The 48,277-nt window shown below is 37.7% G+C and carries 52 protein-coding genes, 6 tRNA genes, 1 rRNA gene, 2 other RNA genes and 2 pseudogenes; 47 read left to right on the top strand and 16 right to left on the bottom strand.

The window, feature by feature from the left end:
- A pseudogene (locus ACFX40_RS26685) lies at nt 1-212 on the top strand (glutamine amidotransferase); the annotation flags it as partial.
- A gap of 213 nt (nt 213-425) precedes the next feature.
- Here ACFX40_RS26685 and ACFX40_RS26690 read toward each other — a convergent pair.
- Complete coding sequence (locus ACFX40_RS26690; RefSeq protein ID WP_377257210.1) at nt 426-1,304, bottom strand: LysR family transcriptional regulator; 879 nt, start codon at nt 1,302-1,304, stop codon at nt 426-428.
- Nucleotides 1,305-1,412: 108 nt separating this feature from the next.
- On the opposite strand from ACFX40_RS26690, the gene ACFX40_RS26695 reads away from it, so the two are divergent.
- The 3 genes from ACFX40_RS26695 to ACFX40_RS26705 all read left to right on the top strand — a co-directional run bounded on the left by ACFX40_RS26695 (nt 1,413) and on the right by ACFX40_RS26705 (nt 3,786).
- Nucleotides 1,413-2,348, top strand: a complete 936-nt coding sequence (locus ACFX40_RS26695) for an MFS transporter (protein WP_377257213.1) — start codon at nt 1,413-1,415, stop codon at nt 2,346-2,348.
- A gap of 359 nt (nt 2,349-2,707) precedes the next feature.
- Nucleotides 2,708-3,328 (top strand): NAD(P)-dependent oxidoreductase, encoded by a 621-nt coding sequence (locus ACFX40_RS26700; RefSeq protein ID WP_377257216.1) that lies wholly within the window; start codon nt 2,708-2,710, stop codon nt 3,326-3,328.
- 38 nt (nt 3,329-3,366) lie between these two features.
- Entirely contained in the window at nt 3,367-3,786 is a 420-nt protein-coding gene (locus ACFX40_RS26705; RefSeq protein ID WP_377257219.1) for a MarR family winged helix-turn-helix transcriptional regulator, read from the top strand.
- Between the two features lie 123 nt (nt 3,787-3,909).
- On the opposite strand, the gene ACFX40_RS26710 is transcribed toward ACFX40_RS26705, so the two are convergent.
- On the bottom strand, nt 3,910-4,563 hold the full coding sequence (locus ACFX40_RS26710) for a class D sortase (RefSeq protein WP_279620304.1): 654 nt from the start codon (nt 4,561-4,563) through the stop codon (nt 3,910-3,912).
- 66 nt (nt 4,564-4,629) lie between these two features.
- Nucleotides 4,630-5,196, bottom strand: a complete 567-nt coding sequence (locus ACFX40_RS26715) for an LPXTG cell wall anchor domain-containing protein (protein ID WP_377257222.1) — start codon at nt 5,194-5,196, stop codon at nt 4,630-4,632.
- 391 nt (nt 5,197-5,587) lie between these two features.
- Here ACFX40_RS26715 and ACFX40_RS26720 point away from each other — a divergent pair, with 391 nt between their 5' ends.
- From ACFX40_RS26720 to ACFX40_RS26730, 3 genes are all read left to right on the top strand, one after another.
- The gene (locus ACFX40_RS26720) at nt 5,588-5,989 is read left to right on the top strand and encodes a (deoxy)nucleoside triphosphate pyrophosphohydrolase (RefSeq protein WP_043980987.1); all 402 of its coding nucleotides are present in this window, start codon (nt 5,588-5,590) and stop codon (nt 5,987-5,989) included.
- Between the two features lie 127 nt (nt 5,990-6,116).
- Complete coding sequence (locus ACFX40_RS26725; protein WP_377257225.1) at nt 6,117-9,017, top strand: DEAD/DEAH box helicase; 2,901 nt, start codon at nt 6,117-6,119, stop codon at nt 9,015-9,017.
- An 815-nt stretch (nt 9,018-9,832) separates the two neighbouring features.
- Nucleotides 9,833-10,195 carry an amidohydrolase family protein gene (locus ACFX40_RS26730; protein ID WP_377257228.1) on the top strand — a complete coding sequence of 121 codons (363 nt, stop codon included), beginning with the start codon at nt 9,833-9,835 and terminating at the stop codon, nt 10,193-10,195.
- Between the two features lie 255 nt (nt 10,196-10,450).
- Here the strand turns inward: ACFX40_RS26730 and ACFX40_RS26735 are convergent, their stop codons facing one another.
- Nucleotides 10,451-11,359, bottom strand: coding sequence for a DMT family transporter (locus tag ACFX40_RS26735; protein WP_377257231.1), 909 nt, complete (start codon nt 11,357-11,359; stop codon nt 10,451-10,453).
- A 299-nt stretch (nt 11,360-11,658) separates the two neighbouring features.
- On the opposite strand from ACFX40_RS26735, the gene ACFX40_RS26740 reads away from it, so the two are divergent.
- From ACFX40_RS26740 to ACFX40_RS26780, 9 genes and pseudogenes are all read left to right on the top strand, one after another.
- Nucleotides 11,659-11,799 carry a hypothetical protein gene (locus ACFX40_RS26740; RefSeq protein ID WP_377257234.1) on the top strand — a complete coding sequence of 47 codons (141 nt, stop codon included), beginning with the start codon at nt 11,659-11,661 and terminating at the stop codon, nt 11,797-11,799.
- Between the two features lie 104 nt (nt 11,800-11,903).
- Nucleotides 11,904-12,209 (top strand): hypothetical protein, encoded by a 306-nt coding sequence (locus tag ACFX40_RS26745; RefSeq protein ID WP_098334209.1) that lies wholly within the window; start codon nt 11,904-11,906, stop codon nt 12,207-12,209.
- A 183-nt stretch (nt 12,210-12,392) separates the two neighbouring features.
- Entirely contained in the window at nt 12,393-12,854 is a 462-nt protein-coding gene (locus tag ACFX40_RS26750; RefSeq protein WP_098334210.1) for a hypothetical protein, read from the top strand.
- Nucleotides 12,855-13,052: 198 nt separating this feature from the next.
- Entirely contained in the window at nt 13,053-13,562 is a 510-nt protein-coding gene (locus ACFX40_RS26755; protein ID WP_377257238.1) for a MepB family protein, read from the top strand.
- Between the two features lie 315 nt (nt 13,563-13,877).
- On the top strand, nt 13,878-14,471 hold the full coding sequence (locus ACFX40_RS26760; protein ID WP_377257241.1) for a YdeI/OmpD-associated family protein: 594 nt from the start codon (nt 13,878-13,880) through the stop codon (nt 14,469-14,471).
- A 142-nt stretch (nt 14,472-14,613) separates the two neighbouring features.
- Entirely contained in the window at nt 14,614-14,985 is a 372-nt protein-coding gene (locus tag ACFX40_RS26765) for an iron chaperone (RefSeq protein ID WP_377257244.1), read from the top strand.
- Between the two features lie 40 nt (nt 14,986-15,025).
- Nucleotides 15,026-15,732 (top strand): annotated as a pseudogene (locus tag ACFX40_RS26770) (DNA alkylation repair protein).
- Nucleotides 15,733-15,894: 162 nt separating this feature from the next.
- Nucleotides 15,895-16,188, top strand: a complete 294-nt coding sequence (locus tag ACFX40_RS26775; RefSeq protein WP_377257247.1) for an RNA polymerase alpha subunit C-terminal domain-containing protein — start codon at nt 15,895-15,897, stop codon at nt 16,186-16,188.
- A gap of 125 nt (nt 16,189-16,313) precedes the next feature.
- The gene (locus tag ACFX40_RS26780; protein WP_279620316.1) at nt 16,314-16,799 is read left to right on the top strand and encodes a tetratricopeptide repeat protein; all 486 of its coding nucleotides are present in this window, start codon (nt 16,314-16,316) and stop codon (nt 16,797-16,799) included.
- A 198-nt stretch (nt 16,800-16,997) separates the two neighbouring features.
- On the opposite strand, the gene ACFX40_RS26785 is transcribed toward ACFX40_RS26780, so the two are convergent.
- Entirely contained in the window at nt 16,998-17,186 is a 189-nt protein-coding gene (locus tag ACFX40_RS26785) for a hypothetical protein (RefSeq protein ID WP_028414776.1), read from the bottom strand.
- 378 nt (nt 17,187-17,564) lie between these two features.
- Between ACFX40_RS26785 and ACFX40_RS26790 the strand changes: the two genes are divergently transcribed.
- Together ACFX40_RS26790 and ACFX40_RS26795 are read left to right on the top strand one after the other, a co-directional pair.
- The gene (locus ACFX40_RS26790) at nt 17,565-17,792 is read left to right on the top strand and encodes a hypothetical protein (RefSeq protein ID WP_377257250.1); all 228 of its coding nucleotides are present in this window, start codon (nt 17,565-17,567) and stop codon (nt 17,790-17,792) included.
- Nucleotides 17,793-17,883: 91 nt separating this feature from the next.
- Nucleotides 17,884-18,732 (top strand): sialate O-acetylesterase, encoded by an 849-nt coding sequence (locus ACFX40_RS26795; protein WP_264388310.1) that lies wholly within the window; start codon nt 17,884-17,886, stop codon nt 18,730-18,732.
- A 131-nt stretch (nt 18,733-18,863) separates the two neighbouring features.
- Here ACFX40_RS26795 and ACFX40_RS26800 read toward each other — a convergent pair whose 3' ends face one another.
- Nucleotides 18,864-19,031, bottom strand: a complete 168-nt coding sequence (locus ACFX40_RS26800; protein WP_377257253.1) for a hypothetical protein — start codon at nt 19,029-19,031, stop codon at nt 18,864-18,866.
- A gap of 356 nt (nt 19,032-19,387) precedes the next feature.
- Here ACFX40_RS26800 and ACFX40_RS26805 point away from each other — a divergent pair, with 356 nt between their 5' ends.
- The 12 genes from ACFX40_RS26805 (at nt 19,388) to ACFX40_RS26860 (ending at nt 23,300) form a co-directional block, all read left to right on the top strand.
- The gene (locus ACFX40_RS26805) at nt 19,388-19,648 is read left to right on the top strand and encodes a hypothetical protein (RefSeq protein WP_252123625.1); all 261 of its coding nucleotides are present in this window, start codon (nt 19,388-19,390) and stop codon (nt 19,646-19,648) included.
- Nucleotides 19,649-20,174: 526 nt separating this feature from the next.
- Nucleotides 20,175-20,354 carry a small acid-soluble spore protein H gene (locus ACFX40_RS26810; RefSeq protein ID WP_230933247.1) on the top strand — a complete coding sequence of 60 codons (180 nt, stop codon included), beginning with the start codon at nt 20,175-20,177 and terminating at the stop codon, nt 20,352-20,354.
- A 329-nt stretch (nt 20,355-20,683) separates the two neighbouring features.
- Nucleotides 20,684-20,872, top strand: a non-coding RNA gene (gene ssrS, locus ACFX40_RS26815) — 6S RNA.
- Between the two features lie 13 nt (nt 20,873-20,885).
- An RNA gene (gene ffs / locus ACFX40_RS26820) (signal recognition particle sRNA large type) lies at nt 20,886-21,150 on the top strand.
- A 53-nt stretch (nt 21,151-21,203) separates the two neighbouring features.
- A 5S ribosomal RNA gene (rrf, locus tag ACFX40_RS26825) occupies nt 21,204-21,319 on the top strand.
- Between the two features lie 125 nt (nt 21,320-21,444).
- Complete coding sequence (locus ACFX40_RS26830; RefSeq protein WP_377257256.1) at nt 21,445-22,296, top strand: tyrosine-type recombinase/integrase; 852 nt, start codon at nt 21,445-21,447, stop codon at nt 22,294-22,296.
- A 340-nt stretch (nt 22,297-22,636) separates the two neighbouring features.
- Nucleotides 22,637-22,713, top strand: a tRNA-Ile gene (locus ACFX40_RS26835).
- Nucleotides 22,714-22,728: 15 nt separating this feature from the next.
- Nucleotides 22,729-22,821 (top strand) — tRNA-Ser (locus ACFX40_RS26840).
- A gap of 18 nt (nt 22,822-22,839) precedes the next feature.
- Nucleotides 22,840-22,916 (top strand) — tRNA-Met (locus ACFX40_RS26845).
- A gap of 10 nt (nt 22,917-22,926) precedes the next feature.
- Nucleotides 22,927-23,011, top strand: a tRNA-Leu gene (locus tag ACFX40_RS26850).
- A 9-nt stretch (nt 23,012-23,020) separates the two neighbouring features.
- Nucleotides 23,021-23,097, top strand: a tRNA-Arg gene (locus tag ACFX40_RS26855).
- A 112-nt stretch (nt 23,098-23,209) separates the two neighbouring features.
- Nucleotides 23,210-23,300: transfer RNA gene (locus ACFX40_RS26860), tRNA-Ser, on the top strand.
- A 342-nt stretch (nt 23,301-23,642) separates the two neighbouring features.
- On the opposite strand, the gene ACFX40_RS26865 is transcribed toward ACFX40_RS26860, so the two are convergent.
- Nucleotides 23,643-24,818, bottom strand: coding sequence for a NupC/NupG family nucleoside CNT transporter (locus ACFX40_RS26865; RefSeq protein WP_025750788.1), 1,176 nt, complete (start codon nt 24,816-24,818; stop codon nt 23,643-23,645).
- A 433-nt stretch (nt 24,819-25,251) separates the two neighbouring features.
- On the opposite strand from ACFX40_RS26865, the gene ACFX40_RS26870 reads away from it, so the two are divergent.
- Nucleotides 25,252-25,917 carry an MOSC domain-containing protein gene (locus ACFX40_RS26870; protein WP_377257259.1) on the top strand — a complete coding sequence of 222 codons (666 nt, stop codon included), beginning with the start codon at nt 25,252-25,254 and terminating at the stop codon, nt 25,915-25,917.
- 57 nt (nt 25,918-25,974) lie between these two features.
- Here the strand turns inward: ACFX40_RS26870 and ACFX40_RS26875 are convergent, their stop codons facing one another.
- Nucleotides 25,975-26,820 (bottom strand): C40 family peptidase, encoded by an 846-nt coding sequence (locus tag ACFX40_RS26875; RefSeq protein WP_014458946.1) that lies wholly within the window; start codon nt 26,818-26,820, stop codon nt 25,975-25,977.
- Nucleotides 26,821-27,333: 513 nt separating this feature from the next.
- On the opposite strand from ACFX40_RS26875, the gene ACFX40_RS26880 reads away from it, so the two are divergent.
- A complete protein-coding gene (locus tag ACFX40_RS26880) occupies nt 27,334-28,248 on the top strand; it encodes a DMT family transporter (protein ID WP_377257262.1) in 915 nt (304 codons plus the stop codon).
- Between the two features lie 48 nt (nt 28,249-28,296).
- Here ACFX40_RS26880 and ACFX40_RS26885 read toward each other — a convergent pair whose 3' ends face one another.
- Nucleotides 28,297-28,947 (bottom strand): DUF975 family protein, encoded by a 651-nt coding sequence (locus ACFX40_RS26885; protein WP_377257265.1) that lies wholly within the window; start codon nt 28,945-28,947, stop codon nt 28,297-28,299.
- A 193-nt stretch (nt 28,948-29,140) separates the two neighbouring features.
- Between ACFX40_RS26885 and ACFX40_RS26890 the strand changes: the two genes are divergently transcribed.
- The gene (locus ACFX40_RS26890; protein ID WP_025750793.1) at nt 29,141-29,494 is read left to right on the top strand and encodes a DUF4181 domain-containing protein; all 354 of its coding nucleotides are present in this window, start codon (nt 29,141-29,143) and stop codon (nt 29,492-29,494) included.
- Here the strand turns inward: ACFX40_RS26890 and ACFX40_RS26895 are convergent.
- Nucleotides 29,469-29,651 carry a hypothetical protein gene (locus ACFX40_RS26895; RefSeq protein WP_098432479.1) on the bottom strand — a complete coding sequence of 61 codons (183 nt, stop codon included), beginning with the start codon at nt 29,649-29,651 and terminating at the stop codon, nt 29,469-29,471. The genes ACFX40_RS26890 and ACFX40_RS26895 overlap by 26 nt on opposite strands.
- A gap of 142 nt (nt 29,652-29,793) precedes the next feature.
- Entirely contained in the window at nt 29,794-30,807 is a 1,014-nt protein-coding gene (locus ACFX40_RS26900; RefSeq protein ID WP_377257269.1) for a S66 family peptidase, read from the bottom strand.
- A 148-nt stretch (nt 30,808-30,955) separates the two neighbouring features.
- Between ACFX40_RS26900 and ACFX40_RS26905 the strand changes: the two genes are divergently transcribed.
- Both ACFX40_RS26905 and ACFX40_RS26910 read left to right on the top strand, forming a co-directional pair.
- A complete protein-coding gene (locus ACFX40_RS26905) occupies nt 30,956-31,468 on the top strand; it encodes a sigma-70 family RNA polymerase sigma factor (RefSeq protein WP_377257272.1) in 513 nt (170 codons plus the stop codon).
- A gap of 19 nt (nt 31,469-31,487) precedes the next feature.
- Nucleotides 31,488-32,651, top strand: coding sequence for a DUF4179 domain-containing protein (locus ACFX40_RS26910; RefSeq protein WP_377257275.1), 1,164 nt, complete (start codon nt 31,488-31,490; stop codon nt 32,649-32,651).
- A 45-nt stretch (nt 32,652-32,696) separates the two neighbouring features.
- Here the strand turns inward: ACFX40_RS26910 and ACFX40_RS26915 are convergent, their stop codons facing one another.
- A complete protein-coding gene (locus ACFX40_RS26915; protein WP_377257278.1) occupies nt 32,697-33,116 on the bottom strand; it encodes a MarR family winged helix-turn-helix transcriptional regulator in 420 nt (139 codons plus the stop codon).
- A 145-nt stretch (nt 33,117-33,261) separates the two neighbouring features.
- Between ACFX40_RS26915 and ACFX40_RS26920 the strand changes: the two genes are divergently transcribed.
- The gene (locus ACFX40_RS26920; RefSeq protein ID WP_028409537.1) at nt 33,262-33,609 is read left to right on the top strand and encodes a DUF6054 family protein; all 348 of its coding nucleotides are present in this window, start codon (nt 33,262-33,264) and stop codon (nt 33,607-33,609) included.
- A 205-nt stretch (nt 33,610-33,814) separates the two neighbouring features.
- Nucleotides 33,815-34,198 carry a FixH family protein gene (locus ACFX40_RS26925; protein WP_013058250.1) on the top strand — a complete coding sequence of 128 codons (384 nt, stop codon included), beginning with the start codon at nt 33,815-33,817 and terminating at the stop codon, nt 34,196-34,198.
- Nucleotides 34,199-34,277: 79 nt separating this feature from the next.
- Here ACFX40_RS26925 and ACFX40_RS26930 read toward each other — a convergent pair whose 3' ends face one another.
- Nucleotides 34,278-34,658, bottom strand: a complete 381-nt coding sequence (locus tag ACFX40_RS26930; RefSeq protein WP_377257281.1) for a VOC family protein — start codon at nt 34,656-34,658, stop codon at nt 34,278-34,280.
- Between the two features lie 325 nt (nt 34,659-34,983).
- On the opposite strand from ACFX40_RS26930, the gene ACFX40_RS26935 reads away from it, so the two are divergent.
- The gene (locus ACFX40_RS26935) at nt 34,984-35,151 is read left to right on the top strand and encodes a hypothetical protein (protein WP_098247867.1); all 168 of its coding nucleotides are present in this window, start codon (nt 34,984-34,986) and stop codon (nt 35,149-35,151) included.
- Between the two features lie 232 nt (nt 35,152-35,383).
- On the opposite strand, the gene ACFX40_RS26940 is transcribed toward ACFX40_RS26935, so the two are convergent.
- Nucleotides 35,384-36,313 carry a DUF3298 and DUF4163 domain-containing protein gene (locus tag ACFX40_RS26940; protein WP_013084242.1) on the bottom strand — a complete coding sequence of 310 codons (930 nt, stop codon included), beginning with the start codon at nt 36,311-36,313 and terminating at the stop codon, nt 35,384-35,386.
- Between the two features lie 431 nt (nt 36,314-36,744).
- On the opposite strand from ACFX40_RS26940, the gene ACFX40_RS26945 reads away from it, so the two are divergent.
- The 4 genes from ACFX40_RS26945 (at nt 36,745) to ACFX40_RS26960 (ending at nt 39,685) form a co-directional block, all read left to right on the top strand.
- A complete protein-coding gene (locus tag ACFX40_RS26945; RefSeq protein WP_013058246.1) occupies nt 36,745-37,002 on the top strand; it encodes a FeoA family protein in 258 nt (85 codons plus the stop codon).
- Nucleotides 36,995-37,726 carry a FeoB small GTPase domain-containing protein gene (locus ACFX40_RS26950; RefSeq protein WP_377257284.1) on the top strand — a complete coding sequence of 244 codons (732 nt, stop codon included), beginning with the start codon at nt 36,995-36,997 and terminating at the stop codon, nt 37,724-37,726. The genes ACFX40_RS26945 and ACFX40_RS26950 overlap by 8 nt, the downstream gene beginning before the upstream one ends.
- A 13-nt stretch (nt 37,727-37,739) precedes the next feature.
- On the top strand, nt 37,740-39,107 hold the full coding sequence (locus ACFX40_RS26955; protein ID WP_028409533.1) for a nucleoside recognition domain-containing protein: 1,368 nt from the start codon (nt 37,740-37,742) through the stop codon (nt 39,105-39,107).
- A gap of 200 nt (nt 39,108-39,307) precedes the next feature.
- On the top strand, nt 39,308-39,685 hold the full coding sequence (locus ACFX40_RS26960; protein ID WP_377257287.1) for a hypothetical protein: 378 nt from the start codon (nt 39,308-39,310) through the stop codon (nt 39,683-39,685).
- A 45-nt stretch (nt 39,686-39,730) separates the two neighbouring features.
- Here ACFX40_RS26960 and ACFX40_RS26965 read toward each other — a convergent pair whose 3' ends face one another.
- The gene (locus ACFX40_RS26965) at nt 39,731-40,111 is read right to left on the bottom strand and encodes a FixH family protein (protein WP_060745132.1); all 381 of its coding nucleotides are present in this window, start codon (nt 40,109-40,111) and stop codon (nt 39,731-39,733) included.
- Nucleotides 40,112-40,340: 229 nt separating this feature from the next.
- On the opposite strand from ACFX40_RS26965, the gene ACFX40_RS26970 reads away from it, so the two are divergent.
- Nucleotides 40,341-41,324: an HD domain-containing protein gene (locus tag ACFX40_RS26970; protein WP_377257290.1), complete on the top strand. Its 984-nt coding sequence runs from the start codon at nt 40,341-40,343 to the stop codon at nt 41,322-41,324.
- Between the two features lie 90 nt (nt 41,325-41,414).
- On the opposite strand, the gene ACFX40_RS26975 is transcribed toward ACFX40_RS26970, so the two are convergent.
- Entirely contained in the window at nt 41,415-42,521 is a 1,107-nt protein-coding gene (locus tag ACFX40_RS26975; RefSeq protein ID WP_377257293.1) for a GntR family transcriptional regulator, read from the bottom strand.
- Between the two features lie 338 nt (nt 42,522-42,859).
- On the opposite strand from ACFX40_RS26975, the gene ACFX40_RS26980 reads away from it, so the two are divergent.
- From ACFX40_RS26980 to ACFX40_RS26995, 4 genes are all read left to right on the top strand, one after another.
- The gene (locus ACFX40_RS26980) at nt 42,860-44,491 is read left to right on the top strand and encodes a xylulokinase (RefSeq protein WP_336116698.1); all 1,632 of its coding nucleotides are present in this window, start codon (nt 42,860-42,862) and stop codon (nt 44,489-44,491) included.
- Nucleotides 44,485-45,183: an L-ribulose-5-phosphate 4-epimerase gene (locus ACFX40_RS26985; RefSeq protein ID WP_028409527.1), complete on the top strand. Its 699-nt coding sequence runs from the start codon at nt 44,485-44,487 to the stop codon at nt 45,181-45,183. The genes ACFX40_RS26980 and ACFX40_RS26985 overlap by 7 nt, the downstream gene beginning before the upstream one ends.
- 29 nt (nt 45,184-45,212) lie before the next feature.
- Nucleotides 45,213-46,637 carry an L-arabinose isomerase gene (araA, locus tag ACFX40_RS26990; protein ID WP_028409526.1) on the top strand — a complete coding sequence of 475 codons (1,425 nt, stop codon included), beginning with the start codon at nt 45,213-45,215 and terminating at the stop codon, nt 46,635-46,637.
- A 147-nt stretch (nt 46,638-46,784) separates the two neighbouring features.
- Nucleotides 46,785-48,164, top strand: a complete 1,380-nt coding sequence (locus ACFX40_RS26995) for a sugar porter family MFS transporter (RefSeq protein ID WP_098332661.1) — start codon at nt 46,785-46,787, stop codon at nt 48,162-48,164.
- The last annotated feature ends 113 nt before the right edge of the window (nt 48,165-48,277 follow it).

Consider the following 48,277-nt stretch of genomic DNA (forward strand, 5'->3'; position numbering starts at 1 on the left):
GTCCTAATTATAAAGGAGAGAAGTTGTATGAGATTGGACCTGTAGTATCCGATAATAACATGATTACTGCTTCAGGAGTAGCACCTCTAGAATTCGCGAGGGACGTATTAAAAAAATTAGATGTATTTGCATCAAATACATTAGATTCATGGTATAGCTTAAATAAAACTCAGAAGTCCGAATACTTTTTTCAGTTAATGAGCTCGTTATAGATTCCTAATTATATACAAGGTCGATTACAATAATTTTCTTTTTTATTTTTGTAGATACCTATAGTCTGTTTTATGTTAATAAGAAATGAATATCATATACAGCCTAAAATAGAAAAAACTACCGTTCCTCGCCAACGGTAGTTTTTTCTCATAAAGGTCATTTATTTAAGTACTAATGTATAACTTTCCCTCTCAAAAGATATAAAGCAATACCTAAGCATCTTCGTTAGTAAAAAGAGTACGAGCCGTTTGGTTAAAGGCATCTGTTGCTTTTGATGTATCTTTCCTATCTAGCACTGCTATATTAATGTCTCTGAACGTGTTCGGCTCTAATTCTCGAAAAACTACTTGTTCTGGCAGCGACAAGATATTTTTTTTGGTTGTAATGGTAATGCCTAATCCTTCTTGTACCATACTTAGCGCTGTGTCGATGTAATCAACTTCAAATCGTACTTGAGGCTTTAAGTTAAAATCTTTAAATAAGTCATGGACTTGTACTTCATAACCGCCTCTTCCAAGTATGATATCTTCATCTTGTAAGTCAGGAATACCTATTGTGTCTTTCTCGTATAAAGGGTGACTTGAGTGCATAATGACAATCAATTGATCTTTCATTAAGGGTACGATATCAAAATCTTTATAAGGAGGAATAATAATTCCTACATCAATAGATTTAGAACGCAGCCACTCTTTCACTTGATCGACACTTCCTTCTGAAAGCTTGATTTCTAGACCAGGGTACTTATCTTCCATTGTACGTATAATTTTCGGGATAAATCTTGTACAAGCAGTTGGGTAGGTGCCAATATGAACCTTACCAATTTCTAATCCTTGTTCAGCCGCAATTAATTCATCTACTTTTTGAAATTCACACAGGATATTTCTAAAAATAACTAATACACGCTCGCCTACGTCCGTAAAAAATAATCCATTCTTTTTATTTCTCTTAATTAACGTCGTTCCTAATTCTGATTCAATAGCTGCTACGGCACGACTTACCGCAGGCTGTGTCATATGCAGTTCTTCACCAGCTTTTGTAAAACTTCCGGTTTCCGATATCTGAACAATAAGTTCAATTTGTGATTTATTCATACCAATTTTGTTATCTCCTATATAATTAATGTGCATTTTATTTATGTTAGAACCTAATGTACCCTAAAAGAGAATTAAACTTCAAGAAATCAACCGGAGGTAATTAGTATGGTCAATCGCAATATATTATTTCTATTTGCACTTATACTAGCTGCATTTAATCTTAGACCGGGTATAACGTCAGTCAGCCCAGTTTTACATGGAATAACGAAGGAACTAGGCATGAGTTCTACTTCAGCAAGTTTACTCACTTCTATTCCTTTATTATGTTTTGGTTTTTGTTCGTTATTTGCTGGCCGTTTAGCAAATCGCTATCAATCAGAGAAAGTGATCACTTTCTTTATATCGTGTATAGGTATTGCAACGTTTCTACGTGTTTTTACAAATTCATCACTATACCTATTAATAACGGCTTTATTAATTGGGGCAGGAATTGGTGTTGTAAGTCCTTTACTTTCTGGTTTTATCAAAAGCTACTTTCCAGAGAAGGCGGCATCGATGATAGGCATATATTCTACTTCAATGGTAGTGGGTGCATCCATTTCCATCGGGCTAACGACACCGCTTCAACACTGGCTCAATAACTCATGGAAAAATGGATTAGCATTTTGGAGTATTTTTGCTTTATTCGCCATTCCACTTTGGTTGATGGTAACAAAACAATCTCATACTCCTAAAAGCAAATTTTCACAAAAGAGGAAGGCTTCCTTGCCATTAAAAAATAAAGAGGCCTGGTTATTAACTTCGTTTGTAGGACTTGTAACTCTGTTATTTTATTGTTTTGCGGCATGGCTGCCAGCCATTGTAGAGGAAAAAGGGTGGACGCCAGCATTTGGTGGTCTTGCAGGTACAATAGCTATGATTGCACAGTTGCCAGCTACTTTGTTATTGCCTAGTCTCCTGAGAGTACTGCCAAATAAAAGATTTTGGATTACATTCTTTACCCTCAGTGTGATTGTTGGTTTATCTCTTTTATGTTTTACAAACGTAACGCCGATTATTTCAAGTATATGTTTAGGAATTGGTGGCGGTGGTCTTGTCTAGCTAACTTTATTGTTACCAATAGATAAGACAGCTTCACCTATAGAAGCAAGTAACTGGTCAGCAATGACTCAAGCAATTGGATATATGATTGGTGCAGTGGGCCCATTTATAATTGGATTTCTTCATGATTATTTAGGAAGTTTTGTTCCTACATTATATCTTCTTATAATTATGGGTTTCATTGTGATCCTGCTAGGTTGGAAAATCACGAAGCCAGCTAAAGTTAAAGTAGAGGGGATACCTGCGAAATAAAAACCACGATCTACTTCGTGGTTTTTATTTTAGCTGTTGAAAAAGAGTATCTAACAATTTTTAACGTATAGAGGACTATTTGTAGTCGCAAGGGGAGGTTTGTTCTCATGAATATTTTAATCTTAGGTGCCACTGGACGAGTTGGAAGTCAAATAGTGAAGAATGCTCTTCATGACGGACATCACGTTACGGCATTAGTTCGCACTCCAGAGAAGATCCAAATAACTAATGAAAAGTTAACGATTATTCAAGGGAATGTTTTAAATCAAAATGATATTGTCCGTTCAGTAGGTGGGATTGACGTAGTTATTAGTGCACTAAATACCGATGGGACTACTACTTTATCAGAAAGTATGCCACTGATTATCGAAGCAATGAAAAGGGAAGGCATACAACGGATTATCACTATAGGAACTGCTGGTATTTTACAAAGCAGAAGCATTCCACAATCAATGCGCTATGAGCTAAGGAAATCAAAGGGTAGGTCAGTACGTGCAGCAAAAGAACATCATAAAGTTTACACTATGCTAAAACAATCCAGCCTCGACTGGACGATTGTCTGTCCTACGTATTTGCCGGATGGAGAAAGCATAGGTGAATATCGAGTGGACGATGATTTTTTGCCAGAGGACGGAACTGAAATATCCGTGTCAGACACAGCAGAATTTACATTTAGCCAAATAAAAAGCAGCGATTACATAAAATCACGTGTAGGTATCGCCTACTAATAAAGCCTTATATTTTTCTATCTTTCAGAGGTGACGTTATGGACTTACATGATTTAACAAGCCATCTTATTCATCGTACAGATGTAAAACTAATGAATTATTTTAAGAAAAAGCTAAAACCTTATGGCATGACTCCAGTGCGATGGAGCATTATTAGTGTTCTAGACACTCAAACAGGGATAACTCAAAAAGAACTAGCAGAAGCCATTGATAAGAAACAAACAACTATCGTAGAAATGATTTATGCGATGGAGGAAAAAGGACTCTTAAAAAGAACGTTCAGTGAACGAGATCGTCGCTTACATTATCTGTTTCTTACAGAAAAAGGGGAAGAGATAAAGAAGACCCTTTCGCCTTTAGTTAAAGACGCCCATCTCTTTGTTACTCGTCAATTAAGTGATGAAGAAATTGATCAACTTAAAACATTGTTAAATAAGGTATATAATACGCCTTGTTAATTGATATTCTTATAAAGGATGTTATAGATGGCAAGTTAATTACTGTTTGGACTCAACTTCAACAAATTTAATAACTAGATGAATAAAATAAAAAGCGACATACCTATTAATGGTAAGTCGCTTTTAGTTATTTATCATTTTAGCTTGAATAATGTAGCGATCAGGTGCTTTTCCAATCATATGAAATGGATAGCAAGTTGTTAGTGTAAGCGTAGACTTATCTTTAGGAACAATTACTGTCCGATCTTCTTTATGTGTAATCCATATCTTTTTAATTTGGTATTCATAAAGTTTATTATCAAATTCTACAATTAGACTGTCACCCGTTTTAAGTTCACCTAGCCTTGTAAATACGGTGTCGCGGTGCCCACTTAATACTGTGTGTCCCATTCCCTTTGGAGTAGTAGTTAAATCACTAACAAACATCCCTACGCCTCTTTTCAAGGTATCAGCATCTGTTCCCCAATACACTGAATATTTCAATTCGAGTTTAGGAATAACAAGATTCGCTACTTTTTGACCTTTGTTGTAATTATAATCTTCCATTTTCTCTGGAGACATCGTATCGACTTCTTCTAGATTCACATTTTTAGTTGATTCTTCTTGTTTTACTTCAGTACTTTGTTGGCCTACATCTTCTTTTTCTTTTACTTCATAATGGTTTATTTCCTTCTGAGATAAAGTCTCTGAAGATGATCTTCCTAAGTTCCACTCAAAGAATGAATAGCCAGCTAGGGAAATGCCTATCACAAATAGACAAATGCCTAATATTCTCATATAGCTGCACCTCTATAAAAAAGAGACAGGAATAATCCCGTCCCTTTTATTTTATATATCCTTATATTATGCTTTTGAATTTTTGCGACGAGTAAATACTACCACACCAGCAGCCGCAACAGCTAAACCAGCTGCTACACCAAGTGGATTATTACTTGCTGTTTCAGGAAGCTCTTCGCCTTCTTTTTTGTCTGAAGTAGCTTTTTGCTCTGAAGAAGAATTGTCTTCTTTAGTAGCAGTGTCTTCTTTTGCAGGTTGTTCTTCAGTGGATTGTTCTGTAGTAGTCTCTTCTTTAGTCGTTTCCTCTGAAGTAGCCTCTTCTTTAGTCGTTTCCTCTGAAGTAGCTTCTTCTTTCTTACCAATGCCGTTGATCTTAGAAGTATCATAGTCAGATGGAGCTTCACAAGGAATACCATCGTCTACTTTGTTACCCCAGCCATCTAATCTCTCCGGATCATTTGTTGCTGTGTAACCTTTTGAATTCCAGTAGTCTACTACTTCTTGGTATGGCTTACCTTTAAAATCAGAACAGTCTTTATCTAAACCGTTTGATTCTGCTGATGCTGTAGTTGCTACGGTACCAATTCCCCCAAATGTTAACGCTGCCGCCAAAGCAAATGTTACTTTTTTCATTTCTCCTACCCCCAATATTTGTGTGTCAGATTTGCTAACAATTTCATATTAAACTCTTTTTCTTGCAACTTCAACAATAATCTGGGTCGTTATCTACATTTTCCCTTTATTCGTCAATTTCTTCTATTTTATATGACAATATTATTACTTTTATCCGTTTTATTGAATTAAATTAGTTTTAAATGGACAATGTTTTCCTGTTTTTTCTTTAAATTAAACCTCTTGTTTTTTCATTTTATCGTAGATTCAATTCTTCACTATGCTTGAAATTTCTTGGGGATTTGAGGATTAATGATAGGTTTTTTTCTTTAAGTTATAATAGAGAAAGATATCCAAATTTTATTTAAGGTGACAATTGGGTATCATATATTTTCTATATAAGGAGCATGTAATGAAGAAGGATATTTATGTTGTTGGGGCAGTAATTGTTGAAGATGAAAAGATCCTATGTGCGCAAAGAGGTCCAACTAAAGCATTGGCTTACAAATGGGAATTTCCTGGTGGGAAAATAGAAGAAGGTGAATCTCCTCAAGACGCGTTAAGACGTGAAATAAATGAGGAAATGCATTGTAAAGTTCATATTGGTGAACAAGTTGAACATACTGTTTATGAATATGATTTTGGAATCGTTCATTTAACTACTTTCTATTGCAAACTTGTCGAAGGAACTCCAGTTTTGACGGAGCATGTATCAATTAAATGGTTACCTCCAAGTGAGTTGAAAACTTTAGACTGGGCACCTGCAGATATTCCTGCTATTGAAAAATTAGCAAAGGCGTCTCTGATGAATTAAAATGGTTAAAATCTAAAAGAGCTATTTACTTTGGTGAATAGCTCTTTTATTTTTATATAAATTTGCCCTCGAAAATAATGAATATTACAATTAACTTAAATATTTAATATTGAATGGAGAATACGGAGTGAATTTTATTCAAAGCTTAGAAGCATCTTTACATAAGGGATTCATTAATGAAAAACACACTAAATCCGGGAGCTATACACCTAAACTATTAATTAATGATGTGAAAAATAATGAATATGTTTTAACTTCATTGTTAGAAGAACTTGATAAATGTCAGTCTTTTATTTTTTCAGTTGCTTTTATTACAGAAAGTGGTTTAGCTACGCTTAAATCTCATTTGCTGGATCTTAAACAAAAAGGAATTAAAGGTCGAATATTAACATCGACATTTTTAAAATTCAATCAACCCAAGGTATTTAGAGAATTACTTAAGATTAAAAATGTAGAAGTGAAATTGACCAACTTACATGGTTTTCATTCAAAAGGATATGTGTTTAAACATAATACCTATTATTCATTAATTGTAGGAAGCTCTAATCTAACTGCCCATGCACTAAAACTGAATTATGAATGGAATATAAAGCTAACTTCACATGAAAACGGTGAAATTGTTCAAAACTTTCAACATCAATTTGAAGAAGTTTGGAAAAGCTCGCAACCTTTAAGTGAAGAATGGATTGCTGATTATGAAAAGGTATACCTTCAAGCTGCCTATAGTAAGGTAGTACCTCAGGTGACAGGTGTCTCTATCCTATATGAAAACAATCTTATTGAAGAAAATCAAAAGATTGTGCCAAATAAAATGCAACAAGTAGCTTTGCAAGAGATTGAGGCCGTTCGAAAAGCTAGTAAAAAGAAAGGATTAATTATTTCAGCAACTGGAACAGGGAAAACATACCTTTCAGCATTTGATGTAAAAAGCTTTAATCCTAAACGTATGTTATTTATTGTTCACCGAGAGCAAATATTAAATAAAGCAAAATCAGACTTTAAAAAGGTACTTGGTGGCCAGGATGAAGACTTTGGTACTTTATCCGGCACTAATAGGCAAATATATGCTAAATATTTATTTGCTACAATTCAAAGTATTTCAAAAGATGATACCCTGCACCAATTTGATCCTGAAGCATTTGATTATATTTTAATAGATGAAGTTCATAAAGCAGGTGCTAAATCTTATCATAAAGTAATTGATTATTTTAAACCTATGTTCTTTATGGGGATGACTGCTACTCCTGAACGTACAGATGATTTTAATATTTATGAGCTATTTGATTACAATATTGCTTATGAAATTCGTCTACAAGAAGCGCTTGAAGAAGACATGCTTTGTCCCTTCCATTATTTTGGAGTGACAGATCTTGAATATAATGGACAGTTGATTGATGATACTACACTTTTGTCTAAGCTGGTGACTGAAGAACGTGTGAATCATATGATTGAAAAAATTCAATATTATGGTTTTTCTGGTGATAAAGTTAGGGGATTAATATTCTGTAGTCGAAAAGACGAAGCAGAAGAATTGTCTTGTACATTAAACAAGATGGGTTTTCGTACAGCTGCATTAACTGGTGACGATTCTCAGAAAGATAGAGAAGAACGAGTAAAACAGTTAGAAAACGGTATGCTCGATTATATTTTAACTGTGGACATTTTTAATGAAGGAATTGATATCCCAAGCGTCAACCAAGTTGTTATGTTAAGGCAAACGCAGTCAAGTATAGTTTTCATTCAACAATTAGGAAGAGGGCTTCGCAAACATATTTCAAAAGAATTCGTTACAATTATAGATTTTATCGGGAATTACAGAAACAATTATTTAATTCCTATCGCTTTTTCGGGAGATAAATCGCAGAACAAAGATAATATACGTAGACATATGCAAGATACAAGTTATATTAAAGGAGTTTCTACAGTTAACTTTGAAGAAATAGCTAAAAAACATATTTTTAAAGCTATTAATAATACTAATTTAACTGAGATGAAACAATTAAAAGAGGCTTTCAACGAGTTGAAAAATAGGATTGGTAGAATACCCTATTTATATGATTTTGTAGCAAACCGTTCAATCGATCCTATGGTTATTATAAATAAATACTCAAACTATCACCAATTTTTGGTGAAAATTAAAGAAAATGTTCCTCAGTTAACGGAGTACGAAAACAAAGTTCTAACAATGTGTTCATTAGAAGTATTAAATGGAAAACGTAAGCATGAGATTTTATTATTAGATACATTATTACATCAAGGGAAAATCAGTTTTGATAAGTATCTCTATCTCTTGGAGGAATCTAATTGTCAGGTAGATGAAAATACACTAACTTCAGTGCAAAATATTTTCAACTTATCATTCTTTACACAAGTGTACAAGGTTAAATATGGAGAACAGCCTATTATTGTTTTAAATGAAAACAAGGACTTTGTGTTTAATAAGGACATTGCTAAAAGCTTAAATTCAAATAACTACTTCAAGAATATGATTACAGATATTGTCCGAAGTGCAGCAGAAAAAAATAAGTCTTACCAATGTAATGAACCTCTAACATTGTATAAGAAATATACAAGAAGAGATGCATGTAAGCTTTTGAATTGGACTAGTGATGAAAGTTCAACTATGTATGGTTATAAAACTAAATACAATACGTGTCCAATCTTCATTACATATCATAAGAATGAAGAAGTAGAAGCTAGTGTAGCGTATGGCGATGAGTTTTTGGATCAAGAAGTATTAAAATGGTATACAAGAAGCAACCGATCATTAAAGTCAGAGGAAGTAAAAAAGATTATTGAGGCAAAAGCAAATAATATTGATATTCATATTTTTGTAAAAAAAGATGATGATGAAGGAAGCGGTTTTTATTATTTAGGTAAGGCTATTCCAGATAAAAATACTGTTCAACAAGCTGTAATGAAGGATAAAAATAACAAAGAACTTCCAGTTGTTCATATGAATATGATTATGGAGAAAAGCATAGATAGTAGGCTCTATCATTATATTAAAGGTATAAAAAACGTTTAAATTGATCTAGATATATTTTGTTTATATGTAATTTTTTAGGTATAGGAGTTAGCTGAGAATTTTCTTGAATTATTGACTTGTTAATTGGTTGAAAAAGAGTATATTAATTTTCCTCTTTTCCAAACGATTATATAGATGGAACTCATATGCCTTATGTAGTGTAAATATAAAATGATTTTTGATTGTCTATGTGACCCTATTTTATTTAAAGAAAAAGAATTACAACTGATATTTGCATTAAATCTTAGAACCTAAGCAAGGTTAGGATATATCTCTTAATGGAGGAGAACAATGAAGCATTTACAAGACAAAGCTATAAAATTCAGAGATGATCGTGGATGAGGAAAGTTTCACAATCCTATTCTTTGTCATTAGAAGCAAGCGAACTTCTTGAGAATTTTAATAAAAGCTTTCTTAAGGATCAGTAAGAAATATCCATCGGCATAGTTAGAGTTTCATAAATAAACAAAAATTAATTATTTATCCATACGAAATTTATAACAGTGAGGTGAAAGTATGAAAGAAAACAATATAAAGAATTTAAAATATGAAATTGTAAAAAGTATGAGAAATTATTTGTGAAAAAATTAGACCTTGAGAGTGAAGTAAATCGCTTGATGTCAGAAATTAATTTATTGGATGCACAGCATACTCTTGATAAAGGAAACCAGCTAAACCGACAGATAGACGATATAATCTCTGAAATTGATTATCTGAAATAGGCGCTTGAAGCGATTAAGTAAGCTAGATCAAAATATGCCAAATTCTACAATCGTAATCGATTTTAAACAGAATTCAACTGGTTTTTCCTGTCTTTGCTTATCTGGGTAAATACTTTTCACCCTTTGAACTTAAAGGATATTCAGGAGTTATTTCTTCTCACTCAAAAATATGAAAATGTGCCGGTTATATACGGGCATATGGGCGGAATTCATTGGCTACAAACGATAGAAATGATAAAAGATACTAAAAATGCTTACTTAGATATATCTGCATTTTATACAACATATGCCTTGTCTTTAGCTATAAAAGAAATACCTGAAAGAACGTTATTTAGTTCAGATTTTCCATATGGAGATCCATACTTAAATCTACAGGCGGTTAAGCGGCATACATCTAGCGGAGAAGTTGCAGACAGAGTGTTAGGTGGGAATATCTCGAATCTGCTACATCTATAAATTCAGCGTTTTTTGTTTGATGTTGTGTTGTATGGGATAACTAGCAGTGAATTTTAAAATTATTTTCTGCCTTGAAATAAAAAAAGGCAGCCAAATAGAGGGCTGCCTTTTAAACAAAATTGAACAACTAGAATTACGTTTTCTCATCACATATGATGAATTTCATTTGAGATATATCATATTCTGTAGTCCTTCAGTTCCTTAATTTCCCTCTCGGAGATAACTTTAAAGACTCACATTATAAAATCTACTTACTCAATTTTGTTTATTGCTAACAAGAGTGACATGCGGAGTTTTACCTTTTGATTTCCTAGATGAAAGATAAACGCCCACAAAGATAATAAGTAGTCCAACGATTACGTTTGGAGTAATTGTCTCTCCCAGTAGTACATAACCCCATACCATGGCCGAGGCAGGGATTAGGTAAGTAACCGTCGCTGCTAATTCAGGGCCACCATTTTTATTGATATAAAAATAGATTAACTGACCCAATCCTGAGCCAAAACAGCCGAGACCCACAATTGCCAGAATCGGAAGTGGATGAATTAACAAATCTAATTTAAATGGTTCGGTAATCAACATCCCAACTAAACCGATGATAGCACCTGTTAGTAGGGTGAAGGTTGTTATAGTTAGTACGCTCACCTCAGACAAAAACCGTTTTGTTAACTGCCCAGCAAGCCCATAGCAGATACAAGCAACAAGCATTGTTCCAATCCCAACAAACCCTTTCCCGAAAATCTGACCAAATTGAAAATTCATGAGGACGAGTATCCCGAAAAAACCGATAAGAATACCGATCCATTGACGTCCGGTAAGTCGATAAGAAAAAAGAATAAATCCGATAAGACCTGTCCAGATTGGAGTGGTCGCATTCAGAATGGAGGCAGTCGTACTGTTTATCTCAGTTTCGCTTAAGGAAATTAATCCCCAGGCTAAACCACAGTTAAATATACCAACAACAATCAACGCCTTCCAGGGGAGTTTCTCTTTAACTTTTCTACGCTTCCACCATAAAAACGGGAGCAAGATGATTGCACCTGCTAAACAACGAAAAAATACAATTCCCCATATGCCAGCTGAGGGAAGCAGCCACTTCATAAATACAAAAGATAAACCCCAAATTAAACTAAGCCCAATTAAGGCTCCATACAATCGAAACATAATACACCTCCTTACTTCACTTATTATGGCAAATTTTGTTGATTATTTCATTCCGAAATTTTGCTTTGTAGAACATTTTCTCATGTTTTTTTGTTTTCGTTATCTCGATATCTTTCTCTAGGTACATAAGGTATTTTTTTATAAAATAATAGATTCGACGTTATTCATAGGAATAATTCGGAAAGCTTTAGAGTTTTCATTGAAAGGGAACGTTTGTTCTTGTATAATATAGAGAACGAATGTTCTTTTTGATAGGTTCTTTGGATCGATTATGAGCAGCTACCAAACAGAGTCATTATATGTATCGACATGAAGGCATTCTTTGCTTTGTTTTTTCTATATTAAATGCAAACGTTGAAGAAGAGGAGAAAATGAGCTTGTTGGAGGATGTTGTAATCAGCGTGAAAGAAGCCTATGCCCTTGCCAAAACGATTGATTAAATTGGGCTTTCTCTTTAAGAGCACCCAACTATACCATCACCTTAAAGAGAAAAGATAACCAATATATAAATTATATAAAATTAGTTTTCTAAGGAGAAATAACATTGAACTCTACACTCAATAATTCAGAAGATATAAAAAGGGAAGAAGGACAAAAGCAGCTGCTTGAAAAAAGTCTTCAAGCTCATAGAAATAAAAAATGGATAATCAACTTTACTTGTACTATATCTTTTCTTTTAGCAATATTATGTTTTTGCTTTCAAGTGCCAGACGCTATAATTATTACTGTTATCTTACTGTTCATATGTGTAACTTTCCAAATCGCACATAAAATGTTAGATAGAAAAATAGAGCTGCGCTTGAAACGTATAAAGCAGGATCATAGAAAGATCATATTCAAGATAAAATAAATCCTAACTTCCTGCCTATACTTTTCTAAAGTTTAGACAATCTTGCTACGAATCAATAACGTGTCATCTTTTTGCTTGTTAGTTTAAAGTTAAGGGTTTTTGAATAGACGTAATCCAAGAATGAACGCTTTTTTACTTGTTATTGGACTCACTCGATGCTTTAGTTTAAAAAAGGAGGGCTTTATGAATTACTCTAAACTGCTTCAATATCAAGGCTGTATTTATTTAAACTCTATATTTGAACCTGAGGATAACGCGTTAATAGTGGATATTGAACGTTGCAAAATTAGTGGAAATGTAACTGAAGAGATAACAGGAGAAAGCACTTCTTCTTCGTATGCCTCTATTGATGTGGATTACGCACTTCCTATAATTCGACTTACATTCGATTGGTACATTGCATACTCTGTTAGAAACGAAAGTTTTACTGTAATAGATGAATATGAAATGTATAGAGGAGGCGCTTTTGCAGTTTATTCAAAGTCCAGATATCTAGATTTTATCGAAGTTGGTACCATAGCTGACGATATACACCCTGGCCCGTTTAAACACTATGGAATACATGCTTTGAATCATATAATTGATGTGGTTTCAACTGAACCTCCAAGTATTTCAGTAATACAAAGAGATCGAGAACAAGAGTAAAAAATGAGGTTAATATGTAGCACATTAACTATATTAAGAGGATAGCAACGCTTAATGGATCAAGAGGTGTTATAAGGCAAGGATAGCTTTGCTATAACATTTTGAAATATTTAAGATATTAAAACGCAATTTCGAGGAAAGAAATACAAACCACTTATTATTAATTGAAGAAGGCTATAAACATAAGGGGTAAAAACAATGAAATTTTATGAGGCGTTAACCTATGTAAAAAAGAACTTTTATGAACCCCATCACTTCGTTATAAAAACTATTCGAGAAGAAGCTCAGAATTCAGCTTATGGCGCTGGTACCTTTCAGTTAAATTCAAAATCTGTACGATTTAGGGTGGGGAGAACTACCCCTAACAAGGTAGGGCAGTTTGTATCCTTTTGGGAAAAAGATGCGACTCATAAAAACCAGGCCTTTTCGTATGTAAAAGCTACCGATCTATTAGTTATTAATACCTTCACTAGTACAAATAGATTTGGACAATTCATTTTTCCAAAAGAAGTTCTTTTAAAACAAAAAATCCTTAAAACGGAGACCACAAAAGGTAAAATGGCTATTAGAGTGTATCCGATATGGGATAAACCAACTAGCAAACAAGCTATGGAAACACAAAAATGGCAATTAGAATATTTTGTTGAACCGAATAATTTGTCCCACCAAAAGTTCTTAAAACTGTACTCCGAGAGTGATATCGATTAAAGCCTTACATATAAGTATACCTTACCTATGATAAGAGAGGCCCACGCATAACAGAGGCAGGATTCATTCAGTTTGTTGATTCTCTTGATAATTTATTTACCTTCATGGATCACATGCAGTTAAGTGAACTAATCGATGTTCGCATTGTATAATGAGCGAACCTACTTGAAATGTTTATAATTTTAACAACTATCAAGTCAATTGAAGGAGGGCATTTCCTACATTTGAAGAATAGTAACACCATTAAATGAATTGAAGGTTGACTATATCATTGCGAGAGCGACAGGTTAAAAAATTGAATAGGAGTGTTCCTTGATGACAAATAGCAAAATGAATCCTAAGGTTGATGAATTTTTAACTAAAGCTAAAAAGTGGAAAGAAGAATATGAGACGTTGAGAAAGATTGTTCTTGACTGTGAGTTGACCGAAGATTTTAAGTGGATGAATCCTTGTTATACGTTCGAGAAAAAAAACATTGTTTTAATGCATGGATTTAAAGAATACTGTGCGCTGCTGTTTCCTAAAGGTTCTCTGTTACAAGATTCTCATGGTATTCTAATTCAACAAACGGAGAATGTGCAAGGGGCACGACAAATTCGGTTTACCAATGTGCAAGAAATAGTTGAAAAGGAAGCCGTCTTAAAAGCTTATATTTATGAGGCTATCGAGGTGGGAAAAGCTGGATTAAAAGTCAAAGCTAAAAAGCCTGAAGAACTCATTATTCCTGATGAGCTACAGCATAAATTTGATGAAATACCTGCTCTAAAAGATGCTTTTACTACATTGACTCCAGGACGACAAAGAGCATATATTCTTCATTTTTCTGCGGCCAAACAATCTAAGACTCGAGAATCAAGGGTTGAAAAATGCATTCCAAACATCCTTAATGGAAAAGGATTAAATGATTAGTACATTTTATTTAAAACGTGGCCAATTTTGAATTGAAAATTAAATAAATTTAAGTGAACTGATTGATGTCCCATTTGTATAAAAGTAGAGTAGATTAAAAAATGACAGCGTTCAAAAATTTTTTACTTTAGGAGAAAATGCTATGGAAGTTTTCGCAGAATATTTAGCGCGTATAGATAGCCCTGACCACCGTAATCGAATAGAGGAGGTTTTGGCGTGGATTGCTAATACTTTCCCGAATTTGGAACCACAAATCAAATGGAATACGCCAATGTTTACTGATCATGGCACATTCATCATCGGCTTTGCCTCAGCGAAACATCATTTGAGCGTTTCACCTGAAGAAACAGGGATTGCGCACTTTAATCATGACATCGCCCAAGCTGGATACAGCGCTACCAAAGGCCTGTTTCGAATTCTATGGACTGAGCCAGTAAACTATGAATTACTTAAAAAAATAATTGAGTTTAATATGTTAGATAAGAAAGACTGTTCAACTTTTTGGCGGAAATAAAAAGCAGGTTATGAACGGAGAAGAAGGAGGGTACAGAACGGTGAATTTTGAAATGGTTATGAAAGACCTTGAAGCGCTTGGTACGGAACGAATTAAAAAGACTTACATAAACAATGGTGCACGCGATCCACTTTTTGGAGTGGCAACAGGAAAAATGAAGCCGATTGCAAAGAAAATCAAGAAAAATCAGGCTTTAGCCGAGCAGCTTTATGCGTCTGGTAATTATGACGCTATGTATTTTGCTGGTATCATTGCAGACCCAACAGAGATGACTGCGGAGGATTTTGAGCGTTGGATCGATAAAGCGTATTTTTACATGCTATCCGATTATGTAGTTGCAGTAACTTTGTCAGAAACCGATTTTGCGCAAGTTGTTGCTGATAGATGGGTGGCAAGCGATGAAGAACTTAAAATGTCGGCAGGTTGGAGTTGTTACTGCTGGCTTTTGGGTAATCGTCCTGACGATGAATTTAGCACAAGCAAGATTGCCGATATGCTTAATCAAGTGGAAAATACGATTCACGATTCTCCAGATCGAACGAAATCGGCTATGAATAATTTTATCTATACAGTGGGTATTTCATATTTGCCACTTCATGAGAAGGCGCTTGAAACTGCAAAGGCAGTAGGGCCGGTCGAAGTTAAGAAGGATAAGAAAAAAGTAGTATTCTTCTTGCTTCCGAAAACATTCAAAAGGATATAGATAGAGGACGGCTTGGGTTCAAACGCAAACATGTAAGGTGTTAGCATGATTTGTAATGGAGCTGCGCTACCTGAAACCAGACTCATAAGTATTTAATGGTAATTAGCTTACTATACGTAGGAGGTTTTGTTCCTTCATAAACCATCCGTTGAAGAAGTGGCAGAGGATGAAAGCAAAAAAATTCTTGGGAAAAGGGGAGATTAAAGATGAACATCCGAAAGGAAAATCTAAGGATCTGTCATAAAGGACACAAATATTATAAAAGCAGTAGCTGTCCGACCTGCCCAACCTGTGAGCAAGAACGCAAACCTGAAGAGGGATTTATTTCCATGCTATCAGCACCAGCAAGACGAGCATTGGAAAGCAACGGGATAACTTCTTTGCAGCAGCTATCAACATTTAGTGAAAAAGAGATATTACAATTTCATGGCATGGGGCCGGCTTCTTTACCTAAACTTAGAACAGCTTTGCAGGCCAATGGGTTAGCCTTTAAAAATTAAACATTAAGAACAGTTAAAACAAGAAATAGATCTGGATAAAGTGTACGAATACGCTGAATTTCTGGATATGGAAGGAGGTTAAGAAATAAAAAAGTAGTGGGAAAAAGAAGGGTTGGAGATTTAAGTTGAATAACAAATTAGATAAAGCATTAGCGTTACGAAAGAATGGAAATCACAAAGAATCTAACGAGTTGCTAAGTGAATTAGTTAAGGAATTCCCAGACAATGCTTTATATAACTATCAATGTGCGTGGAGCTTTGACATATTAGGAGAAGAAGAAAAGGCAGTGCCCTTTTACAAAAATGCCATAAAGATAGGGTTACCTTCTAAGGATATGGAAGGTGCAGTATTGGGGTTGGGCAGCACATATAGAGCCTTGGGGGAATATGAAAAGTCAAAAGATATATTTTTAAAAGGGATGGAATTATTCCCAGATAATCATGTAATTAAAGTGTTTTATTCTATGACCTTGTACAATTTAAAAGAACATAATCAAGCGATGGAACTGTTACTGAAATGCTTACTAAATACGACAAATGACAATGAAATACTAAGTTATAAAAAAGCCTTACATTTCTATTCAGATAAACTGGATCAAACCTGGAAGTAGCTTATAAAATTCACTGAATATACGTTCTTTTCCTGAAACGAGGAGAGGACTTTTTTTGTAACAATATTGGCAGGCTTTGCTAAATGAGAAAGCCCTTACATATTATATATATCTAATATGTAAGGGGCTCTATAAGAATTAAATTCGAAATAGGAGATCTTTGCTTTAGATCTTGCGCTTCTTTCTTTGTTGAAGCATTTATGTTTGTACCACTCTATCCTTACTAAACTCTTGTTCAATTAGCTTATCCATGAGAAAATCGTAAAAAACTTGGTAATTTGTTTTAGTTAGTTTGTCCAGTTCCTGGTGAGTGATAATGTTATGTTGGATGAGTAAACCTATAGCAGCTGATATACAATTTACTTTTAAATCTTCTTCCCCAAACATATAAATCACCTTCCCTTATTTACTAAGTAACCCATTCTGTATAATAGGCATACTTAAGACACGGACTTATATAAGCTCTTTTCTCAATATTGCTCTCGTGCTGATATAAAATGATAATAAAATGTTCTTAACACTTTTTAATGCATACTGTTATTTTTATATACTTCGCTTTCTTTTCCTGCAAAAAAAACTAAATGATTTAAAATTTCCCTTATTATGGAATTTTACATTTATTTTTAACAGTTAGGGAAGCTTTTGAACACTCAGTATGTATCTGAATGTCAACACCAAGAACTTATGAACGCCATCCAAAGAAAGTGAATAATGGAATTTACATCTCAATAAAATACTGTTATTACAAGTTAGTGAGGTAGAAGTATGAAAGAAACCAATAGTAAGAATTTAAAATCTGAAATTATAAAAAAGCACGAGGTATTATTTGCAAAGAGATTAGAACTTGAGAGTGAAGCAAGCCGTTTGATGTTAGAAATTAATTTATTGGATGCACAGAATACTCTTGATAAAGTAAATCAATTAAATCAAAAGATAGATGATATAACCTCTGAAATGGATTATTTGAAACAAGCTCTTGAATCCATTAATTAAGCTATATATCAAAGTGTAACTAATTCTATAAGTATAACCACGAGTAATTTAGAAAAAAGTAATCAACATGGAAGAGAAAGAAGGTATTTCTATGAAATCTGTATTGTTAATTGGACAATCAAATATGGCAGGCAGAGGATTTATTGAGGATGTACCGCCGATTTACAATGAGCATATACATATGTTGAGAAACGGTAGATGGCAAACGATGGCAGAACCACTTAATTTTGATCGTCACATATCTGGTGTTGGGCCGGCAGCCTCTTTTGCTCAAGCTTGGACAGAGGATCATCCTGGCGAGTCCATTGGGTTAATACCATGTGCCGAGGGAGGAAGCTCAATTGATGAGTGGACAATTGACGGACTATTAACAAGACACGCGATTTCTGAAGCGAAATTCGCAATGGAAACAAGTGAGTTAGTGGGAATTCTGTGGCATCAAGGAGAAAGCGACAGTTACGGAGAACGTTATAAGATGTATGAAGATAAATTGCTTTCGTTATTTAAACATTTGAGAGAAGAATTGAATGTACCAGATATCCCGATTGTTATCGGTGAGTTGGGACATTACCTTGGAGATGTGGGATTTGGAAAAAGCGCTGTAGAATATAAACAAATCAACGAGATATTATCTAAAGTCGCCCACACAGAAAAAAGTTGTTATTTTGTAACATCAACAGGCTTAACAGCAAATCCAGATGGCATTCATATTGATGCCGTCTCTCAAAGAAAATTTGGATTAAGATATTATGAGGCTTTTTCAAAACAAAAGCATGTGTTAGATGTTTTAGACGTTGAGCATGAATGGATTGAAAAGGAAGCAAAGCGTGAACTAACTAAAAATGAACGTATATTTGTTGAAAGTATGAAGTTTGCCTTGGGACAAGTAAGTTTTGAGGAGTTTTCTATTAATATCTCTACTATTAATGAAAGTAAGTAAAGCAAAATTAATCCCATTCTCTTTAGCTTGGTGCCTATTTTCCATATAAGTCTTCTTCATTCCATAAAAGAAACCTCCGTTCAAGTCATAAATTTGAACGGAGGTTTTTTATTATCCTCGAAAGGTTAATTTTATTTTTTATTCACTTGGCGTCCACTTTTTTTCTGGCTCTGGGAAGTTGTGTTGCCAGTTTGAAATTCATTGCCTAATTCAACATCATTTCTTTTATCTTGCTTCTCTACTTGCTTCTCTACTTGCTCTCTTGTTTGATTCTTTTTCTGTGTCCCTTGTTTTGACATTACTTATCTCATCTCGCTTTCATTCAGTATTGTTTTTAATATGTGCAACTATAAGAAAAAACATATAAATTAAATAAATAATTTGTTAGTTGCTTCTGAATCAAAACCCTATTGATCACCAAGCTAACCCCGGCATATAAACAACCGAGCACATCTTACATTACTACTTACACCTCACCTAATGCAGTAATTACTCTTTTTTAGTTTTAGGGTGGACGGACAAGCTTTATGGGATTAATTTGATTTTGGAATAGGTGAGAATAGTATCGTAAAAAGGACACATAATTAGTAAAACAATTATTGTTGTTTAATGTGTCAAGAGATGAAGATTTTACTCATTTTTGGAGGAAGTTGTAATGGAGAAAGATCAAACGTTGAAAAATGCGATGAATGAATGGGCACGTGTAACTGAGGATCCACAAATGTTAATGACTTATGAAGTAAAACAGGAATTCCAAGTAGATGAAACATTGACATTAAAAAAAGCTGAAAAGCAAGGAGAAAAAAGAGCTATTAAGAGAGTAGCATTAAGAATGCTGCAAAAAGGTATGGATAATCAAACAATATTTGAATTAACGGAGCTTACAGAAGAAGAGATTGAACAGATGCGTAAATAACGAATGTAAACCGAAGGTAGGAAGAAATAGATCCAAAACAACATTTTATTTTATCACGATAAAAAAAGAGCTACCCCAAAATAGGAAAGAGGTAGCTTGCTCTATTCAAGCAAAAAGTTGAATACGTTGGTTGAGTTAAAACAACTACATTATTTTAACATGTATAAAATTTTTAGTAAAACGCTATCATTTCCAGTTTTATTACCTAATTTCCTCTGCTAAAATGGAATCATAGGGATGAAGAGAGAAGGGTAGATGAGGCATATGAGTACGAGTCTATTGCTAACTTTAGGGGTTATATTTTTGGCAACAATAGCTATAGCCATTTTAATTAAGATTCCAGAAGAAGATTAAACTAAATAATAAAATGAAAAGCTATCTCAAATTATGAATGAGATAGCTTTTTTACTGCTTAATGTCTCAGTTGAAAAATTAAAATTGGTTTTATATAGAGGAATTAAATGCATAAAAATTAATTAAAAACAAATACTTTCACTGTCATAAATAAAAAGGAGGCTAGATAAAGATGGATGCACAAAGAGCACAAGAAATTGCCGATTCAGTGGACATGGCCAATGTCATACATAACGGGAAAAGCATTTACATTGAGCATGTAGACCAACAAAATGGGGTAGCTACAATTCATAACCTGGATGAACCAACTAATAAGCAAAGTGTTTCTATAACTGAACTAACAGAACAATAATTTACTCTTAGAATAAAAAAGCCGTTTTATGTAGGCTTTTTTATTTTTCTCCCATAGGATAAGAAGAAAAATAACCGCATCAGAAAAGTGTTGTCAGATCAAGGATGTATAAAAATCTAATCGTAATGAACTTCACTTTTAAGTGGAGGACTCAATATAATGAAACACCACTCCTTATAACTTCCACCTTTCAAAGGAATCCCTTCCCAACAACAGAAAATCAAGCAAATAAGAAAACATTGAGGGTTAGGAGTTATTTTTTCGCTTATGTTGACTTCTACGAAATTTTATTGTAGGATAATCTATATCATCAATAAACACATTAAATACTTATCCTACGATGCACGTTATGCCCTATTTGTTTTGAACCGTACTGTTTATTTGGGATTCCTACATTTGTTGACTGATGCCATGCCTGTCTTTGACACAGGATCGCTGGAACGTTAATATGCGGAAACCCACCTGCGAGATCGCGGGTTCACAAAACAGATTGGGAGGACGACATAGGTGGGAATCCCTTAACTATACATACCGTGCTAGACGGGGAGATGGCGGTGCCCTGTAACCTGCAATCCGCCTTAGCAGGGTTTAATTCCTAACAGAGGTATGAGTCAGGTAAGGTCTGACTTGGACAAGTGGTGTTGACAACTAGGTCCTGCACAACAGAAACCTATGAACATGGTCAGGTCCGGAAGGAAGCAGCCATAAGTAGATTCTTCTGTGTGTTGCAGCACAGCCCGGTCGAGCTAACTGTACAAGTAACGCTTATTTGATCATGTCAATGACGGGTGCACGGTGTTTTTTACTTAGCAATTTTTATTTAGTGTTAAGAAAACTATCTTTAATAGGTCTGGTGGCGATAGCAGAGAGGTCACACCCGTTCCCATATCGAACACGGAAGTTAAGTTCTCTAGCGCCAATGGTAGTGGGGACTTTGTCCTTGTGAGAGTAGGACGTTGTCAGGCAAAAAAACAGCCCATCATATCAATGATGGGCTGTTTTTTTGTATATTAATTTCGTTTAAATTGATTTCTACGAAATTAAATGGTATGTTTTATGTAATTTATTAGTATATGTAGGAGGATTTAGAGTGAAAAAAAATAGCCTAGAAGTTATTCCGTTGATTGATGACTTTAGCCGATGGTTAATAGAATCAGGCAAATCTGATAATACGATTAAAACCTATCGAGCAGTGCTAAACCAATTTCATGAATGGCTTCTAAGTGAAGGTAGACATTTAGAGAAAGTAACAAGAAATAATGTCCAAACTTATATGATTAACCTTGAATCTAATAATAAAAGTGCGTCGACTATAGAAAAAGCTTTTGTCACAATTAGCGTTTTTGCACGCTTTCTTGAAAAACCAGAAATTGTTCAAAATATTGAACGTAAACAAAAAGAGAAAAATAACGAGGTTGTACCAGAGTCATTAGAAGCAAGTGAGCGTGAGCGCCTTTTATCTGAAGTAAAGCAACAGGGAAACCTTCGTGATATTGCTATTGTATATACTTTATTACATACAGGGATTCGAGTATCAGAGATTTGTGCTTTGAATCATAAAGACGTAAAGATTAAAAAATCTGACGGTTTTTTAATTATCCGTAATGCTAAAGGGTCTAAAAAGCGACTTGTTCCTCTTTCTACAGAAGCAAGAAATAGTTTAAAGAAATATATTGATTCACTTGATTCTAATCATGAAGCTTTATTTGTCTCTAATTTTGATAGAAGAATGTCTGCACGTACGGTTCAGTACATGTTAAAAAAATATAATGTAAATCCTCATAAATTACGCCATACTTTCTGTCATGAGTTAGTTAAGAAAGGGATAGATATTGCAACAGTTGCCGAATTAGCAGGCCATTCTGATGTGAATGTTACAAAACGATACCTAAAATCTTCTACAAGAGATTTAGAAAATGCGATTACGCAAACCTTTTTATAAAAATAAGCTCTGTAACAAGAATCATGATTCTTGTTACAGAGTTTTTTTATTTAGGTGTATGTTCCTACTTAATAATTGCAAAATTAAGTATTAAAACACAATTTACATAGATGTTGACTTCTACGAAATTATAAGGTACAATAATTTTTGTTGGTAGCGAAACAAATATTAATTATTAACTTACTAGTGCATGTTTCATATGAAGGGGTAGCATACGGATAAATGTGACTGACTATAAATAATTTTCATACTTATTGGTGGCATAGTCAAGGTCTGCAATACCTTTATCACCGGTTCAAATCCGATTGCCGTCTCCACATTCTAAGAGAGAACTTAGAAAGGACCTTTAGCTCAGCTGGTTAGAGCAGACGGCTCATAACCGTCCGGTCGTAGGTTCGAGTCCTACAAGGTCCACCATTGAATCTGAAATATGGAGGAATACCCAAGTCTGGCTGAAGGGATCGGTCTTGAAAACCGACAGGGGTGTCAAAGCCCGCGGGGGTTCGAATCCCTCTTCCTCTTCCATTGTCTCTTTATTATTATCGCGGGGTGGAGCAGTTCGGTAGCTCGTCGGGCTCATAACCCGAAGGTCGCAGGTTCAAATCCTGTCCCCGCAACCATTTTTCACATGCGGATGTGGCGGAATTGGCAGACGCGCTAGACTTAGGATCTAGTGTCTTATGACGTGGGGGTTCAAGTCCCTTCATCCGCACCATTTTAGGAAGCGCCCGTAGCTCAATTGGATAGAGCGTTTGACTACGGATCAAAAGGTTAGGGGTTCGACTCCTCTCGGGCGCGCCATAAACGGGAAGCAGCTCATTTTGGTAGAGCCCAAGTCTGATAAGCGTAAGGTCGGTGTCAAGCCCACTTAGGCCTACTATTATTCCACAGTATCTCAGTGGGAGATCCATACAGAGAAGTACCCAAGTGGCTCAAGGGGCTCCCCTGCTAAGGGAGTAGATCGTTAACACGGTGCGAGGGTTCGAATCCCTTCTTCTCTGCCATTTTATAATTTTATCTGATCCGTTGACCGAGTGGTCGAGAAATTGTCCTTTTAAAAAGGTAACACGGGTTCGAATCCCGGACGGGTCATTACAAAAAAGACAGTTTGCTGATAAAGCAAGCTGTCTTTTTATTGGATAAGAGATATTGCTTTAATCCAATATGTAAAACTAATTTAAATGTTATTAGAATGAAGATAAAAAGCATTTGATAATAGTGCCTATAACTCGGAGTATGTCAACAGAGATATTTAATAAATTTCAACATTGTAGAAACGCTCCAGCTATAACCCAAAAAGAACAACCAAACAAAAAAAGCACTCACCACAAGTGAGTGCTTTTTCATTAAATAAACAATCCAACCATAATACCTGTTAAAATCGAGCCCATTGTAGCGACTAACAGCATCTTCAAGCCGAACTTGGCAACGCGTGAAGCTTGTTCACCGTTGATTGCTTGGATCGTACCAAGAACGATACCGATTGAGCTGAAGTTGGCAAATGAGATTAAGTAAGCTGATACGATACCAACTGTTTTTTCAGAAAGGTGAGGCATCATTTTTTGGAAGTCAAGCATAGCAACGAATTCGTTTGCTACTACTTTTGTTCCCATTACGCCGCCGGCTCTCATTAGTTCGTCTGCCGGAATACCCATGATAAAGGCAATTGGGTAGAAGATATAGCCTAAAATGTCTTGAACCGTTAATCCGATGACGCCGTTTAAGACGTAGTTCACTAATGCTAAAAGACCAACGTACGTTACAAGCATCGCTGCTACGATTAACGCAACGCGTCCACCGTCTAGTGCTCCGTCGCCGATTGCTTCAAACAGCGTGCCTTGCTTAGCAGGTGCTTTGATATCCACTTCGTTTTCATCTTCTACTTTTACTGGTGCAACGATAGAAGAAACGATTAAGCCAGAGAATACGTTTAGCGGAAGGGCAATTAAGACGTATTCCGCCGGAATCATCTGCATGTACGCGCCTAGAATCGAACAAGAAACGGATACTAAAGACGTTGTTGTAACGATAAATAAACGGTTTGGTGTTAAACCCCCGATGTGGTTTTTCACCGCAATTAGCGCCGTTGTATCACCGAAAATCATTGCGTTCACGGCTGTGAAGCTTTCAATTTGGGGAAGTCCCGTAATTTTTGAAACAAGTCCTCCGATATATTTGATCCCAAAGGGTAAAATACGAGAGTAGTTTAAAATACTTAATAATGCTGAAACGAATACAATCATAACTAACGTTTGGATAAAGAAAATGCCTTTTCCTGCAAGATCTCCAAACACGAACGAAATTCCGTCGTTACCAAATGATAAGATCTTTGTAAATACACTTGTGATAAAGTCAAGCACCTTGCGACCAATCGATGTATTCATCATAAAAGCAGAGATAGCAAGCTGGATAACCAGCATAACTGCGATGCCTTTATAGTTGATAAGTTTCCTGTCGTTCGACATGAGGAATGCAACTGCTAAGATAATTACAATCCCGATAATTCCCATTAAAATTGACATTTACTTTTCTCCTTACATGTATTCTATATTTATAAAAGAGGGACGTGCATAGAAATGACTATGTAAATCGGCCTCTATTTTATACAAAAACGGAACTTTTACGCCAATTTTGTTAAAAATGGGCAAAATTTTTTAGGCCATTGTAAAAAATGACGTAATTGTAAAATAATATTTACTATGTGCTATTATGTAAAGAAACATGCAGAGCTGACATAATAACTTATATTTCGACAGCCTCTACTATCTTAAATCATTTCGAACAAAAGAAAAAGAGGAAATGAAGATATTTTTAATATAATTGTGAAATATTTTTTAAACTTTCATGATATTGCCAAGATTTTAGTGGGATACACAAAAGATAAGAACGCCATCTTTAAAATGTGGTAAAATATGACGTAATTAGTAAGGGAAAAAGGGGAAGGGAGAGGTACAAATGAATGAACGTAAAATAATTCATTTAGCAACCGGAATGCCTGAACAAATGGCTTACAGTCCTGATAAAGAAATGCGTACAGGCATATGCAAGAAGCAAGTAGACGAAACATTTTTAGCAAAAGAAGGGTTTCAAGGTGACGGCGTAGCGAACTTAAAGTATCACGGCGGTCCGGATCGTGCGGTGTGCGTATATCCGTATGAGCACTATAAGAAATGGAACGAAGAGTTTGATACGGAGCTCCCCATGTCTGCGTTTGGAGAAAATCTTGTTGTTGCAGGCATGCTTGAAAAAGAAGTATGCATTGGAGACGTTTATCAAGTAGGAGACGCCGTTATTCAAGTGACGCAAGGTCGAAATCCATGCGACACAATTACAAAGAGAACGGGCGTTAAAGGAATTTTAAAACGAATGATTGAGACAAGCTATACCGGCTATCTTTGCCGCGTGCTGAAAGAAGGTACGATTACGCAAGATGCGGAAGTGAAATTGATTGAAGCTCATCCAAACCAAGTATCCGTTTGGTTTACGCTTGATTTATATTTCCATCGCTCAAAAGATGTAGAAGGAATGCAGCGGGCTTTAGAAGTGGCTGAGCTGGCTGAAGACTGGAAGCATAAATTTCAAACGCGCATTCAAAAGGCGCTTTCCGTCGCGCAGCGATAAAAAGTAAATGCCCTCTAATCGTTAGAACGTATCTAACGATTAGAGGGCATTTTTTTCTTAGAAGCGTCCGTATCCTAAGAAATGATCTTGATAATAAGAAACATCTAGGTCAGCTACAGCTACACCGTGTGAACCAGCATGAATCATTTGGCCGTTTCCGATGTAGATTCCCATGTGAGATGGGCCGCTTGTGTATGTGTTTTGGAAGAATACTAGATCGCCTGGTTGTGGAGACGAAATTTTTGTCGCCATGTTCCAGTAGTTGGCTACGCTTGTACGTGAAATGCTGTGACCGCTATGGTTGAACACGTATGCGATAAAGCCTGAGCAGTCAAATCCGCTTGGTGTGTTTCCTGCCCATTGGTAAGGTGATCCTACTAAACTACGTGCAACATTTACTGTGCTTCCAGAAGCCGTGCTTGTTGTTGGAGCAGGTGCTGGTGTGCTAGTTTCTTTTGCTGCGGATGTAGATGCAGATGCTGTAGAAGTAGAAGGAGTTGATGTGCTTACACCTTTTACTTGGCTTGCGCTTGGTTTACCTGATGCAATTGTTACGTAGCTTGAGCTTTTTGAAATCCATTTGTTTGGTGCAATTTCAACTAAGCCGTTTGCTTCTTTTAAAATAGCAAACTCTTGACCTTGTGTTGCAGTTCCAACGACTGGAGATGAAAAGCTAGCTCCTTGACGAATATTTAACGCACTCACGTTTACGATGACTTTTTGATTAGTAGTAGTAGTTGCTTGTTGTTGAGGTACGCTTGGCGTTACCTTTTCTTGTACGGGTGCTGGTGCAGCGCCTCCGTCATTAGCACTTGCTGAAGTTGTGCTAAATGTTAGGGCAGCGGGAACAAGTAATGCTGCTAACCCCATATTCATAACTGTACGATTTGCTTTCTTTAGCATGTTCTTTCTCCCTTTCCATAACTTGTTTTATTCACAAGTGTGAGTCTATCAATCCTGACAGGAAAAGTAAACATCTAATTCCAAATTACGACATTTTGTAACATAGTTTTAATATTAAAGGGCGATATAAGTAGAATTGTCACCTTCTCTGTAATAATTCTGACAATTTATCTAGGTAGAAATGTTTAGGAGATTCATAGATTTATTAGAAAATATGTAAGCTAAATGAAAAATGGGAGCAGAAACCCAGCAGCTGAATGGCTTCAAGGCTTTTGGGATGTATAAAAGCTATAGATAAAAGTGATATCGTCACTAGCGATGCACTTTATTTTTTCTGGATGAGCACATAGAGAAGAAAGATAAGCTGTCATAATAGAAACCCAGTTACTATAACTGCTATACATGAAGTACATTAAAAGCGTGCAATTGAAGTGAGCAAAAAAGAAGCGTAGTATACAAGGAGGAATGAACGCGTGAGTCATTTACATTCATATAGGTAGGAGTGGTTGTTGTATGAAACAGTCATCATCTTTTATTAATGGAATTCTTTTAGCTGCTCTCGTATTGATTTGGGGATTAACGTGGCCGATGTCGAAGCTGGCGCTTGGCTATTCATCGCCTATTTTGTTATCTGGACTGCGGTCATTAAGTGCGGGAATCATCTTATTAGCAGTCGCACTGCCAAGATATAAGCAGCTTCACTGGAAGCAAAACTGGCGTAAATATATGGTGTCAGGTCTATTTAATTCAATCTTATTCTACGGTCTGCAAACGATTGGACTTATGTTTATGCCAGCAGGGGTCTTCAGCGTTATTGTCTACTTGCAGCCGGTGCTCATCGGTATCATTGCATGGCTGTGGATTGGAGAAAGCATGAGCGCTGTGAAGATAGGGGGCTTGCTTCTTGGCTTTGTAGGTGTAGCTACCATCAGCACGGGAGAACTATCTGCTAATGCTTCAGCCGTTGGAATTTTTCTAGCTGTCCTTACGGCACTGAGCTGGGCGATTGGAACCGTTTATATCAAGCGTATTAGCGACAGTGTAGATGGCATTTGGCTTATTACCGTTCAAAGTCTTGTCGGCGGAGTGGTTATGACAGCAGCCGGAAGCGGAGTGGAAGGATGGTCTCATATGGTGTGGAATTCATCATCTATGCTGCTGCTTTTATTTTTAGCACTGTTTTCCGTTGCCGTTGCGTGGCTCATTTATTTTTATTTAATCAGTAGAGGAGAGGCCAGCAAAGTGGCGTCCTTTAATTTTCTTGTTCCGATTATTTCAATTGTCATTGGAACGCTCTTTTTAGACGAACCGTTTACGTCGTCACTTTTTATAGGGCTGGTGCTTATTATTATCAGTATTTATTTAGTGAATAAAAAAGCGAAGAATCAAAAGTTAAAGCCCTCTGATGGAGGAGACCAGGCAGCGTGAAGCTATCCATAAAAAAACCGTATTCGCAACTCGAATACGGTTTTTCGTTTATTCAGCGACTTCAGTTTCATTTGCTTTTAGCTTTTCATAAAATACGCCAAGCGAAGTCGTTATATACGGAACGAGCCATAATAACCCAATGCCAAGCGTGATCATACTTAAAATTCCCCAGCCGATAAAGCTTAAAACCAGTAAAAAGTAGGTCCACTTGTAGCCGTTCATTAACCGTCTGCTTTCAGTAATAGACTGGTTGACTGAATAATCGGGGTTATCGCGGAATACGTAGTAAGCCTGTGAATAGGCAAGGCTTTTGATGATGCCGGGAATAATTAATAAAATGCTCCATAGCACGGTATAAATAATCGTTAGTAAGTAAAGTCCGAGGGTTCTAAAATATAATCCCGCACATGAAAACGAATCAAACACGTTTCCTACACGTACACTTTCTCCTCGCACCAGACGCAGTAGTACCCAGTAGTAAGAGAAAAAGAGCGGTACGAGCAGCAGGGATACAATATTAGCTAAGGTAGACTGAGAGTATTCGGTTTCAGACCCGCTTGGAAATCCGTTGATTAAAAAGTCAATAAGTCCTGGAATACCGGCAGCAATTAGATACGTAACGAACGTAAGCAGTACGGCAAATCCCCAGCGGTTTTTCAGCGCTGCGAGTGCATCTTGCTTCACTTCTTTTATTCTCATAACTTGATGTCCCCCTCTAGGTGAGTTTATACAGAGAATTCAACCTGTACATTAGTCAATATATTAGCGATTTTTGAATATATGAATGCTTGCACTAATAAGTTGTGTAAAGATTTTTTAGAAGCTTGAAATTTGTGGAAAGTTCTTTAAAATGGAAGTATAAGGATATTTTCGATCGGAAGGAGGAATGAAAATGACGCTTGTGTATTTGTTGATTCTGGCAGTTGTTTATATCTTTCTGGATCTTGTCATGCGAAAAAAGCTCCATACAAAGATGAAAAAAAGCTATTGGAGAAGTTTTAAAGGAAGGCGTCCGCTGTTTGTCACAATTGAAATGGTGATGCTTGCTTCGTTTTTAGTGCTCATCTTCGTTATACCTCCAGCCTACACCTCGGTTTTTATGTTTCTTTTCTTTTTTCTCCTCTACGTAATTCGAGGTTTCGAAGAATGGAAGTTTGAAAGAAAGCAAAAAGAGCACTACCACTCGTGGTTTGGCGCAACTTTTTTCTTATTTGGGACGTTTATATTACTGATGACAGATATGTAAAATAAGATTTAGACATAACGAAATAAACCGCTGTTGATTTCCGTGCAAGACTTCGCTTTCCGCGGGCGGGCGGTGAGCCTCCTCGTCGCGTGTGCTCCTGCGGGGTCTCACCTGTCCCGCTTTTCCCGCAGGAGTCTTCGTCTTGCCTTCCAATCAACCACTAGAAACACCTGCATATATGAAACAAGCCTACGTTCACCATACCCATAAAAAAACCCGAACGAATTTGATTCTCCATCAAAAATCAAGTTCGTTCGGATCTTCCTTTAATCAAACTACTTTTATACAAGCTTCTTTTTTTACGTAAAGTATTGAACGACTGTGCCTTTATTTTTCTTTACGTTAACACGAGCATACGCGCCGTTAATAAGCGTGAGCTGAGGAGGGAGGTGGCCGCAGTCGATGTCATAGATAACTGGAATATGTAAATCAGAGGCAAGGTCATGATACACGTCTTCAGCGGTGTAGGAATCAACGGGCTTATTAGCGCTGCTTCTGCCGAATAAAATACCTGAGCAGTTATCAAACCAGCCCGCTAGCTTAAGCTGAAGAAGTGAGCGACGAAGGTCAGCGGTCGTGAGTTCACAGTTGTCAAAGTACCAAATCACCGGCTCAGCAGGAATGTATGTTTCTCTAAACGTTTTTACATCTCCAAAAGGAGTTCCCGCTAAGTGCCTGATCACGTCAATACATCCTCCGAGAAGACGCCCTTTGATGTGCACGTCGCTTAACTCTGTATGCTTCCAAGTGGTTTGTTCGGTTAAATAAAACACGCATGGTGACGGGTTGTCATGCTGCCATTCTTTTTGATAGTGATCAGAAGAAACTTGAGCCACGCTTTCTCCTTTTTGGGTCGTCAGCACCTGCTGCCACATCGCAGTCGTTGGATCCCAGTGCTCTCCTCGCAAGTCCACAAAGTTGGTTCCATGAGCCGTTGCAATCCCGGTGTTAAGTGTAATAGCCAGCAAAAGAACGCTGGTGTCAGAATAGCCAAGCACCCATTTTGCTGTCCATTTTGTAAAGTCTAGATGTTCAAGAATTTCAATCAGCAGCTCGCCTCCCCAAGGAGGAATAATGATATCGATGTTTTCATCAGCAATCATGGCTTGAAGCTCATTTGCACGTTTTTTAGGAGAAGCGGATTTTGCTTTATGCTGCGTCCACACGGTTTCGCCCGGTATAACAGAAAAGCCTTTTTCTTTCATGCGTTCACACGATAAAGAAAACATGGAATGAAGAGGCTTTGGTACACCAGAAGAGGGTGCGGTTATGCCGATGGTTGGGTTGGATGTAAAAAAAGGATAGGTAATCATAGCGGCCTCCTTCAAAGGTTTTAGCTTATTTTACCAGCGAGAGAAATACGGAACAAGCTTATTTTTCATTTGATTTAGGAAGATTGATAGGTTTTGTAAAAAGAATTCGTATTAATAGATGTAAAAGCAAGCGGAAAGGAGCAATGTCATGGAAGATGACTGGATTGTTACGTGTATAACGCGAAAAAAAGAAAAAGGATTAGAGCTGTTGATCGATCAGTACGGAGGGTTAATTACGGCCATTGTACGCAAGCATTTAGGCACGCTGAAAAGCTACGAGGAAGAGTGTGTAAACGACATATTGTTAGCGGTGTGGCATCATATTGATCGCTTTGATCCGGAGAAAAATACGTTTAAAAATTGGGTTGCAGCTGTTGCGAAGTACAAAGCCATTGACTATCGACGCAAATACATAAAAACGCAGTACGAATCGCTTAGCGAAGCGGGAGTGGGTGAAACGTCAGAAGCTCATAACATTCAAACAGACGACGTGGAAGAACTTTTAGATCACTTAAGCGAAGGAGACCGCGAGCTGTTTAAAGCGTATTACTTACAGGAAGTTGAGCTGAAGCAAATTGCTGAAACACAGCAGACTACCATCAGCAATTTATACAACCGGCTGTCGCGCGGACGAAAAAAATTAAAAGCGATTTTCAAATAAGAAATAAGGAGGGACAAAGATGGAAAATCAATATGACTTATTAAATGGATCTTCTGTAGATTTTGATGAATATGAAGAAATTGAGCTAACGGCAAGCGAGAAAAAGCGTATGAAAAAACGTTTAAAGCGTGACATAAAGCCGACTCGAAAAAAAGCGCGTCCGCTGATCGCCGCTGCGGTGCTGCTGCTTGCTGTGACGCCTGTGATGATGCAAAACGAAACGGTATGGGCATCGGCTGTGCGAATCAGTCAGCAAATTGGCCAGCAAATCGAGCTGCTTATGAACAAGCCTGAAGGCAGCTTGAGCAGCTACAAAAAAACGGTAAATGAAACAGCAACGGACCAAGGCATTCAAGTAAAAGTAAATGAAATGATGCTTGATGACGGACAGGTGCTGCTTGGGCTGACGATTAGCGCAGATGAATTTAGAAGAACTGCACTAGGTCTTAATCGAAACGCGCCAATTCGACCAGGAGAGCTGCGCGTGAAAATTGGCAACATGTCGTTTTTTGATTCCGCTTCAAGTATTAGAGAGGAACCAATCAAAAATAAAGACGGAAGCTGGAACTATCTGTACGCTTTAAAACTAACGCAAGCGGACACGAACGGAGACGGGAAAATCGATGTGGAAGGCTACAATGTGCTAGATCATATTGATCCGAATAAAAACTATCAAATCAGCGCTCAGTTCACAAGCCTTGAATTTGAAAAGAATCCTGCTCAGACGAAAAGCGGGAACTACCGGGATTCCTACGGAGAAATTAAAGGAAATTGGACCGTGCATACAAGCGTAAACGGCTCGAAAATTATTGCTGACACAAAAGTGTATCCGTTAAACAAAGAAATTCCGATTAACGAAAATGGAATAGAAGGCGTATTGTCCATCAAAGAAGTTCGCGTATCGCCTGTTTCGATTAAGCTGCACTATACGTTTACATCGTCAACAGGAAGCATCAATCATGGAACGAACGTGGGCGTAAAAATAAAAGACCAAAATGGAAGAGATCTTTCTGAAAGCGGCAGTGGAGGCGGAACAGACAGAGTGATAGAAATGGACGAAGAGTACCGAAATGACAAAGGAGTGGTTATGCTGCGATTTGTTCCGTATGTAAGTGATTACGAAAACGACAATTCAAAAGATTTAACCTCGGACGCCTTTAATTTAAAGGTAAACAACAACTAACCAAAATAAAAACCAGATGCCTGCTTAGCGTGCATCTGGTTTTTATTAGATATCCATTTTATTTAACAAGCGAAGAAACGTCCGTAATTCTTCATCCGTAAAATGGCTAAGCTTTTCACCATATTCTTTGGTGAGTACTTTTTCCATTTCTTCTGCAAACGCTTTTCCTTTATCCGTAATGGATAAGTAGACAACGCGGCGGTCTTTTTGACTGCGTACGCGCGTGACAAATTCTCTTTCCATGAGACGGTCGCTGACGCACGTCATGCTGCTGTTTGAGATGTGCATATGCTCTGCAATTTCAGAAACGATATGATTGCCTTCTTTATACAGCAGGCGAAGCGCTAAAAATTCATTTAAAGGAATATATGATTTTAAAGTGGGGATAACCGATAGCTGCATTTTTTTCGTTTGGTTTCGCATCGTGGAAACCACATTTTGGATAAGTTGATCTCGTGTATTCATAGAGGTTGCATGCTCCTTTTTCCGTTCAAACAATTCTTTTTCTTCTATTGTACCATATTGATTGTACATAAAGAGAAGCGGCAGGTTTTTTAGTGGGAAAAAGAGAAGTAGTACATATCTGTTGCGATAGAAAGGGGCTTGAGTGATGGAAAAGGTAATTGAGTTTAAAACGACGCTGCTTCCTTTTGATGGAGCAAAAAAGCTTGTGAATGCAAATAATTCGGAAAGTGACTTATTATACAAAGAATATTATGATCTCGGAGACGGCAAGCAGATGTGTACGCTTGTGTTTGAACGCTATTTTTTCCGCACCGGCGGCAGGGGATCACTAACGATTATTTTAGAAAATGTGTCCGGTCCAAATAAAGTAAAGTGTATTCCTTCAGGAAGCGCAGAAGGGATATTAAATATTGATTGGGGAGCAAGCAAAGATTTTGTACGATGGGTAGAAAACGCCCTCTCATCATACACGTTAGAAGAACCGCAGAGATAAAGGCAAAGCTAGGGAAGGCAATGAGCTTCTTCAGCTTTTTTTGTGAAGCGAAGGGTGAGTAGAGAAATGAAAAGATGCAAAAGCTACTGTAGAAATAAGAACTTTATGTGGACAATAAGCATTTTTTCTCTTTTTACCGGATAAATGAGTATAATATGAAATTGCAGGAAGACTTCACATTTACATAACAAAGGAGAACAACATAATGAAAAAACTCAGCATCGTATTATTTGTTTTAATGATAGCTATAGTAGGCTGTTCAAAAGGAAATGATTCAAGTTCAAAAGAAGTAAAAGGAACGATTGAAGTACCGGAATCAATTCAAGCAAATGAACAAGTCAAGCTTAAAGTCCTTGTGACGCAAGGAGATAAAAAAGTGGAAAACGCCGATGACGTACAGTTCCAAGTTGAAAAAGAAGGCTACATCAATCAAGAAATGACAAAAGCACCGCACGAAGGAAAAGGTGTATACAGCACGGACTATACGTTTAAAGAAGACGGCGAATATATGATTACCGCTCACGTGACGGTAGACGGTGACATGAAAATGTTTACGAAAAAAGTAGAGGTAGGTAAGTCTAAAGAGTAAAGCTTATAGTTGCAGAAGGGGCTTATATAGCCATGTAAAAGAGAATGCCTCGTGCATTCTCTTTTTTAGTAAGATGGCTTTAATCTAAGTAGTTCGATAGCTCAATCAAATTGTAATCAGGATCTCTAATATAAACAGAAACAATAGGGCCTATAGTACCTGTTCGTTTTACCGGTCCTTCTTCGATTTCTACATCATGTTTTTGTAAATGACTAATTACGCTTTCGATTTTTTCTTCTGTAATAAAACATAAATCAGCGGAACCCGGAAGAGGGTGCTTTGCTTTTGGCTCGAATTCATGGCCTGCTTGATGCAAGTTTATTTTTTGTTCACCAAAACGAAGCGCTATTCTTCCTTCTCCGAACGTTTCTTTTTGCATGCCTAAAATAACCGTATAAAAGTGAGTCGTTTTTTCAATGTCTTTTACCGTTAGTACAAAATGGTCTAATTTTTTAATCATGTCGCTTCCTCCTAACAATGTGAGCTTTCTTCGAAGATAGAGTAAGTATTTGATGAGATCTGAGAGGTTTTTCTATAAGCAAGTATATCATTTGTAAAGTGGAGAATAGACAAGGACAGCTGTATGTCTATTTTCAGTTCAAAAGAGTGTTTTATAAAGGGCCTGTTTTTTTAAATATTGTGGTTTTACACAATGCATTAAAGGGTTATGGGGTTTTATGTTAATATTGGATAAGGAGTGGCATTTATTTTAGTAACTTGGTCTGGAAAGTTTGTTAATTAGATGTGTTAAAAATTTAAATACATATATGAATGGAGAGGCTCGTATGTCTATGGGGATACTTTCTTTAATCACTTTTGTTGTCTGGTTTGCAGCAATTCAAGAGTTTTTAAAACCTGAAAAGAATCAGAGTAACCGAAAAATAATGATGTTAACATCCGCAGGCTCCTTGCTGACGTTAGTTCTGACCATTTCTCTTTTTCAAACACTATAAAAATACCTCAAAAAGCAGTTCTCCTCGGCTATCAGCAGCGTAATGTAGGCAGCCCTGAGTTCTTCCATGGCTGTATAATTTGATTTTCTGCAATATCCGAAAAAATGATGGTAAAAGGGAAGGGGATTAGGAATAAACTTTCTTTTTTGCTCCGCTTATTTTGCAGAAAAAAAGAAAAAGAAGCTTATGAACTGATGATTCGTAAGCTTCTTTTTTGTTTTATACGATTATCTTATTTATAAACGCTGGACGGAATTTTAAACGTATGAATGCCGTTAGAATACGGGCCGTACTCATACTCACCAAATATAATGGCAATGCCGCTACTTGTGTAGTAAAACTGATCTTCTTTTAAGTTTACAGACTTAAATTCATTAACCCAGAACTGAGCACCTTTTTTATTACGAGCAATCATTTCATTACGAATATAGTTATTAACTTTATTCAACTTAGTGTTGTTGTTAATAATATCTTTTAAGCTAATTTGTCGAGCTTTCAACAAATCGTAATTATAAGTATCAATCCAAGCGTTGCCGTGAGCGCCGCCAGCGTACGCATCATTCGTAATAGCAACACTTAAAATATTATCTTGGTTGTAAGGTACAGAGTATGTCATATTACGAGAATAAGGACCTGGTGCCCAGCCGTTTTTGCGGTCTTCCTTTTCTTGTTCTTTTAGCTCGTTGTGTTCTTTTTGTGCTTCTTTCGCAATGTTTAAAAACTTTCGATTATAGCTAGCCTCAAATGGTTTATTGATAAGGCCGGATACCTGCGGATAGCTAATGTTGCTTGCTAAAGATTTCTTCGTAACCGTTACTCCTAGTGCTTGAATTTTGTCACTAGGTGCTTTTTCATACTTAATACTTGATGACTTCTGAGCATAGGTACCCTTTGATACCCCATACAGACCACCAAATTTGCTGGACTCAGAATACACGCGGAATACTTGCCCTTTTGTCACTTTTCTAGCCGCTACTAACTTGTTGTTTTTAATGTTGTAAAGATTCGTGTTCTTTAAAACGGTAACGCGTCCTATTTGCCCTTTAACCAGTTCCTGATTCCCCCACACGACTTTTGCTTCTGCAACTGTTTGCGGAGCAAGCGGTGAGAATAACAAAGCCAAACCTAAAACAACTGCGCTAACTCTTTTGAACCTTTTCATAAAAGCCCCCTAAAGTGATTTTTTGAGGTTTTAAAGCTAATCAATACTTTATTTTCAAAAAAACCCATTCACTAGTATAGCATATTTTTACAGTTTTTTACTTTTGTTAATTTGTGTTTACTAAATTATTTTTCGACTTGATTCCTCTTATTAAATGATTAAATAAAATAGCGGGCGCACTTTATGCCTTAAGTAGAAATAAGAAAAAACACAGTATTTTACCCTAGACTAAAAAAGTTTCCTGTGGTAAACTTTCGGTATCATGACAAGTAAAAACTGAAAATTTTAAATAAATGATGCTGACATGTTCATTTTTCTGCACCAGCAGAATACCCTATTAAAAATCAACGAGCATATTTTTTTTACCTTAAAAGTTGGTCTGATGAAAAAAACATAACCTTAGGTAAAAAATGAGAAGGGACGAAAAATAGATGGCTAGTGTAAATAATTATCCATTGTCTACATTTACGACAGGTGAAACGGTACAGCTAGAGCGAATCGAAATCGAAGGTGCCTTGAAGCGACGCTTGTTAGATTTAGGATTTATTCCAGGAGCAATTATCAAAGTGCTTCAAAAAAGCCCGTTAGGAGATCCTGTTGCTTATCAAGTCAGTCATACAACGATTGGTCTCAGAAAAGAAGAAAGTTCAAAAATTTATGTAAAAAAAGTAGGTGACGACGGTGAGTGAGTATCGTATTGCACTAGCAGGAAATCCGAACACTGGAAAAAGTACGTTATTTAATAGCTTGACCGGTCTTAAGCAGCATACGGGAAACTGGACGGGAAAAACCGTAGCTAAAGCAGAAGGGACATTTGAATATCACCAGCAGCTCTATACAATCGTTGATTTACCTGGAACGTATTCACTTTATTCAAACTCAGCGGACGAAGAAGTAGCGCGTGACTATATTTTATTTGAAAGACCTGACGTTACGGTTGTTGTGGTGGATGCAACGGCGATGGAGCGAAATCTTAATTTAGCGCTGCAGGTAATGGAGATGACTGAAAACGTCGTGATTTGCGTGAACTTAATGGATGAAGCAAAGAAAAAAGGAATTGTAATTAACGAAAAAAAGCTCGCTGAATCGTTAGGCGTACCGGTTGTACCTATATCAGCTCGCAATAAAAAAGGAATTACGAATTTGCTGGATGCAATTGAAGGAGTCGTGCGAGGCCAAGTAAAGCTTAATCCTTACCAGGTGCAGTACACAAAAGAAATTGAAGCATCACTAAAGGAGCTAGAACCTCAAGTCGCTTCTATTGTGGGAAATCAATTTCCTCTACGCTGGATTGCTTTACGGGTTCTTGATGGAGACACGTCATTTTTAGAAACCATTCAGCAGCGTCAGCAGCAAGATATCAGTCACACAGAAAGGAGGAACAGCGCATATGGGAAATCCGTTAACCCCTGAAAACTCATTAGCCATGGAACAGCTAACGCGCTATGCCCAGCAGGCAAAAGAAAAAGATCATCGTTCCAATATGGTCGCAAGCATTTACAAGTCATCGCAGCAAATATGTAAAAAATCAGTTGTGTACGAAGACCGCTCAAAGCTTCAGCGCACAGAAAAGCTAGATAAAGTCTTTACCTCGCCAATTTGGGGCTTTCCAATTATGCTTGGCATTTTATCGGTCATCTTTTATATCACCATAGCCGGCGCAAACGTTCCTTCTGGATTAATCGCACAAGGTTTTGGCTGGGCGGAAGGGTACTTAACAGCTTTCTTTCAAGCGATGCATGCACCAGAATGGCTGCACGGAATTCTTGTACTAGGACTGTTTCGAGGTACGGGATGGGTTATTAGCGTGATGCTGCCTCCGATGGCCATCTTTTTCCCGGTGTTTGCGCTTTTAGAAAACTACGGCTACTTGCCTCGCGTAGCGTTTAATATGGATCGTCTGTTCAAACGAGCAGGCGCACACGGCAAGCAGTCACTAACCATGGCGATGGGGTTTGGATGTAACGCCGCAGCGATTATGTCGACTCGTATTATTGAATCGCCGCGTGAACGTATGATGGCGATTTTAACAAATAACTTTGTTCCGTGTAACGGCAGATGGCCTACGCTGATTTTGTTAGCTTCTTTATTTATGGCGACCGGTTTTACAGGAAGTGCTAAAACTTTCGTAACGGCTCTTGTTGTAGTGGGAACGGTGTTATTTGGAATTGTGGTGACGCTGTTCGTATCGTGGGCACTGTCTAAAACGGCGCTGCGCGGAGTACCAACACACTATACGCTAGAGCTTCCGCCTTACCGCAAGCCGAAATTTGTTGATACGATTGTGCGCGCGACGCTGGATAAATCGCTGTTTGTGTTAAAACGCGCGATTATTGTTGCAGCACCCGCAGCGGTGTTAACGTGGGTATTGGCTAATATCTATATCGGTGACACAAGTATTTTAATGCACTTCGTTCAGTTTCTTGATCCGTTTGCCAAGACGCTGGGGCTAGACGGGTATATATTAGCTGCTTTTATTATTGGCTTGCCGGCTAATGAAATTGTTGTACCGGTTCTACTGATGGCGTATTTATCAACGGGTTCATTAATTGAAATTGAAGATGCAACAAGACTCAAACAAATTTTCCTTGATCACCACTGGACGTGGCTAACGGCTCTTAATATGATGCTGTTTTCGCTCCTGCATTTTCCATGCGGAACGACGCTTGTGAATATTTATAAAGAAACCAAAAATGTCAAGTGGACGTTTCTTGCCTTTGCGATTCCAACAGTGATTGCGATTGGGGTTACGTTTGCGGTTGCTCAAGTGGTAAAAGCGTTTAACCTTATTTAAATATGAAATAAAAGTGCAGGGCTTTGAAAAGAGCCCTGCTTTTTTTATGAGTTGTTAATTAACTAGATATTCAGTTTTATAATGTAAGATTAATTGATATTTTTTAGGGGAAATGGTAATTTGTATGATATAGATTTGCTTCATGCACAAAAGAGATTAATAGAAAAAAGCGCCAATGAAATGCTAAAAGGAGGCTGAACGTGGGGATATTTTCTAATAAAATAGATTCAAAAAAAGCTAATAAGTATCAAACAAGGCTATACTCTTGTTTCACCATTCTCATCGTAGTGAATGTGATTAACAGCTGGTTTCTCGATTGGCTTTGGCTTTATATCACCACAAGCAGCGTTCTTGTTATACTCGTGATATTCCTGCTCAAAACACCTAAACGTGATTTAGATGAAGAGTGGAAGCAGCTAGAAATAGAGAAAGACGAGGCTTTTGAAAACAGAGTCAATTTGATGATGATGAATGAGCGAAGTGATGTGCAGGCTATTAAATACATACGAAAAGAAAAAAATCTTGGTTTGCTTCATGCGAAGCAGTATCTTGACCGTATTAAAGAATCAAAGGAATAATAAAAGCGACCTTTGACAAGCAGAGGTCGCTTTTTGATAGGCTATTTACTTTTTCTCGCCAACCGTCACTTTTTTCGTAAACATTTTCATGTCGCCTTTTATCGTCACATGAGCAGTAATCGTATATTCGCCGTCGTCTTTGAACGTATAGTCGGTGCTGTATGCGCCGTTATCCTGATGTTTTGCATCGATCATTTCCTGGTTAATATAGCCTTCTTTTTCAACTTGAATCTGTACGGCGTCTGCATTTTCGATTTTTTTATCTCCTTGTGTAACGAGTACGTTAATAGATGTTTGTTCGTTTTCTTTAATAGTTTGCGGCACTTCAATTGTTCCTTTTACTTCCTGTGACTGCTGCTCATTTCCTTTTGAACAGCCGACCACGGCAATGACTAAAACGAGCAGCAGCATGCTAAGCTTTTTCATAAATATCTCCTTTTTTAGCTTATATCCTATTATTAAATAAATTTCTCCATAAAACTTTATCACTGAAGTCACAAAATAAAATCATCCCAATGAGTGATTTTTATGAGTGTGACGGCAAGAAACTTGAACGTTTTGTTACAAAAATAGTTTGCGATCGCAACACGACTTTACAGCATTGTGTCTTGAGCTTAGGATTAAACATAATAAGCTAGTAAAAGGAGAGAGAAATATGCTCATACTTTACGATGAGCTGTACGGGAAATTTGAAGCAGACGGTGTTCTTTTAGAACTCATTCAAAGTGATCCCGTACAGCGTCTAAAAGGAATTTACCAAGGCGGAGCGAGCCGGTTTGTAAATGAAAACTGGAATACTACTCGATATGATCATTCCGTTGGTGCGATGATGCTTGTAAATAGACTCGGAGGCTCTTTGGAAGAGCAAATAGCGGCTTTATTACATGACGTTTCACATACGGCATTTTCTCATGTGATTGACTATGTTTTGGAACAGAAAGAAGAAAATTATCATGAAATGATTTACGAACAAATTGTGACCGGGTCGTCTATTCCTCCTATTTTAAAAAGCGCTGGTTTAAACTGGCGAGATATCTTGCTTGATGAAAGCCAGTGGACGCTGCTCGAACAGAACGCTCCGCACTTATGCGCTGACCGCGTGGATTATACGCTGCGGGATTTGTACGTATGCGGGGAGATTACTTTACAAGAAGTGCATGCGTTTTTGGATCAGCTTGTCGTATTTAATGGACAAATGGCGTGCAGTAATTTAGCAGCGGCAGAGTGGTTTCTAGATGCTTACTACAAAGAAGTGATTGGCTTTTTTATGAATCCGTTTAATATGTTTGGAAATCATCAGCTGAAGGAAATTATCAAGCTGGCTTTGCAAAAAGATATTTTATCTATAGAAGATTTTTTAAAGCAGGATGACGATGTGGTTCGGCTGCTGAAAAACGCTGGAGATAGCAGCATTGAAGGGATGTTATCTGCTCTTTTTAACAGCAAAGTACAAACAGGCACTGCTTCTTGTCACGATGTTCACCAAACGACAAAAATGCGCTGGGTTGATCCTCTTGTTGTCGTTTCAGAACAAGTCGTTCCTGTATCCAAACTATCTATTACTGCTCAAAGACTAATAGAACAAGCAAAACAAAAGATAGAAAAAGGAGTATACCTCAACATTCAGGCTCCGTTATAAAGGGAATCAGTACATAAAGAAAGGGATGCATAATAATGTGCATCCCTTTCTCTCATAAAAAGTTTTATAGACCTCTAAGGAAGCCTTCTTTTAACGAACTTCGTCGCGCTTCGCATTTAACTCTTTAATCGTTTCACCTTCAACTAACACAGGCTGATAGTAGGTTTCGTTTGGCAACTCTTTTTTACCCTGCAGCTTTTTAATGATCCAATCAGCCGCATCGCGTCCCATTTGTTCCTGCGGGTGGGTTAACGTTGTTAAATTAATCGTTGCATTTTTAGCGATGTACGAATTATCTTGACCAATAATTGACAACTTGTCCGGAATGGAAATGCCGAGCTGTCTGCATACATTTACGACTTCTAATCCCACTTCATCGTTATAGCAGACAAGAGCGGTCATTTCGTCTTGATTTTCAGTAAGAAACGTCTTCAAATTAGCGTACAAATCAAGCTTTGTTTCCGTGTTAAAAGACAAAATATGCTCAGGCTGAAAGCGGAGTTTTGCATCACCGAGCGCTTTTATGTAGCCTTTCATTCGGTACTTCCCCTGCAGGTCATCCATTTTTGCGATAAGCCCAATTTGCGTATGTCCTTTTGAAATTAATTCGTTTGTGGCAAGGTAGCTTGACTGAACGTCGTCTAGACAAAAAAACGGAACGTCCAATTCTTCGTAGTAGGCGTTAATCATTGTAAACGGAACGTCTTGTTCTTTGAATGATAAATAATACGAGATGTTTGGATTGTACAAATTGCTTTTTGTAGGCTCAACAATTAGACCGTCTACTCCGTAGGAAAGCATCATTTCCAACGCTTTTTTTTCTTGTTCCACATCGTTATTCGTGCTCGCCAGCAGCAGCGAATAATTATCTTTATTTAATCTGCTTTCAATTCCGCGAATAATAGAAGGGAAAATATAGTCGGAAATATACGTGGTAATTACACCGATTGTTTTGTTGGCAGAAGCCCCGCTAGATTTGGATTGATACTGATTGCTTACATAGGTGCCAGATCCTTTTTCGCTTCTTAAAAATCCTTCATTCGACAGCTCTAAAATGGCTTTTCGAACCGTATGTCTGCTGACACCATACGTTTCTTGCATGACCGATTCAGTCGGGATTTGTTCGCCCATGCTGTAATCGCCTGAAAGAATTTTGCTTTTTATATCCTCAATAATCACCTGATATTTTGGCTTCATGTTTTCACTTCTTTCGTAGTTGTATACATTCAACTTTTTTTATGCGTAAAATTTGTATGGACATATTTTATCATGAACGTGAATAAATGAAAAGATTTCCTTGGTTTTTAATCGAAAGGGAAATGATTTAAGGATTGGATACCGACTTTTTAAAAGTTTAAGAAGGGAAGAGTAGGGTGTTTTGAATATTTGTGTGCATATATAATTTTTATATTGACAAATGTACGTACAAATAAATATACTTAGGTTGTTAACAAATTCAAACAGCGTTACATAAAACGGAAAGCGCTTCCTTACTGCTATAGGTATATTTATAGCTATCAGAAAGGAGAATAAACGTGAAAACAACTCAAGAAAGCATAAAACAAGCAATTGCGAAAGGGAAAACGTCCCTTGGAATTGAACTTGGATCTACTCGTATTAAAGCGGTGCTGATTGATGAAAATTTTGAAACGGTCGCATCGGGCAGTTATGAATGGGAAAATCTCTTAGAAGACGGTTTTTGGACGTACAACTTACTCGATATTATTACAGGTCTGCAAAGTGCTTACCGTGAAATGAAGCAAGAAGTAGAACGAAGCTACGGAATCACGATTCGAACAGTTGGCTCCATTGGTGTTTCAGCTATGATGCACGGATATATGGCGTTTGATAAAACGGGTGAGCTGCTTGTTCCGTTTCGAACGTGGCGTAATGCAACAACAAGCGCAGCAGCAAAAGAATTAACTGAACATTTCCAATTTAATATTCCTGAACGATGGAGCATTGCGCATCTCTATCAGGCAATCATCAATCAAGAAAAACATCTGCCGCGCATTGATTACATGACAACGCTAGCCGGCTATATTCACTGGCTGCTGACGGGCAGTAAGGCGCTTGGCATTGGAGACGCTTCGGGGATGTTTCCAATTGATGAACGCACGCAAAATTACAGTGAAGATATGATGAAGCAGTTTGATGAGCTTATTTCTTACAAAGGATATCCGTGGCAACTATCAGATATTCTGCCTGCAGTTTATACTTCAGGTGAGCAAGCAGGTACGTTAACAGCCATTGGGGCTAGTATTTTAGATCAGTCTAAAAATTTGCAGCCGGGCATTCCGTTTTGTCCTCCAGAAGGAGATGCGGGAACGGGAATGGTGGCGACAAACAGCGTAAGAAAACGCACGGGAAATGTTTCAGTAGGAACGTCCGTTTTTGCGATGATTGTATTAGATCAAAAGCTTTCAAACGTTTATCCGGAAATTGATTTGGTTACCACGCCAAACGGCAGTCCAGTTGCCATGGTTCATGCGAATAACTGCTCAAGCGACTTAAACGCCTGGCTCGGATTGTTTCGCGAATTTTCGGAGGCGATGGGGCAAAAAGTAGAGTCGGATAAATTATTCGAAGTGATGTTAAATAAAGCGTTAGAAGCTGATCCTGATGGAGGGGGCTTGCTTAGCTACGGCTATTTCTCAGGTGAAAATATTACCGGAGTAGAAAGTGGCCGTCCGCTATTTGTCCGTTCAGCAAAAAGCAATTTTAATCTAGCAAACTTTATGCGTACACATCTTTTTACAGCTTTTGGCGCTTTGAAAATAGGGATGGATCTTTTAGTCAAAGAAGAAAACGTAAAGATTCACAGTATTTTAGCGCACGGAGGATTATTTAAAACGCCGGTAGTTGGTCAAAAAATGATGGCAGCAGCAATTAATACCCCGGTTTCCGTCATGGCCACAGCAGGAGAAGGAGGCGCGTGGGGAATGGCTATTCTTTCTTCTTATATGCTCAATAAAAGGGAGAATGAAAGTTTAGAAGATTTCTTGGATAATAGAGTCTTTAAAGAAGTGACCGCACAAGAAATTTATCCTGACGAACTCGACGTAAAAGGGTTTGAAGCATTTATTAAAAGATATAAAAAAGGGCTAGTGATTGAAAAAACAGCTGCAGAGCACCACAGCGAAGAACGGGAGGAGTTAGTGTGCTAGATAAATTAAAAGAAGAAGTATTTCAAGCAAACGTCGATTTGCCAAAACACGGACTGGTCAAGTATACGTGGGGAAATGTAAGTGCCATTGATCGAGACAGCGGTTTGTTTGTAATTAAACCAAGCGGCGTGACGTACGAGAAAATGACGGCGCAAGACATGGTAGTCGTTGATTTAGATGGGCGCGTGGTAGAAGGTGAGCTTAACCCGTCATCTGATACGCTGACGCATGCCGTACTCTATAAACATTACCCGCAAATTGGCGGTATTGCCCATACGCATTCAACGTGGGCGACCATTTGGGCTCAAGCAGGACTTGATGTACAGGCAATGGGAACGACTCATGCCGATACCTTTTATGGTTCCGTACCGTGCGCGCGCTTTTTGACAGAAAAAGAAGTGAATGACGGATATGAAGTGGAAACGGGCAAGGTGATTATCGAAACGTTTGAAGAGCGCGGCTTAGATGTGCTAGCGGTTCCTGGTATTTTACTTCAAGGGCACGGGCCGTTTACGTGGGGAAAAGATGCCAAAACGGCGGTAATGAACAGCGTCGTATTAGACGAAGTATCCAAAATGAACTTCTTTACACAAAAATTAAACGGGCTGGCTGAAGAGCTGCCGCAGCGTATATTAGACAAACATTATTTACGAAAACACGGACAAAACGCGTATTACGGGCAAGGACAATAAAAGACTTACATACAGAAAAGGGGATTATCATGTTAAAAACAGCTCAAAAAGAATTTTGGTTTATTGTTGGTTCACAGCATCTTTACGGAAAAGAAGCGCTAGCAGAAGTAAAGGCACACGCGCAAAGCATGACTGATGCTTTAAATGAAAGCGGTATCTTGCCTTATCCGATTGTTCTGCAAGATTTAGCAGTGAATGCTGACACGATTACAAAGATGATGAAAGAAGTGAATTACCGAGATGAAGTTGCCGGCGTAATCACGTGGATGCATACGTTCTCGCCTGCAAAAATGTGGATTCGCGGTACCAAATTACTGCAAAAACCGCTGCTTCATTTGGCAACACAATTTAACGAAAGCATTCCTTGGGAAACGATTGATATGGATTTTATGAACTTGAATCAGTCCGCTCACGGTGATCGTGAATACGGTTTTATCAACGCGCGTTTGAACAAGCAAAATAAAATTGTAGTGGGCTACTGGGAGCGCCCCGAAGTACAGCAGCAAATTGCACACTGGATGGACGTAGCCGCTGCTTATAACGAAAGCTTCAACATTAAAGTTGCGCGTTTCGGTGACAATATGCGCAACGTCGGCGTAACGGAAGGAGACAAAATTGAAGCACAAATTCAATTCGGCTGGACGGTTGACTACTTTGGAATCGGCGACCTTGTTCAATATGTAAATGCCGTTACGGAAGAAGAAATCAATGATTTATTTGCTGAATATGCAGACGCGTATGAATTTGTTTACGGTGATTATTCTGCAGAAGACTGGGAATCTAGCGTAAAAGTACAGGCAAGCTATGAAATTGCGATTAAACGTTTTCTAGATGAAGGCGGCTACAGCGCTTTTACGACTAACTTTGAAGATCTATACGGCATGAAGCAGCTTCCTGGTCTAGCGGTACAGCGCTTGATGGCACAGGGATACGGCTTTGCTGGTGAAGGAGACTGGAAAACAGCCGCGCTTGACCGCTTGCTTAAAGTGATGAGCCATAATCAGTCAACGGGCTTTATGGAAGACTACACGTATGAATTGGCTCCCGGACGTGAGTCAGTACTTCAATCACACATGCTTGAAGTAGACCCGACGCTAGCGGTAAACAAGCCAAAACTAATCGTTTCTCCGCTAGGTATCGGTAACCGCGAAGATCCGGCCCGCTTAGTGTTTGATGGTAAAAAAGGAGAAGGCGTAGTGGTTTCCATGGCTGACTTCGGCACGCATTACAAGCTGTTAATTAACGAAGTATCGGCATTTGAGCCGGAAGTTCCAGCTCCCAATCTTCCGGTAGCCCGCGTGCTTTGGAACATTAAGCCGAACTTCCAAGACGGCGTTAAAGCGTGGATTGAAAACGGAGGAGGCCATCATACGGTTCTTTCATTAAATTTAACGACCGATCAAATCGTCAGCTATGCAAAGCTTGTCGATCTAGAGTACGTCATTATTAAGTAAGCATTCACATTTCCGAGGGAGCGCTGCTTCCTTGGAAGTGAAAATATAGCGTTAGTAAAAGAACGCCGTTTTTAGAAATAAATGAAAGCGTTTTAAATTTGTGTGATAGGAAGCAAAACTAAGACAATACAAAGGGGATCTATAATCATGAGTAAAGTATCAAGTAAGTTTATCTTCTTCTTCGGCTCATTTGCCGGTATTTTATTCGGTTATGATATTGGGATTATTGCTGGTGCAGAAGGTCATATCCGTGAAGCGTTTCATTTGAGTCCGCTGTGGCTGGGAATTGTGGTTTCATCGCTAATGGGCGGAGCCATTATCGGTTCCATTTTAAGCGGATTATTAGGCGATAAGTTTGGACGAAGAAAGTTAATTTTAATTTCGTCTATCATCTTTCTTTTAGGCTCCATCGGTTCAGCGATTGCACCAGAGGAAATTACGTTAACGATTGCGCGCGTCTTTTTAGGTACAGCAGTAGGAACGGCTTCTTCGTTAGTTCCTGCTTATATGTCAGAAATCGCACCTGCTCATATTCGCGGGAAGCTTTCAGGTTTAAATCAGCTAATGATTGTAATTGGATTATTATTAAGCTATATCGTAGCCTTTATTTTTGAGCCGGTTCCAAACAGCTGGCGATTAATGCTTGGCAGCGCCGGTATTTTCGCAATTGTATTATGCATCGGTATGATCAAGCTTCCAGAGTCGCCTCGCTACTTAATTAAAAATGGAATGCCAGATAAAGCGCGTGAAGTGCTGCGTACGCTTCGCCGCTCAACAGCTGAAGTGGAAGCTGAAGTGTCTGAAATTGAAAGCGTAGCTGTTCATGAACAATCAGGCATTAAACAGCTGTTTCATAAAAAGTTTCGTCTAGCTTTAATTATCGGCGTCGGAATGGCAACTTTTCAGCAGATTCAAGGCTCAAACTCAATTGTTTATTATGCAACAAGCATTGCTCGTCAAGTTGGTTTAGCGCCGCAGGTAGCTGCTGGTTTTACGGTTATTGTTGGGGTAATCTTTGTCGTGACAACACTTATTTTTCTGCAGTTTGTTGATAGATTCAACCGCCGTACCATTCTTACGATTGGCGGCGCGGGTATGGCTCTTTCATTTTTCACACCGGCTATTCTAGGAGCGTTAGGGGTTAATGAAGTCGTTGTTAACTGGGTCACGTTAATTGCTCTTTGCTGCTTTATCCTTTGCTATGCGTTTTCTTGGGCGCCGCTTACGTGGATCATTGTAGGAGAAATTTTCCCGCTTTCTGTACGCGGAATCGGTGCTGGGATTTCATCTGCTTTTAACTGGACTGGATCGCTGGCAGTAGGGCTTGTGTTCCCAATTTTAGCTGATCAGTTTAGTTTGGGCGTTATCTTTTCAACGTTCGGGATCATTTGCATTCTCGGTTTATTCTTCATACGCTTTGTAGTGGTTGAAACAAAAGGACGTAGCCTAGAGCAAATTGAAACGGACATGGCAGCTCGCTCTGGAAGAAGCTCTGTACCTCCAGTTGAGCGTAATAAATACGTTTGATGGTCGTAAATGTTTTAAAAAAAGAACCCTTTGCTATGGGACTGCACCCTGTTTGTGAGACAGGACTCAAAGCACCTTTTAAACAGCCAGCTGCCGGTATTGTACTGGTGACT

The sequence above is a fragment of the Priestia sp. YIM B13552 genome (genome assembly GCF_042787775.1).
GTDB classification, from domain to species: Bacteria; Bacillota; Bacilli; order Bacillales; family Bacillaceae_H; genus Priestia; species Priestia megaterium_E.

What these genes read in the sequence shown, in the direction of transcription:
- ACFX40_RS26975 (WP_377257293.1), bottom strand. Translation starts at nt 42,521, where the DNA reads ATGAAGCCAAAATATCAGGTGATTATTGAGGATATAAAAAGCAAAATT.
- araA (WP_028409526.1), top strand. Translation starts at nt 45,213, where the DNA reads ATGTTAAAAACAGCTCAAAAAGAATTTTGGTTTATTGTTGGTTCACAG.
- ACFX40_RS26720 (WP_043980987.1), top strand. Translation starts at nt 5,588, where the DNA reads ATGAAGAAGGATATTTATGTTGTTGGGGCAGTAATTGTTGAAGATGAA.
- ACFX40_RS26865 (WP_025750788.1), bottom strand. Translation starts at nt 24,818, where the DNA reads ATGTCAATTTTAATGGGAATTATCGGGATTGTAATTATCTTAGCAGTT.
- ACFX40_RS26695 (WP_377257213.1), top strand. Translation starts at nt 1,413, where the DNA reads ATGGTCAATCGCAATATATTATTTCTATTTGCACTTATACTAGCTGCA.
- ACFX40_RS26880 (WP_377257262.1), top strand. Translation starts at nt 27,334, where the DNA reads ATGAAACAGTCATCATCTTTTATTAATGGAATTCTTTTAGCTGCTCTC.
- ACFX40_RS26710 (WP_279620304.1), bottom strand. Translation starts at nt 4,563, where the DNA reads ATGAGAATATTAGGCATTTGTCTATTTGTGATAGGCATTTCCCTAGCT.
- ACFX40_RS26810 (WP_230933247.1), top strand. Translation starts at nt 20,175, where the DNA reads ATGGATGCACAAAGAGCACAAGAAATTGCCGATTCAGTGGACATGGCC.
- ACFX40_RS26805 (WP_252123625.1), top strand. Translation starts at nt 19,388, where the DNA reads ATGGAGAAAGATCAAACGTTGAAAAATGCGATGAATGAATGGGCACGT.
- ACFX40_RS26690 (WP_377257210.1), bottom strand. Translation starts at nt 1,304, where the DNA reads ATGAATAAATCACAAATTGAACTTATTGTTCAGATATCGGAAACCGGA.
- ACFX40_RS26915 (WP_377257278.1), bottom strand. Translation starts at nt 33,116, where the DNA reads ATGAATACACGAGATCAACTTATCCAAAATGTGGTTTCCACGATGCGA.
- ACFX40_RS26995 (WP_098332661.1), top strand. Translation starts at nt 46,785, where the DNA reads ATGAGTAAAGTATCAAGTAAGTTTATCTTCTTCTTCGGCTCATTTGCC.
- ACFX40_RS26735 (WP_377257231.1), bottom strand. Translation starts at nt 11,359, where the DNA reads ATGTTTCGATTGTATGGAGCCTTAATTGGGCTTAGTTTAATTTGGGGT.
- ACFX40_RS26760 (WP_377257241.1), top strand. Translation starts at nt 13,878, where the DNA reads ATGACAAATAGCAAAATGAATCCTAAGGTTGATGAATTTTTAACTAAA.
- ACFX40_RS26955 (WP_028409533.1), top strand. Translation starts at nt 37,740, where the DNA reads ATGGAACAGCTAACGCGCTATGCCCAGCAGGCAAAAGAAAAAGATCAT.
- ACFX40_RS26800 (WP_377257253.1), bottom strand. Translation starts at nt 19,031, where the DNA reads ATGTCAAAACAAGGGACACAGAAAAAGAATCAAACAAGAGAGCAAGTA.
- ACFX40_RS26940 (WP_013084242.1), bottom strand. Translation starts at nt 36,313, where the DNA reads ATGAAAAGGTTCAAAAGAGTTAGCGCAGTTGTTTTAGGTTTGGCTTTG.
- ACFX40_RS26715 (WP_377257222.1), bottom strand. Translation starts at nt 5,196, where the DNA reads ATGAAAAAAGTAACATTTGCTTTGGCGGCAGCGTTAACATTTGGGGGA.
- ACFX40_RS26705 (WP_377257219.1), top strand. Translation starts at nt 3,367, where the DNA reads ATGGACTTACATGATTTAACAAGCCATCTTATTCATCGTACAGATGTA.
- ACFX40_RS26750 (WP_098334210.1), top strand. Translation starts at nt 12,393, where the DNA reads ATGAATTACTCTAAACTGCTTCAATATCAAGGCTGTATTTATTTAAAC.
- ACFX40_RS26935 (WP_098247867.1), top strand. Translation starts at nt 34,984, where the DNA reads ATGTCTATGGGGATACTTTCTTTAATCACTTTTGTTGTCTGGTTTGCA.
- ACFX40_RS26885 (WP_377257265.1), bottom strand. Translation starts at nt 28,947, where the DNA reads ATGAGAATAAAAGAAGTGAAGCAAGATGCACTCGCAGCGCTGAAAAAC.
- ACFX40_RS26890 (WP_025750793.1), top strand. Translation starts at nt 29,141, where the DNA reads ATGACGCTTGTGTATTTGTTGATTCTGGCAGTTGTTTATATCTTTCTG.
- ACFX40_RS26945 (WP_013058246.1), top strand. Translation starts at nt 36,745, where the DNA reads ATGGCTAGTGTAAATAATTATCCATTGTCTACATTTACGACAGGTGAA.
- ACFX40_RS26920 (WP_028409537.1), top strand. Translation starts at nt 33,262, where the DNA reads ATGGAAAAGGTAATTGAGTTTAAAACGACGCTGCTTCCTTTTGATGGA.
- ACFX40_RS26875 (WP_014458946.1), bottom strand. Translation starts at nt 26,820, where the DNA reads ATGCTAAAGAAAGCAAATCGTACAGTTATGAATATGGGGTTAGCAGCA.
- ACFX40_RS26765 (WP_377257244.1), top strand. Translation starts at nt 14,614, where the DNA reads ATGGAAGTTTTCGCAGAATATTTAGCGCGTATAGATAGCCCTGACCAC.
- ACFX40_RS26925 (WP_013058250.1), top strand. Translation starts at nt 33,815, where the DNA reads ATGAAAAAACTCAGCATCGTATTATTTGTTTTAATGATAGCTATAGTA.
- ACFX40_RS26905 (WP_377257272.1), top strand. Translation starts at nt 30,956, where the DNA reads ATGGAAGATGACTGGATTGTTACGTGTATAACGCGAAAAAAAGAAAAA.
- ACFX40_RS26910 (WP_377257275.1), top strand. Translation starts at nt 31,488, where the DNA reads ATGGAAAATCAATATGACTTATTAAATGGATCTTCTGTAGATTTTGAT.
- ACFX40_RS26755 (WP_377257238.1), top strand. Translation starts at nt 13,053, where the DNA reads ATGAAATTTTATGAGGCGTTAACCTATGTAAAAAAGAACTTTTATGAA.
- ACFX40_RS26775 (WP_377257247.1), top strand. Translation starts at nt 15,895, where the DNA reads ATGAACATCCGAAAGGAAAATCTAAGGATCTGTCATAAAGGACACAAA.
- ACFX40_RS26900 (WP_377257269.1), bottom strand. Translation starts at nt 30,807, where the DNA reads ATGATTACCTATCCTTTTTTTACATCCAACCCAACCATCGGCATAACC.
- ACFX40_RS26790 (WP_377257250.1), top strand. Translation starts at nt 17,565, where the DNA reads ATGAAAGAAACCAATAGTAAGAATTTAAAATCTGAAATTATAAAAAAG.
- ACFX40_RS26700 (WP_377257216.1), top strand. Translation starts at nt 2,708, where the DNA reads ATGAATATTTTAATCTTAGGTGCCACTGGACGAGTTGGAAGTCAAATA.
- ACFX40_RS26785 (WP_028414776.1), bottom strand. Translation starts at nt 17,186, where the DNA reads ATGTTTGGGGAAGAAGATTTAAAAGTAAATTGTATATCAGCTGCTATA.
- ACFX40_RS26740 (WP_377257234.1), top strand. Translation starts at nt 11,659, where the DNA reads ATGTATCGACATGAAGGCATTCTTTGCTTTGTTTTTTCTATATTAAAT.
- ACFX40_RS26930 (WP_377257281.1), bottom strand. Translation starts at nt 34,658, where the DNA reads ATGATTAAAAAATTAGACCATTTTGTACTAACGGTAAAAGACATTGAA.
- ACFX40_RS26965 (WP_060745132.1), bottom strand. Translation starts at nt 40,111, where the DNA reads ATGAAAAAGCTTAGCATGCTGCTGCTCGTTTTAGTCATTGCCGTGGTC.
- ACFX40_RS26870 (WP_377257259.1), top strand. Translation starts at nt 25,252, where the DNA reads ATGAATGAACGTAAAATAATTCATTTAGCAACCGGAATGCCTGAACAA.
- ACFX40_RS26795 (WP_264388310.1), top strand. Translation starts at nt 17,884, where the DNA reads ATGAAATCTGTATTGTTAATTGGACAATCAAATATGGCAGGCAGAGGA.
- ACFX40_RS26970 (WP_377257290.1), top strand. Translation starts at nt 40,341, where the DNA reads ATGCTCATACTTTACGATGAGCTGTACGGGAAATTTGAAGCAGACGGT.